Genomic DNA, 55,330 nt, shown 5'->3' on the forward strand with positions numbered 1-55,330 from the left:
CAGCCATTCGTCGCCGGCCATCATGCCGGCCTGCTCGGCCGGGCCGCCGCGCAGCACGGTCTTGATCTGGATGCTGTGGTTTTCCTGCACGCGCAGGCCCAGCTTCTGCGCGAGCTGGGCCGGCTCGGCCTGGGCCTTGATGCCGTGGCCGGCCAGCAGCTCCGCCAGCGGCAGGTCCTCCGTGCCGTGCACCCATTGCGACAGTTGATCGGCCAGGGCCGGCGTGGCCTGTTCGCCGACCACGGCCAGGATGCCGGCCTCGGTGACGGGGCCGCCCTGGCTGCGCTGCCAAAGGCCGCGCATCACGTCGTCCAGCGTGGCCTGGCCCTGGGTGCGCAGCGCCAGGTCCAGGCACAGTGCCACCAGCGAGCCCTTGGTGTAGTAGCTGACCGTGTGGTTGGCGGTGTTCTCGTCCTGGCGGTAGTACTTGATCCAGGCATCGAAGCTGGCCTGGGCTACGGACTGCACCTGGCGGCCCGGCGTCTGCAGCACCTGGTTGATGGTGCGCGTGATGAGCTTGAGGTACTGGGCGTTGTCGATCAGCCCGGCGCGGCGCAGCAGCAGGTCGTCGTAGTAGCTGGTGAAGCCTTCGAAGAACCACAGCAGCTCGGTGTAGTTCTCCTGTTCGTAGTCGTAGCGCGCGAACTCAAAGGGGCGCAGGCGCTTGACGTTCCAGGTGTGGAAGTATTCGTGGCTGATCAGGCCCAGCAGCGTGGTGTAGCCTTCGCCGGCCTTTTTCTCGCCCAGGCGCGGCAGGTCGCGGCGGCCGCAGATCAGGGCCGTGGAGTTGCGGTGCTCCAGGCCTCCGTAGCCGTCGTCCACCACGTTGAGCATGAACACGTAGCGCTCCATGGGCGGGCGGCTGCCGTCGGCATGCCAGAAGGCGATCTCGGCTTCGCAGATCCGGCGCGCATCGGCCAGCAGGCGCTCGCCGTCCAGGCTGGGCGCGGCGCCGGCCACCACGAACTCGTGGGGCACGCCGGCCGCCGTGAAATGGCCGCGCCAGAAGCGGCCCATTTCCACGGGGCAGTCCACCAGCTCGTCGTAGCCGGCGGCGGCATAGCGGCCCCAGCCCTGCGCGTCGGTGGCCACGGCGCTCAGCCCCGTGGCGATGCTCCACTCGCGCGTGGCCGGGCTGGGCAGCAGCTCCAGGCCGTGGCAGGCGTCTTCCTGGCCGTGCACGCGCAGGCACAGGCTGGTGCCGTTGAAGAAGCCGCGGCGGCGGTCCAGCCAGGCGGTGCGCACCGAGGTATCGTAGGCGCAGACCTGGTAGCTGATGGCGACGGCCGCGCCGGCGCGGCAGCCGATTTCCCATTGGTTCTTGGCCAGCTGCTCCACGGCAACGGGTTCGCCGCCCTGCGTGGCTCTCAGGCACTGCAGGTTCTTGGCGAACTCGCGCACCAGATAGCTGCCCGGAATCCAGACCGGCAGCGACACCCGCTGCCCGGCCGCCGGTCGGTCTATGTGCAGCGTGACATCAAACAGATGCGCATCCACCGCTTGGGCCTGCACGCTGTAGCGCACGGCAGCAAGAGAGGAGGTCGGGGCGGTGGCGGTCATGGCGGCTCCAGAACAGGGGATGGAAGATAAAAAAACAGGAGCTGCTTGCGCCTGGTTCTACTTGTCTTCAGAAGGTTTTTCTCCTGAAAACATCGTATACCAAGCGCAAGCAGCTCCTGTTTTTGATTGTTTATGGGCTTGCGGCCTATTTGGCTGCCAGGTGCTTTTCCACTTCCTGGGCGCTGATGGCACCCGGCACGCGCACGTTGTTGGCAAAGATGATGGTGGGCGTGCCCGTGATCTTGTACTTGCGGCCGAAAGCCAGGTTGCGCTGCAGCGCCGAGGGGTCGCACTGGGCCGCGGGCGCGTGCTTGTCGCGCAGCATGTGGTCCTGCCAGGCCTTGGCCTGGTCCTTGGAGCACCAGATGTTGCGCGACTTGTCGGCCGAGTCCGGGCTCAGGATGGGGTAGAGGAACAGGTAGACCGTGACGTTGTCCACGTTCTGCAGATCCTTCTCGAAGCGCTTGCAGTAGCCGCAGTTGGGGTCTTCGAACACGGCCATCTTGCGCTCGCCCTTGCCGTGCACGATGGTGATGGCGTCCTTGAGCGGCAGCTGCTTGAAGTCCACGGCCGTGAGCTGGTTCATGCGGTCTTCGGTCAGGTTGCGCCGGGCCTGGGTGTCGATGAGCTCGCCCTGGATCAGGTAGTTGCCCTTGGCATCGGTATAGAACACGTCGGTGCCCACGCGCACCTCGTACAGGCCCGGCATGGGGGTGGAGCGCACTTCGTCGATCTTTTCGAGCTGGGGAATGCGCTCGGTCAGCGTCTTCTTGAGATTGGCGTCCTGGGCATGGGCGCCCAGGCTCAGGGTCAGGCTGGCGGCGGCCAGCAGGCTTGCAACAAGTTTCATGGAGATCCCGCCGCGGCTTGCACGGCCCAATAGATTCATCGATTTCGGAAAGCTGCCGCGGACCTGCGCAAGGCCGGGCGCAGGCAGCAGCGCAGGGGAGTTGGAGTGCCGGAGCGCCAAAGGGTTCCCTGCCCCGGCAATTACAGCAGACCCATGGCCTGGCGCGCCATCCAGGATTTGAGCGGGCCGCTGCGCTCGAAGCCCTTCATGCCCCAGTTGCGCAGCATCTGCACCGGCACTTCGGGGCGGGCGAACAGCTGCTGCAGCCCGTCCATGGCCAGGCCCATCGGGGCCAGGGCCGCCTTGCGCTCGCGCTCGTACTGGCGCAGCAGCCGGGTGTCGCCCGTGCTGCGCCAGGGGTCGCGCTCCTGCAGGATGCGCGCCAACGCCTGCACGTCGGCCAGGCCCAGGTTCAGGCCCTGGCCGGCCAGCGGATGCACGTTGTGGGCCGCGTCGCCGGCCAGCACCCAGCTATGCCAGCTATGGCCGGATTCATGGGCCATGGCGCCGCACCAGCGGTCGGCCACGGCCTGCTGCAGGGGCCAGGAGGCGCGCTCGGCTATCAGCTCCAGCCGGCCCAGCGTGTCCTGGCTGATGGCCTGCAGGCGGGTGGTGAAGCTTTCCTCGTCGCTGCGTAGCCACTCGGGCACCAGCGCCTGCTCCAGCGACCAGACCACGGCCACCTCATGGCCTTCGGGGCCGGCCAGCGGCAGAAAGGCCAGGATGCCTTCGGGCGTGAACCACTGGCGCGCAATGCCCGCGTGGGGCCGCTCGCAACGCAGGCGCGTGGCAATGGCGCTCTGGGAATAGGGCGTGACGGAAAACGCCACGCCGAACTCGGTGCGCGTGCTGCTGGCGCGGCCCTCGCAGACGGCGGTCAGCGGTGCCTCCACCGGCTCGCGCACCACTTCCACCAGCGGCTGGTAGCGCACGGCTTCGGCCAGGCGCTGCTCCAGCGCCGGCACGTCGACGATCCAGGCCAGGGCGTCCACGGCCTGGCTGGCGGCGTCGAACTGCACGCGCCCGTCGAGATCGCCGAACACGTCCATGCCGGTCACCGGCGTGGCATGTTCGTCATCGGGCCAGCAGCGCAGCGATTCCAGAAGGGCCCGGGAGCCGAGGTTGAGCGCATAGGCCCTCACATCCCTGGCAGCGCCCTGGCTGCGCTGCGGCGGGGCGACCAGGGCCACGCGCATGCGTTCCCGAGCCAGCAAAAGGGCCAAGGTCCGGCCCACGATGCCGGCTCCGCGTATACATACATCAAAGGTTTGCGCCATGGCCGGCATTGTAGGAGGCGCCGGCAAGGCCTGTCCGCCTGGCGGGTACGGCCCACGCAGGGAGCATGGCCTGCATCAACTATGCTTTTGCCAGTTGCTGACGCAGGCCCTGGCGCCTGCAATCGCCTGCAAACGCAAATCAATGAATATCCGCTTCTTTTTCATCCGTTTCACCCGCAAGACAACACCATGACCGAGACCGCTTTCGATGTGCAGGGGCAGATCGCCCAGCTGTGGATCTACCCCGTCAAATCCTGTGCCGGCATTGCCGTGCAGCAGGCGGTGCTGACGCGCCACGGCCTGCAGTGGGACCGGCACTGGATGGTGGTCGACCCGCAGGGGGAGTTTCTGACCCAGCGCAGCCATCCGCGCATGGCGCTGATCCGGCCCGAGATCGCCGAAGAGCATCTGCTGCTGCATTTCCCCGGCCAGGAGCCGCTGCAGGTTCCGCTGCAGGCCGGCGGCGGCCTGCGCCGCGCCCGGGTCTGGAAGGACACGGTGCAGGCCTGGGACCTGGGCGAGTGGAGCGAGGCCGCGCGCCAATGGCTGAGCCGCGCGCTGCAGACCGACTGCGCGCTGGTGCGCTTCGACCCTGCCCAGGCACGCCAGGCCAATGAGCACTGGGCCGGCGACGACGATGCGCCCGTGCACTTTGCCGACGGCTATCCGCTGCTGGTGCTCAGCGACGCGGCCGTGGAGGACCTCAACCAGCGTCTCGTCCAGGCCGGCGAGGCGGTCGTCGATGTGCGGCGTTTCCGGCCCAACATCGTGATCGCCGGCGTGCAGGCCCATGACGAGGACCTGGTCGAGCACTTGCAGGTGCAGGAGCTGCCCGGCGTGCGCCTGCGGCCCTGCAAGCCCTGCACGCGCTGCCCCATTCCCGACATCGACCCCGAGACCGGCGTGCCCGGTACGGCCGTCGGCGACGCCATGCGCGCCTACCGCCAGGACCCGCGCATGGACGGCGCCATCACCTTCGGCATGAATGCCGTCGTGCTGGGCGTGGACGCCGAGGACGGCCGTGCGCCCGTACTGGCCGTGGGCCAGACCCTGGCCGGCGACCTGCAGTTCGCCTGAACAGGCCCCGGCAGGTCGCGATCGTGCCGGCGCAACCGCCTGGAGCTGCCGGCTTGCGCCGTGATGGCCGCCACCTCCCGGACAGCTGCCACCCCGCGCCGGCTGACTATGCCGGGCGCTGCACGGCATGGCATGGGGCCACCACGAGAAAGTCTTTTCACGCATCCCGCTTCATCCGGGTACAGCTTTTCGAGAGAGCGGTCCGTCCATGAAAAAATCGAACAGGGCCACGCTGATCGGCATGGTTGCCGTTGTGCTGTGGAGTTCCATCGTCGGCCTGATCCGCAGCGTCAGCGACCATCTCGGCCCCACGGGCGGCGCGGCCATGATGTACAGCGTGGCCTCGGTGTTCCTGCTGCTGTCCGCGGGCTGGGTCAGGCTGGGCGAATTTCCGCGGCGCTACCTGGTCTGGGGCAGCCTGCTGTTCGTCAGCTACGAGCTGTGCCTGGCGCTGTCCATCGGCTACGCCAACACGGCGCGCCAGGCCATCGAGGTGGGCATGGTCAACTACCTGTGGCCCACCTTCACCATTGTTGCGGCCATCCTGTTCAACCGGCAAAGAACCAATCTCCTGATCGTGCCGGGATTTCTGCTGTCCATCGTCGGCATCTGCTGGGTACTGGGCGGCGAGCAGGGCTTCGATCCGGTCGGCATGCTGCACAACGTGCGCGACAACCCGCCGAGCTACGGCCTGGCCTTTGCCGGTGCGTTGATATGGGCTGCCTATTGCACGGTGACGGCGCGGATGGCGGGCGGCAAGAACGGCGTGACCCTGTTCTTCATGCTGGTGTCCGTGACCTTGTGGATCAAGTACCTGCTCGGGGGCGGCGGCGCCATGGACTTCAGCGGGGAGGCCGTGGCCTACCTGTTGCTGGCCGCTGCCGCCATGGGCTTTGGCTACGGTGCCTGGAACGTGGGAATCCTGCACGGCAACGTGACGATTCTGGCCGGCGCCTCGTATTTCATCCCGGTGCTTTCCGCTGCGTTCTCGACGCTGCTGCTGCGTGCGGCTCTGCCGCTGGCCTTCTGGCAGGGCGCGGCCATGGTGTGCGGCGGCGCCATCCTCTGCTGGCTTGCGACGCGAGCAAGGCGCGCGCCACCCGTTCGTGACTGAGGCCAGGCCTCCCGTCCGCTGCCCGCCGGGTGGGACGGACCGCTGAGCGCGATTCCGCCGCCGGCGCCTGCAACACCGCGGCCTTACATGAAGCCCGGATTGCGGGGCAGATAGCTTGCCCAGTCCCCGTGGCGGTGCGAGGACATCAGCACCATGGGAAGGGCAAAGCGCATGCCCTGGCTGGCCGCAAGGGTCAGCGCTGAACTGGTTCCCGGAACGAAGGCGGAAACCTGCCTGGAATCTCCGGCAGCTGCCATGGCCAATGCTGTTGCGAAGGCTGCGGGCATGGCATGCGCATGCATGACGGCCAGAGGGCCTATGTGGCCTGTTGCCGCGATGTAGGCGTAGCCGCTGCGCTCGCCTGCATCCTCCAGAAAAATGCCTTGGACCGCGGGATCGCCGAGCAGATACCGGTGGTGCTTCTCGCGTGAAATCCCCAGTGCCGCCATGTCGAGCCTTCGCAGCGTCTCCAGGTCGGCTGCTGTCGCGTGGATCGGCGCTACACCGAGCGCTGGCCGGGGCGCGTGAAGCGCCAGCAATTCGCGCTCGATGCTGCACAAATGGATGGGCAGGCGCGGCAGCAGGCCGTGGCGTACATACAGCCCTTGCGAAACGGTATTGAAGGCGAAGGTGATCAGGCTTTTGTCGGTTGCTCCCGCCTGGTTCGCATGCTCCAGCGTGCGGCCCAGCAGGCGGTTGCCGATTCCCTGGCCCTGCCGGCCCGGGGCCACGAAAAGCTCTGCAAGAAACCAGAGGCGGCCACAGACCCAGCTCAGGGCAAAGCCCGCCAGCCCTTGCTCATCCTCGGCCAGCCATGCGCCGCGTGGGTCGTCCCGAAGACACAACGCCTGAAAGTCCGGTGCCCGCGAAGTGGCAATGGCACCGAAGCCGTGGCGCACGGTCAGATCGTTGATGCTGCGCGCCACCAGTTCTTCGGCATGCGCCAGTTCCTGCAGGCTTGCAGGTCGGACAACGAGGGACATGGGACCTCCTCTGTGGCGATGCCTGGATCCACAGCATAAGCCTGCGCAAGATGCTCGCCAAGTACCGATTCCGGACAAGCGCCTTCGGCCCAAGGTCGGCCCCCCGTTCAGGCAGATTGCCCCTGAACGGGACAGGGCACGGGGCGATTCACCGTCTTCAAGCGGCGTTGCACCTGGCCCCTGGCTTCAGAAGACTGCCCAGTCTTCTTCCTCGGCCTTGGCGCGATCCTGTGCCTTGAGCAGGGCAGGGGCTGCTGCGGGGCCAGAGGCCCCCGCTTTACCTGCCTGGGCTGGCGCATGCCCGGGCACCAGCGATGCGCGAGGTGCTCGGGCCGGTGCCTTGGCCGGCGCCGGCATTGCGCGGGGTGCACCGGCCTGGCCGGCGTCCGAGAGCTTGAATACCGCAACGGCGTCCACCAGTTGCTGTGCCTGGCTCTTCAGGTTGGCAGCCGCGGCGGCACTTTCTTCCACCAGCGCAGCGTTCTGTTGCGTCACTTGGTCCATCTGGGTGACGGCGTCGCCCACCTGCGAGATACCCGCGCTTTGTTCGATGCTCGCGGAAGTGATTTCCGCCACGATGTCGCTGACGCGCTGGATGGAGCCCACGATCTCACCCATGGTCCTGCCTGCCTGGTCGACCAGCGCCGAGCCTTGGTCGACCTGCTCCACGCTGCGTTCGATCAATGCCTTGATCTCCTTGGCCGCCTCTGCGCTGCGCTGGGCCAGCGTGCGCACTTCGCCGGCCACGACCGCAAAGCCCCGGCCTTGCTCGCCGGCGCGGGCCGCTTCCACCGCAGCGTTGAGCGCGAGGATGTTGGTCTGGAAAGCGATGCCGTCAATGACGCCGATGATGTCCCCGATCTTGCGGCTGCTGTCGCTGATGTCCTGCATGGTGCTGACCACCTTGCCGACCACTTCACCGCCCCGAGCAGCCACGACCGAAGCACCCTGGGCCAGCTGATTGGCCTGTTTGGCGCTGTCGGTGTTGTGGCGCACGGTGGTGTTGAGCTGCTCCATAGTGGCGGCTGTCTGCTGCAGGGCGCTGGCCTGCTCCTCGGTGCGCTGACTGAGGTCCTGATTGCTTTGCGCGATCTGGGTGCTGGCCGAGGCCACGCTCTCGGAGTTGGACCGTACATTGGCGACCACTTCGGTCAGGCTGGCCTGCATGCGGTGCAGCGCCGCCATCAGGCTGTGCCGGTCGCCCGGAGCAATCGCGATGCGGCCGGACAGGTCGCCTTCGGCAACGCGGCTGACCGCACGGGCCGCCACTGCAGGGTCGCCGCCGATGGAGCGCTGCACGCCCCGCATGATCAGCACGGCCAGCACGACGCCCAGCGCCATGGCCAGGCCGACCAGCAGCAGCGACTGCGCACGCGCGCTGGCAAAGCTGGCCGCTGCCTGGCGCTTGGAATCCTCGGACCCTCTTGCGTTCAGTTCGGTGCTTTTCACGATCGCGTCGAGATAGGCGGTGAAGGCCTTGCGCGAAGGCCCTCGGTAGTACGTGGTGGTTTCCTGGAGGGCCGCCTCGCCCTGGCGCGACAGGGACTGCAGCTTTTCCTGCGTGAGAAGGTAGGCTGCCTTCTGCTTTTGCACATCGTTCCAGAGAGCCTGTTCCTCGGGCGAACTGATCAGCGGCACATAGCGCCGCTCAAAATCGGCCAGCTTGTTGTGCAGGTCGTGGATGCGCTTGTCCACCTCGTCCATCTCCGCTTTGTCGGCCGACAGGATGTGGTCGGATTCGGCGCGGCGCAACTGGTTGGCATAGGCGCGGATCTCAGCCAGCGTTTCCACGCTGGGCAGCCAGTTTTCGGCGATTTCCACGGTGGCGGCGTTGATGCGGCTCATCTGCCATAGCCCCAGTGCGCCGAGCAGCAGGCACAGCAGCAGCAGGGTCCCGAAAGACGCACTCAGCTTGCGGGCCAGGGTCCAGCCATTCATCTCGTAATTGGTTTTCATCTTGTTTTCCGAAGGCTGGCGTTCATCCGATTGCAAACTGCGTGCGGTCCCTGTCCCTGATCCAGGCGGGCGGCTTGCCGCGGCCGGTCCAGGTACTGCCTGTGGCCGGATCGCGGTACTTGGGCGCTACCGACGCAGTCCTGCGCTGGCGCGTTGCCGGAGGGAACACATCCTGCGGGGTGAGGCCGAACGCCTCGACCAGGGCCCGGATGCTTTGCAAGGCCTCGGCCACCTCGGCTTGCCGGGCGCTGGCAATCTGCTGTTCCAAAGCTGCGCGTTGTGCGAGCAGTTCCTGGTAGGAGGCAGTGTGTGTCTTCATCTTGATTCCTTCTTTGAATCCTCTGAACGGGCTGATGGAATGCGCGGCGCAGTCGGTGCCTTGCCCCCGGTCGCAGCCCGCGTCGATAACCAGCAGTCGCTTCGAAGACGCTTGCAAACGGACGCTGCCGGCCTGCCGCAAGGCGCTGGCGCGATGGCGTGCATTTCGTGGAAGACATCTTCAGACTGAAATCTTAAACATTTCTTAACAAAAATATACAAATTGACACAATTACGCCTCAGCAAGGTGGTCAGCCGTCGGGTGCGGGGGCCTTGCATTGCAAGCCTCTGACTGGCAGCAGGGGCCGGATGCCTTCCTGGGAGGCCGGATGGCAGCGCCGGGGCTGCGTGGCAGGCGGGTGTGCGGCTCTGCCTGTTGAAAGCTGGCCACAGGGGGGATGCGCCAGTCCGCTGGCTGCACCCGTGGATAACGATCCGGCATGGCAGCCGCGGGAGAACCTGCGCGCCAGCAGAGATTCGCCGCTCATTACAATCGGCGGAGATTCCAGTGGCCGAACCAGCACAAATCCCTGCAGAAACAGGGCATTTCTGGGCCACCTCCATCTTCCAGACAACATCTCTACGCAATGCGATCCGGACTCCGCACCAAGCCGGTGCAGGGTGCGCCAGCGCGTTGCTTTTTTAAGGAATATTCATGAGCCTCAAATGCGGCATCGTGGGTCTGCCCAATGTGGGCAAGTCCACTCTCTTCAACGCGCTGACCAAGGCCGGCATTGCGGCCGAGAACTATCCCTTCTGCACCATCGAGCCGAACACCGGCGTGGTGGAAGTGCCCGATCCCCGTCTGAACCAGTTGGCCGAGATCATCTCGCCCGAGCGCATCGTGCCCGCCATCGTCGAGTTCGTGGACATCGCCGGCCTGGTGGCCGGCGCCTCCAAGGGCGAGGGCCTGGGCAACCAGTTCCTGGCGCATATCCGCGAGACCGACGCCATCGTCAACGTGGTGCGCTGCTTCGAGGATCCGAACGTGATCCACGTGGCCGGCCGGGTCGATCCGATCTCCGACATCGAAGTCATCCAGACCGAGCTGTGCCTGGCCGACCTGGCCACGGTGGAGAAGGCATTGCAGCGCTACAGCAAGGCCGCCAAGTCGGGCAACGACAAGGAAGCCGCCAAGCTGGTGTCGCTGCTCACGCCCATCCAGGCGGCCCTGAACGAAGGCAAGCCTGCGCGCACCGTGCCGGTGAGCAAGGAAGATGCGCCGCTGCTCAAGCAGTTCTGCCTGATCACGGCCAAGCCCGCCATGTTCGTGGGCAATGTGTCCGAGGACGGTTTCGAGAACAACCCGCTGCTGGACAAGCTCAAGGAATACGCGGCCGCCCAGGGCGCGCCCGTGGTCGCCATCTGCGCCAAGATCGAGGCCGAAATGGCCGAGATGGAGGACGAGGACCGCGACATGTTCCTGCAGGAGTTGGGCCTGGAGGAGCCGGGCCTGAACCGCCTGATCCGCGCCGGCTTCAAGTTGCTGGGCCTGCAGACCTATTTCACCGCCGGCGTGAAGGAAGTGCGCGCCTGGACCATCAAGGTCGGCGACACCGCGCCGCAGGCGGCCGGCGTCATCCATGGCGACTTCGAGCGTGGCTTCATCCGTGCCCAGACCATTGCCTTCGAGGATTTCATCGCCTACAAGGGCGAGCAGGGAGCCAAGGATGCCGGCAAGATGCGCGCCGAAGGCAAGGAATACGTGGTCAAGGACGGCGACGTGATGAACTTCCTGTTCAACGTCTGAGTTGCATGGTGGGCTGGCGCTTCGCGCGCCGCCTGGAACGGGAAAGCACCAGGGCGGTTAGTGCCCCTGGTGCTTTTTTTTGCGCAAAGTCGGGGCGACTATCGCCTCGGAGCCAGGGCCGGGTAGTAGCGCTGCGCCACGTCCAGATGGGAGCGCAGCCTTCCCTTCAGCGCATTGGTGCCGATGTGGGTGAACAGCGGATTGTGGGGATCGCTTTCGGGGCCGCGCGCCAGCCGGGCCAGGTGCGGGGGCAGGTCCAGCAGGGGAACTTCCTGCGCATGCAGGCTGGGCGAGAAGAAATAGGCGATGGAGTAGCGGCTGGCTCCCGAGCGCGGCGAGACCACCCGGTGCTCGTTGGCGCGCAGATAGCCGTTGGTGGCCAGCTCCAGCATCTCCCCGATGTTCACGACAAAGGCATTCTCGCGGGGCGGCACGTCCAGCCAGCCCTGCGGGGTTAGCACCTGCAGTCCGCCCACCTTGTCCTGCAGCAGCAGGGTCAGCAGGCCGCCGTCCTTGTGGGCGCCCACGCCCTGGTCGGGGCACCCATGCTCCTGGCTGGGGTAGTGGATGATCTTCAGGCGGTTGTTGTGCGGCGGTGCAACCAGGGCATCCAGTGCCGTGGCCGGCTGCTCCAGCGCCACCAGAAAGGCTTGCAGCAGGCGCTTGGCCACCTGGCGCGCAGCTTCCTGCCAGGCCAGGATTTCGCGCTGTAGTTCGGGAAGCTCCCCGGGCCACTGGTTGGGCCCTTGCAGCCCCCACCAGGCCGGTGTATCGGGGCTCTCGTCGATGGCAGGCAGTTCCTCGCCGAAGTCGATCTGCTCGCGCAGGTCGGGTCGCAGGCGGGTGATTTCCCCGCCCACGCCGGTATAGCCGCGGAAATGCCGGGAATTGCGGATGGCGATGCGCTCTTTGGCCTGCGGCGGCAGCTCGAAGAAGCGGCGGGAGATGGCCTGCAGCCGCTCGATCTGCGCGGTGTCTATGCCGTGCCCTTCCAGGTAGAAAAAGCCGATGTCGCGCGCGATGTGGGCCAGCCGCGTATGAAGCGGGGTGTGGCGCGTGGCGTCGCCCAGTGCCGCAAGGTCGATGACCGGCAGCGCGTCCCGCAGTGCGCTGGACGGCGCTGCATGCCCGATGGGAGGCGCAGGGAAAATGGCGTGTGCGGCGGTGCTCATGCAGGCTCCTCAAGTCTGTCGGCAGGGAAGGGGGATGGGCTGCTGGCGGCGGCATGCTCCAGGGCCTGCCGCAGGTCGGCCAGCAGGTCGTCGGGATGCTCTATGCCGATGGACAGGCGCACCAGGCCCGGCGCAATGCCCACGCGCGCCAGCTCCGCATCGCTGAGCAGGTGGTGGGTGGTTTCGGCCGGTATGGCTGCCAGCGATTTGCTGTCCCCGATGTTGACCAGGCGCTGGAACAGCTGCAGTGCGTCGTAGAACTGCCGCGCCGCAGTCCTTCCGCCATGCAGTTCGAAGGACAGCAGGCCGGGGACCAGCCCGCCGCGCAGGTAGCGGCGGGCCAGTTCGCGCTCCGCCTGCCCGGCAGCGGTGGCATGGAAAACGCGTGCCACCTGGGGCTGCGCCTGCAGGAAATCCAGCACGGCCCGGGTGTTGCTGCTGATGCGCTCCATGCGCAGCGCCAGCGTCTCCAGCCCCTGCAGCAGCAAAAAGGCCGAGTGGGCAGCCAGCGTGGCGCCCGCATTGCGCAGCATGACGGTGCGCGCACGTGCCAGCAGCGCCGCCTCGGGGTAGCGTTCGGTGAACACCACATGGTGGAAGGCCGGATCCGGGCGCGTGAGTTGGGGGTAGCGCCGGGCCTGCGCATTCCAGTCGAAGCGGCCGCCGTCCACGATCAGTCCGCCGATGACGCAGCCATGTCCGCCTATGTATTTGGTCGCCGAGTGCACCACCACGTCGGCGCCGTGCTCCAGGGGGCGGACGAGCAGAGGCGTGGCGCTGGTGTTGTCCACCACCACCGCGATGCCGTGGGCATGGGCCAGCGCGGCAACCGCGGCAATGTCGGCCACCTCCCCCGAGGGATTGGCGACGGACTCCAGGAACACGGCCTTGGTGCGCTCTGTGATGGCCGCGCGCAGGGCATCGCTGTCGCCGCGCGCCACCACGGTGCTGGCAATGCCGCGGCCTTGCAGCACGTGCACCGCCAGGTTGTGGGTACCGCCATACAGGGCCGAGGCCAGGATCACATGGTCGCCCGACTGGGCCAGCGTGGCCAGCGTGATGTCGATGGCTGCCATGCCGGACGCCACGGCCAGCGCGGCGGCTCCGCCTTCCAGCTGGGCGATGCGTTGCTCCAGCACGGCCTGCGTGGGATTGCCCGTGCGTGCGTACACCGGCCCTTCCTGCACCAGGTCGAACAGCTCCGCGCCGTGCTGGGCATCCTCGAACAGGAAGGATGTGGTCTGGTAGATGGGAATCGCAGCACTGCGCTGGTGCTGCAAGCCGTCGTAGCCCGCGTGGAGCACGATGGTGTCGGGCCGCCAGGCGGCATTGCGGCCGAAAGCGGGTGCCTGGCTCATGCGGCAAGCGCTTGCCTGGGTTCGGCAGCGGCAGCCTTCGCCGGGGCTGCCGGCGTGGCGCGCACCAGGGTGCCGACGATATGCTGCGGGTTGCGCAGCAGGTTCAGGATGGGGCAATTCTTTTCCACGGCGGCGAACAGCTCTTCGAGCTGCGCATCCGATGCGCTGGACGCGACCCGTACTTCGTAGCGGATGTCATGCGGCCAGATGGGCGTGGACTCGTGGCCGGGATGGCCGCCGCGCGGGTCTATGGTGCCGCGCACGTCGACTTCCACGCTGTCCAGCGGTACCTGCAGCAGTGCCGCCTGGATCTCGAAGATGTGGGTGACGCAGGTGCCCAGCACGCCCAGCTGCAGCTCGGGCGAGGAGGGTCCCAGGTTGAAGCCGGCGAAGTCGTAGGGACTGTCGCTGATCACCTGGTGCTCGCGGATGCGCAGGCGGCGGATGCCGCTGCGCCCCTCGGCGGTGACATGGGCGTGCAGCGAGGCGGCCTCGGCACGGCCTTCGGCAATGCGTTGCTGGCGCCCCAGGACGGCGTGGCGCTTGTGGTGCAGGTAGTCGTTCAGGCTCATGGTGTTTCTCCGGTGGGAATGGCGCCATGGTCGGCCAAGCCCGCGGTGCCGGCTACGAAGCTTTTCGAGCTTGCATATGCGCTTTTCATATGCGCTTTTCATATGCGTTTTTCGCAGGCGACAGCCTCCGGGACCGGTTGCCCGATTTCTGCATATCGATACACGGATTCCTTCGTTGGCGAAGTGCGGACCGCGGACCTATGGTGCAGGCACTTTCACTGACTTCCGGAGGGACGACATGGATGAGTTTTTGCCCATTGCGCAGCGTGCGCCCTGGACGCGGCGCCATTTCCTGGGGGCCGCGACGGCGGCGGGTTCCGTGGGCGTGGCAGGCCTGCTGCCGCTGGCCGTGCGCTCGCAGCCGCGCAAGATCACCCTGGCCTGGAGCCAGGCCAGCTTCTGCCAGGTGCCCGTGCCGATTGCGCTGGAGCGCGGCTTCTTCGAGAAGAACGGCCTGCAGGTGGAGGTGCTGAACTGGGGCGGCTCCGCCGACCAGCTGCTGGAGGCGCTGGCCACCGGCAAGGCCGAGGTCGGCGTGGGGCTGATCCACCGCTGGGTCAAGCCGCTGGAGGCGGGGCTGGATGTGAAGATCGTGGGCAGCGTGCACGGCGGCTGCCTGCGTCTGGTGGGGGTCAACGCCGCCGGCGTGACGCAGGACGTGAGGACGCTCAAGGGCAAGGTGATCGGCGTGTCCGACCTGAACAGCCCGGCCAAGCAGTTCTACGGCATCCACCTGGCCAGAAAGGGCCTGAACATCGACAAGGATGTGGAGTGGCGCGTCTATCCGGCGGATCTGCTGGATGTGGCGGTGAAGAAGGGCGAGATCCACGCCATTGCCGACGGCGATCCCAACCTCTATCTGATCGAAAAGCGCAACCCCGGCGTGTTCACCGAACTGGGCAACAGCGCCACGGGCGAATATGCCGAGAAGATCTGCTGCGTGCTGGGAGCCAGCGCCAAGTTCGTGCGCGACGACCGCAAGAGCGCGGCGGGCGTGGTGCGCGCGCTGGCCCAGGCCTCGGACTATGTGGCCGAGAACCCGAACGAGGCGGCCCGGATCTTTGCCCGCTACACGCCCAAGTTCGAAGTGCCGGACCTGCAGCGCCTGATCGCCGAGCTCACCTACAAGCACCATCCGCACGGCGGCCGCCTGCATGACGAGGTGCGCGACTTCGTCAGCGACTTCCGCTCTGCGGGCATTCTGAAAAAGAGCACCGACCCGGCACGCTTTGCGCGCCACATCACGCAGGATGTGCTGTCATGAGCAGCGTACAAGCCATGGCGGAGCGGGGGGCGGCCCCGGCCCTTGCCCAGGCGCGTGTGCAGCCGCCTGCCGCGTTGGTTCGCACAGGCCCGTGGCGCCAGGGCCTGGCCGCGGCGCTGGCCTGGCTGCTGCTGGGCGTGCTGACCTGGCTGTGGCCGAACAAGGAAATCGGCTTCAGCGACTGGGCCTACACCACGGAATTTGCCGCGCTCACGGCCGCCGTCGCGGTGCTGTTGGCGGCGTTGGCCCTGGCGGGAGGGCGGGCCGGGCGGGTTTTGCGCTGGCTGCGTCCGGCAGGCGCCTGGCTGATCGCGGCGCCCGTGCTGCTGGCCGTGTGGGAGGTGGCAACGGCCAAGCTGGGCCTGCTGCCCCCGCCGTTCTTCGCACCGCCGCAAAGCCTGCTGGAGGTCTACCTGGACGACACGGCCCGGCTCGGCATTTCGGTGGCCTACTCGCTGCGCCTGCTGCTGCAGGGCATCGTGATCGGCAGCGCGGTGGGTTTTGTCACCGGCGTATGGGTGGGCTGGTCGCGCGTGGCCGGCTACTGGGTGCATCCGCTGCTGCGCTTTCTGGGGCCGGTGCCGGCATCGGCGCTGCTGCCGCTGGCTTTCTTCTTTGCGCCCAGCAGCCACAGCGCGGCCGTGTTCCTGATCGCGCTGGCCACCTTCTTCCCGGTGGCCGTGCTGACCTGGTCCGGCGTGGCCAACGTCAGCAAGAGCTATTACGACGTGGCCCGCACCCTCGGGGCGTCGGAATGGTTTCTGGTGCTGCGCGTGGCCATTCCTGCCGCGCTGCCCCAGGTCTTCGTGGGCCTGTTCATGGGGCTGGGCGCTTCGTTCTCCGTGCTGATCACGGCCGAGATGATGGGCGTGAAGGCGGGATTGGGCTGGTATCTGCAATGGGCCCAGGGCTGGGCCGCCTACGCCAACATGTATGGCGCCCTGCTGGTGATGGCGGTGCTGTGCTCGGGCCTGATCACCCTGCTGTTCGCCGTGCGCGACCGGCTGCTGGGCTGGCAGAAAGGAACCGTGAAATGGTGAGCGCTGCAAACGAGCTTCGGCGGCCTGCACAGGCCGGCGGCACTGCCGGCGCGCGCATCGACATCGCCGATGTGTCGCACCATTTTGCCCAGCCCGGCGGGGCCAGCCTGCCGGTGCTGGACCATGTCGGCCTGCAGGTGAGGCCCGGCGAGTTCGTGGCGCTGCTGGGGCCCAGCGGCTGCGGCAAGTCCACGCTGCTGCGCCTGGTGGCGGGGCTGGAGCCGCCGGCCAGTGGCCGGGTCACGCAGGACGGCCGGCCCATCGAGCGGCCCGATCCCTCGCGCATCGTGGTCTTCCAGGACCCGACCCTGTTCCCCTGGCGCACGGTGCGCGACAACGTGGCTTTGGGCCTGCAGGCCCGCAAGGTGCCCAGGGACCAGCATGCGCGCATCGACGAAGCGCTGGCGCTGGTGGGGCTGTCCGAATTCGCGGCCAGCTATCCGCACCAGCTCTCGGGCGGCATGGCCCAGCGCGTGGCCCTGGCGCGCGCGCTGGTCAACGAGCCGCAGCTGCTGATACTGGACGAACCGCTGGGCAAGCTCGATTCGCTGACCCGGCTGTCCATGCAGGGCGAGCTGCTCAGGCTGTGGCAGCGCACCGGCTTCTCGGTGCTGCTGGTCACGCACGATGTGGAAGAGGCGCTGTTCCTGGCCGACCGCGTGGTGGTGTTCTCGCAGCGTCCGGCGCGCACGGTGGCGGAGCTGGCCGTGGACTTGCCCCATCCGCGCCATCGCACGCAGCCGCGCTTTGTCGAGCTGCGCCAGCAGGCGCTGCACCATCTCGGACTGGATGACGTGGCCTGATGCCCGAGCGCGTAGCGGATGCCCCCTGGCTGATCTGGCTGCTGGAAGCAATCCATCGCGGGCAGGTGGGCCTGCTGCAGCTGCTGCACGGCCTGGGCTGGACGGGGGATGTCGATGGGCAGCCGGCCTGGCCGTGGACGCAGCGCCTGGCCGGCGAATACCTGCTGGTGGACCAGGCCCAGGCACGCCAGCTGGCCTGGAGCCTGGGTGCCATCGCTGCGGCGCTGGTCCTGCTGGCTCTCGCAATGCTGTGGCGGCGCAGGCGCCGCCGGAGCCTGTGCCTGCTGGGGATGGCGCTGGCTGCCGTCGTGCTGGCACCCTGGCCTTCACGCCAGGTGGTGCTGGTGCAGGCCGGGCCTTCGAGTTTTCACCGCAATCCCTTGCCGTTCACCGACGCGGCCATCGTCCGCGGTGCTGCGCAATACCGCCGCCTGTGCCTGCAGTGCCATGGTGCGGCGGGTGACGGCCAGGGGCCGGAGGCGTCGGCCCAGCCCGTGTGGCCGCCCAGCTTCATCGGCCCGCTGCTCTGGCGCCGTGCGGACGGCGAGCTGCTGCAGGCGGTGCGCCATGGCGTGCGGAACGGCCAGGGGCGCCCGACCATGGCCGGCGTTGCCGGCCAGCTGTCGGTGGCGCAGAGCTGGGAGCTGCTGCATTTTCTGCGTGCCCAGGCCGCGGGCCGGCTGCTGAATGCTACCGGCAACTGGGCCCAGCCGGTTGCCCTGCCGGACATGCCGCTGCGCTGCCACCGCCCCGACAAGACGCGGGTACGGGACTGGCGGGGGCAGCGCCTGCGGCTGGTCAGTCTGGCCGATGCCCGTCAGCTGCCGCCCGATCCGCGCATGGTGACGCTGTGGCTGCCGCCTGCCGGACCGCTGCCGGCGCTTCCCGAACAAGTGGATTGCATCGTCGTCTCGGGCTCGGTGGCGCAGCAGGCCCTGGGCCTAGTGAACGGCGATGCCGCGATGCGCGATGTGCAGCTGCTGGCCGACAAGGACGGCTGGCTGAGGGCGCGCAACAGCCGTGCCGTGGGCAACTGGAATGACGAGGACCTGCTGTGCCGCAGCGCACAAGACACACAAGCGCCGGCGACCCCTGCGGTGCCGGTGGCCGAAGACGGTCTGACCCGCATCCTGCGGCGCATGGACCTGGAGCCGGTGCGCTATGTCAAGGGCGGGCGGGTACATGGCCTGCGCTGATGCCCTGCGGCGCGCGGTCCCGGTACACGGCTTCAGCCTTCGCGCCCTTCGTTGAGCTTCTGGCGTACCACTTCCGGTGTCAGCGTCGGGACGAAGCTCTCGATGAAGTGGCAGGCGTAGTCGCGCAGCCAGATGCCGCGGCGCACGGCAATGCGCGTGAGATTGATCTCGAACAGGTGGCGCGCGTCGATGGCGCGCAGCAGGCGGTCGCGTTCGGCGTCGAAGGCGATGGAGGCCACGATGCCTATGCCCATGCCCAGCTCCACATAGGTCTTGATCACGTCCGCATCCATGGCCGTCAGAACGATTTCGGGAGCCAGGCCTTCGCGTGCAAAGGCTTCGTCGATATGCGCGCGGCCCGTGAATCCATGCTCGTAGGTGATGATGGGATGGCCGGCCAGGTCTTCCAGGGAGATAGGCCTTGCCTGCAGCAGCAGCGGATGCCCGGGAGGCACGATCACGCTGTGCGACCAGCGGTAGCCGGGCAGGGTCAGCAGCTGCTCGTAGTTGGCCAGGGCCTCGGTCGCCACGCCGATGTCGGCTTCCCCGGCCAGCAGCATTTCGGCAATCTGCTGCGGCGAGCCCTGGCGCAGATGCAATGTCACGCCCGGGTAGACCTTGCGGAAGTCCCGCACCACGGCAGGCAGTGCGTAGCGGGCCTGGGAATGCGTGGCCGCCACGTAGAAGACGCCCGTGTCCTTTTCCTTGAAGTCCTTGCCCGCGTTCTTGAGATTGCCGGCCTCCAGCAGCAGCCGGTCGATGATGGGCAGCAGCGTCTTGCCGGGCGGCGTCAGCCCGGTGAGACGTTTGCCCGCGCGCGTGAAAATCTCCACGCCGAGCTCTTCCTCCAGTTCACGGATCTGGCGGCTGATGGCGGGCTGGGAGGTGAAGAGAACGGCGGCAACCTCGGTCAGGTTGTAGTTGTTGCGCGCGGCTTCGCGGATGGAACGCAGTTGCTGGAAGTTCATGGCCGGGCTCCGTCGCCCGCCGCCGCGTCGGCCTGCGGCCGGCCTTGCCGCTCCAGGAACTCCAGCTGATTGCCTGCCGGGTCCTTGATGTAGATCTGCTGCGCCTGCGCAGCCTCGGGGTGGCTCTCGATGAAGCTCAGATCGAATGCGGCCAGGCGGTTCCTGAGGTCGCCGATGCCTTCGATGTTGAAGGCCACATGCTGGGTGGGACCGCGCCCGTGCGGGCCGACATCCGGCGTGAAGCACAGCAGCTGGTGGCCCATCTCGAACTGCAGCAGCTGTTTTTTCTCCGGTGCATGCCGCTCATGGGCTCCGAGCACGGTGGCGTAGAAGAAGCGGATTTCCTCCCGTGACCGGGGATGGAAATTGAAATGGATATGGTGGACGGATGTGATGTTCATGGGACTGCATGCCTGTTGCGGCAGGAAAGCACATGCCCTGCCGTATCTGTGGCCGGGGGGCGAAGGCCTGGGGCGGCGGCTTCAGCCTGCTCCTGCGGGAGCGCAGGGCTGGGCCGCAGGCCGCGAAGGTTTCACGGCCGGGGACAGTGCAGTCCGGTGCGAGGGTGCAGGTGCGGGCGGGTGGCACTCATCAGGCATTGCCTTGGAAGGTTCTATTGGGCAGCCACTATAGAAAAGCCTGTTTATAAAAACAATTAATGTTTTTTTACTTCAAAATTACTTAAACATATTTGGAGGGCGGTACCTTGCTTTTTGCTATGAAAAAAAGAGCTTTCTTCGCTTGACCGCCAAGCGAAGAAAGCTCTTCTGGATGTCATTGGCCGGCGTGCGCCCGTCGGCCTGGGGCCGGGTTTCAGCGCCGGTGATCGGCCTTGCGCGCCAGCGACTCGCCGGCGAACTGGACCACGGACACCAGCGCCACGAGGATCACGATGACCTCGAACATCACCCGGGTCTCGTAGCGTTCGTAGCCATAGCGTATGGCCAGGTCGCCCAGGCCGCCCGCGCCCACGGCGCCGGCCATGGCCGAGGCATTGACCATGGCGATCACGCTGACCGTCATGCCGCCGATGATGCCGGGCAGGGCCTCGGGCAGCAGCACGTGCCGCACGATGTGCCAGCGCTTGCAGCCCATGGCGCGCGCGGCTTCCACCAGCCCGGAATCCACCTCGTTGAGGCTGACCTGGGCGATGCGGGCATAGAACGGGATCAGGTTGGCCGACAGCGGCACCACTGCGGCCCAGGTGCCCAGCGTGGTGCCGACGATGCCGCGCGTGACCGGCAGCAGGGCCACGAGCAGGATGATGAAGGGGATGGCACGGAAGACGTTCACCGCGACCGACAGCCCCTTGTGGAAACGCGGCAGCGCATACAGGCCGCGCGGCCCGGTGACGGTGAGCACGATGGCCAGCGCCAGCCCGAGGCCGATGGCGATCACCGAGGAAGAGGCCACCATCAGCAGGGTCTCGGCCAAGGCCTGGAGGTACTTGTCAATCGGCGCGGACATAGCCCAGCAGCTCCAGTTGGTCGGCGCCGGTGGACTGGCGCAATGCATCGAGTGAAGGCAGGCCGGCGGCCGGTGCCGCGACCAGCAACTGCCCCAGCGAGTGGCCATGCAGCCGATCCAGGCCGCCGTGCAGCAGCGTCGCCTGCGGGCCCAGGGCCGCCAGGGCCTGCAGCGGCAGGCCCTGGGGCCGCCGGCTGCCGGCAAAGCGCAGGCCGAGCACGGCGCGGTCCGCTGCGCAGGCCGGCGTGGGCTGCAGCCGTTGTGCAAGGTCGGGCGGCAGGCCCTGCTGCAGCGGCTGCAGCAGGGCCTGGGTGGCTGCGGCTTGCGGAGCGCCGAAGACGCGCCAGACCTCCCCCACCTCCTGCACCTGCCCCTGGTCCAGCACCAGCACGCGGTCGCAGATGGCGCGGATCACCGCCATGTCGTGGGTGATCAGCACCACGGTCAGCCGGAGCTGGCGGTTGATGTCGCGCAGCAAGGCAAGGATGGACTCGGTGGTCTCGGGATCCAGGGCGCTGGTGGCTTCGTCGCACAGCAGCACCTCGGGGCCATGCACCAGCGCACGCGCAATGCCCACGCGCTGCTTCTGTCCGCCCGACAGCTGGGCAGGATAGGCGCCGCCCCTGTCGGCCAGGCCGACCAGCGCCAGCAGCTCGTCCACGCGGGCCTTGATGACGGCCGGACGCTCGCCGGCCACGCGCAGCGGCAGGGCCACGTTCTCATGCACGGTCTTGGCCGACAGCAGGTTGAAGTGCTGGAAGATCATGCCGATGCGCCGGCGCAGCGCGACCAGGCCATCCTCGTCCAGCCGTGCGGGATCCACGCCGTGGATCCGTACCCGGCCTTCGGACGGGATTTCCAGCGCATTGATGGTGCGCAGCAGCGTGGACTTGCCGGCGCCGCTGCGGCCGATGATGCCGAACACCTCGCCATGGCGGATGTCGAAATCCACGGCCGACAGGGCCTGCACCGGTCCGCCGGGGCCGGCATAGGCCTTGCCCACGCCGTCGAACACGATATGCGGTGCGAGCTGCACCGCGGGAGGAAGCGTGGTCATGCCGCAGCTCAGAACGCGGGGATCACCGAGCCCTGGTACTTTTGCTGGATGAACTGGCGCACCGGCTCGGACTGGTAGGCAGCGACCAGTTGCCGGGCCCACGGCGCATCCTTGTCCCTGGAGCGTATGGCAATGATGTTGACGTAGGGATTGCGCTCGCGCTTTTCCACGGCGATGCCGTCGCGCGTGGCGATCAGTCCCGCCTGGTAGGCAAAGCTGTTGACGATGGCGGCGGCCGCCAGGTCGTCCAGCGAACGGGCCAGCACCACCGAGGCCACTTCCACCAGTTCCACCTTCTGGCGCAGTGCCGTCACGTCGGCCAGCGATGCCGTGCCGGTGAAGGGATCGAAGCCGGGCTTGAGATCCAGCACGCCCTGGTCGCGCAGCACCACCAGGGCGCGGGTCTGGTTGCTGGGATCGTTGGGTATGCCCACGCGCGCGCCGGCCGGCAGATCGGCCAGGCGCTTGAACTTCCGGGAATAGAAGGCGATGGGCGAGATGTAGGTATCGCCCGCGGAGACCAGCTGGTAGCCACGCTGCTGGTTCTGGTCGCGCAGGAAGGGGGTGTGCTGGAAGGAGTTGGCCTCGAGGTCGCCGTTGTGCACGCCCTCGTTGGGGCTGACGGAGCCGCTGAGCACCACGGGCTTGACGCTGAGGCCGCGCTCCCGGGCCACCTTGGTGACCACTTCCCAGATCTCTTCGTCCACGCCGCCGCGCACTCCCACGCGGATCAGCGAAGGTGCCGCGGCCGATGCAGGCCCGCTTGCGGTGCCCGCCGCGGGAAGCAGGAAGGCGGCGGAGGTTCGGAGAAAGTCGCGCTTGTTCATGGTGGAAATCCGGTCTTCTGTTGTGGGATGCCGCAGTATCGGAAGCCAGGGCGGGGCGTGGCAACGAAGCTTTGCGGCTAAGCAAATACGCTTTGGGTATGAGTGGCCTGCGGGGTGGCATCACCCTGCGGCAGCAGCGCGATGGAGGCGCCGTGCGTGTCGCCCTGCGTGATGGCGCCCAGCGGGCCGGCCTGCGTGGTGTACAGGCCGATGGCGAACGGGCCCTCGCCCTGCTGCGCCAGGCGGGCGGCAGCGGCGCGGCTGGCGCTGGCACTCTCCAGCTTCAGCCAGGTGCTGCCCAGCGGCAGGCTGGCGCTGGCGCTGCCGTTGCCGGCAACCGCGTCATCCTGCAGGTCCAGCAGCGCGCGGTAGCGCGCAAGCGTCGCGGCGACATCGTGCACGGCAATGCGCAGATGGGCCACGCCCTGCACGCCATTGGCATGTTCGCGCACGCGGCCCTCGGGCACGCGCAGGGCGCGCGGCGTCACGTCGCCGCACAGAAAGGGCAGGTCCGGCGTGGCGGGCCGTGCGTTCTGCCATCGCAGTTCCACGCCGTCGGGGCGCAGCCGGCCGCCGTCGACGGGCGGCTGGTAGGCCAGGCCGCGCGACAGTGCCTGCGCCACGACCTGGGGGGTGGAGGAAGGCAGCAGCGCGAAATCCACGATGCCCGGGCCGAAACGGGCCAGCTTGGACCACCAGGGGTGGACTTCTTCGGGGGCTTTCCAGGCGATCAGCTCGAAGTAGGAGCCGTCCTGGAACACCACCAGCGCATTGTGGGTGGCCCGCCCCGGATGGTCTCCGCCGGGCGTCACCGTGAAGCCCAGGCTGCGGTAGTCGGCGATGGCTTGCTGCAGGTCGTGCACGGCGATCACGATGTGGTCCAGAGGCAATGGCATGAGGCTTTCTCCTGTGTGTGAAAGCGCCATGCTGGTGCCGCGGCCCACGCAGGGCAAATGCCGGATGCGGCTTTGCTTATGCGTTTTGTGCCGGATGCGCCGGGGGCGGGCATATCTGCTGGCTGCATATCCAAGTGCGAAAACAGCAGTTCGGGAAAGAGGGCGGCCTTCCTAGCATGCAAGCCATCCGGAGAGCTTTTCCGGTTCCTGCGTTACAGCGCCTCGACGGCATGAAGGGTGGATGATCTAGTGCAAAAGCAAAGCAGAAGAAACAACGGCTGGCGGTGGCTGGCTGCAATGGCCGCGGGTGTCTGGCTGGCGGGCTGCTCGCCGCAGGGCGCGGGCAAGGCAGGCACGCAGCAGGCAGGGGCGGCGCAGGGGGGGAGAGCTGGTGTACCTGGAGCAGCAGGCGCATACCAGCCTGTATCCGCCCGCCGGGGGCTTCTATCCCAATGGCGGCGTGCTCAACCAGATCACGGACAAGCTGACCTACCAGGATCCGCAGACGCTGGAAATCCAGCCCTGGATCGCCGAGTCCTGGAGCATCAACGGCAATGCCACGGAATTCACCTTCAAGCTGCGTCCCGGGGTCAGCTTCTCGGACGGCACGCCGCTGGACGCTACCGCCGTGGCCCGCAATTTCGATACCTACGGCCTGGGCAACAAGGCCTTGAAACTGCCGGTCTCGGAGGTCATCAACAACTATGAGCGCAGCGAAGTCCTGGACCCGCTGACGGTGAAGTTCTACTTCAGCAAGCCGTCGCCGGGCTTTCTGCAGGGCACGTCGGTCATCGGTTCGGGACTGGTGTCGCTGGCCACGCTGGCCCGGCCGTTCGAGGAGCTGGGCGACGCCACGCGCATCATCGGCTCCGGTCCGTTTGTGGTGGCCAGCGAAACCCTGGGCAAGGAGCTGCTGCTCAAGGCCCGCGCCGACTACAACTGGGGCCCGGCCAGGCATGCGCACCAGGGCCGGGCGCGGCTGGACAGCATCCGCTTCGTGGTCACGCCCGAAGACAGCGTGCGCATCGGCGCCCTGCTGGCCGGACAGGCCGGCCTGATCCGCCAGGTCCAGGCCTATGACGAAAAGCGCGTGCAGGACCAGGGCTTGCGGATCTATGCGCCGTCCACGCGCGGCGTGAACAACAGCATCGCTTTCCGCCCCGACAATCCGCTCGTGGCCGATGTGCGCGTGCGCAAGGCGCTGCTGCACGGCACGAATGCGGCCGAGGTGGTGCAGACCCTGTTCTCGGCCCACTATCCGCAGGCGACATCGGTGGTGGCCAGGTCGGCGGCCGGCTATGTGGACCTGTCGTCCGAGCTCAAATTCGATCCCGAGCTGTCCCGCCGCCTGCTGGACGAGGCCGGCTGGACCCTGGGGGCCGGCGGACTGCGCCAGAAGGACGGCCAGGAGCTGGTGCTGACGGCTTACGAATCCCTGCCGCAGCCGCAGAACAAGGAAACGCTGCAGCTGGTGGCCCAGCAGTGGAGCAGGCTGGGCGTCAAGCTCAATGTGCTGGCCGGCGATGCGGGCAGCAGAACGCTGGACAGCCTGGACCCCGCCCGGACGCCGGTGGCGCCGAACATGGTGGGCCGCGCCGACCCGGACGTGATCAAGAGCAACTACTACCCCACCAACCGCAATGTGCTGCTGCAAAAGGGCGGCGTCAGCCAGAAGGTCAACAGCTTCGTGGATGCCAGGCTCAACGGCCTGCTGGATGCGATTGCCGCCGAGACCGACGCGGCCAGGCGCTTGCAGCTCACGGGGGACGTGCAGCGCTACCTGATCGAGCAGGCCTACGTGATTCCGATCTTCGAGGAGCCGCAGGCCTTCGCGGGCGCCCCCTGGGTCAGGGATGTGGGCTTCGAGGCCGTGGGCCGGCCCAGCTTCTACGCCACCTGGCTGGCCAAGCGATGACTGCCTATCTGTTGCGGCGCACCGGCCAGGCCCTGCTGGTGCTGTGGGCGGCCTTCTCGGCATCGTTCGTGCTGCTGCAGCTCATGCCCGGCGATGCGGTGCTGATCAAGTTCCTCAACCCCGACCTGGGCCTGGGGCCGGAGCAGATCGCCGAGATCCAGGCGGCCTACGGCGCCGACCAGCCGGTCTGGCGCCAGTACCTGCACACGCTGGGGCAGTTCCTGTCCGGGCATTTCGGCTACTCGCTGCAGGCCGGCGTGCCGGTCAGCCAGGGCCTGGCCACCAATCTTCCGCCCACGCTGCGCCTGGCATCGCTGGGGTTGGCGGCCGCGCTGCTGCTGGCCGTGGGGCTGGCGCTGCTGGCCAGCCTGGTGCGGTGGCGGCCCGTGCGCGCGCTGCTGCAGTCGCTGCCCCCGCTTTTCGCCTCGATTCCGGTGTTCTGGCTGGGCATCATGCTGATCCAGTGGGTGTCCTTTCGCCTGGGCTGGGTGCCGGTCATCAATCCGGGACCCTGGCAGGGGCTGATCCTGCCGACGCTGACGCTGGCCATACCCATCTCCGCGCCGCTGGCGCAGATCCTGATGCGCAACCTGGACGCCGCGCTGGCCCAGCCCTATGTGGCCGTGGCGCGGGCCAAGGGCGCGTCGCAGCTGCACGTGCTGCTGCGGCATGCGGCGCGCAACGCGGTCCTGCCCGTGCTGACCATGGGCGGGATGCTGTTCGGCGAGCTGCTGGCCGGTGCCGTGGTGACCGAGGCGGTCTTCGGCCTCAACGGCCTGGGCAGTCTGACCCAGCAGGCCGTGGGCAACCAGGACACGGCCGTGCTGCAGGCGGTGGTGATGGTGTCCGCCACGGCCTTTGTGACCATCAACCTGATCGTGGACCTGCTCTATCCCTGGCTGGATCCGCGGCTTGCCCATGCGGCGGGAAGCTGAAACCATGAATGCACTGACGCAAAAGAAAGGGCTGGCGCTGCAGCGGCCGCCAGCCACCCCGTTGCCGCGGGCCGGGGTGCAGCCGGCTGCTGCGGCCCAGCAGATTTCCAAAAAACCATGGCGGCTGCCATCCGTTCTGCGGCGTGTTGTACGCATGCCGCCGGGGCTGTGGCTGGCCTGGAGCGTGCTGGTCCTGGTGCTGCTGTGGGCGCTGGTGCCGGGCTGGTTTGCCGGCCAGGATCCGCTGGCGGGCCTGGCCGGCCAGCAGCTGCGCGCCCCCGGCGCAGGCCATTGGCTGGGCACCGATGCGCTGGGCCGCGATGTCTGGGCCCGCGTGGTTCATGGCGCGGTGCACTCGTTGTCCGGGGCCCTGGTCGCCGTGGGCGTGGGCCTGTTTGGCGGCACCGCGCTGGGTCTGCTCGCAGGCGCGGCCGGAGGCCGCCTCGACGATGCGCTGATGCGCCTGGTGGACGTGCTGCTGGCCGTACCTGCGCTGCTGCTGTCGCTGACCATCATCATCGTGCTGGGCTTCGGCACGGTGAACGCGGCCATTGCCGTGGGCGTGGCATCGGTGGCCGGCTTTGCCCGGCTGGTGCGTTCCGAAGTCGTGCGTGTGCGCCGCACGGAGTACGTGGAAGCGGCCTTCGGCAGCGGCGGGCGCTTCGGCGCCGTGCTGTGGCGCCATGTGCTGCCCAATTCGCTGACATCGGTGGTGGCGCTGGCGGCGCTGCAGTTCGGCACGGCCATCCTGGCCATTGCCACGCTGGGCTTCCTCGGCTACGGCGCACCGCCGCCCACTCCGGAATGGGGGCTGCTGATCGCGGAAGGGCGCAACTACCTGGCCACCGCCTGGTGGCTGACCACGGTGCCCGGGCTGGTGGTGGTGGCCGTGGTGCTGGCGGCCAACCGTATCGGCGTGGCGCTGACGGGGGCACCGTCATGAACGCCTGGCAGCAATGGCGGCAGCGCCTGCTGCGCGCGGCAGGGGCGGGGCCGGCTGCGTGCGCGTCCGCAGCGCCTGCGGGCGGCGCGGTGCTGGAGATCGACGATCTGCAGATCGCCTACCGCGAAGACGGCCGGCTGCGCCGCGTGGTGCACGGCGTCTCGCTGGCGGTGCATCCCGGCGAGGTGGTGGCTCTGGTGGGGGAATCGGGCTCCGGCAAATCGACCACTTCGCAGGCGACCATCGGCCTGCTGCCGGCCAACGGCCAGGTGGTGGGGGGCCGCATACGCCTGCTGGGCGAGGATGTGACCCATGCCGGCGAGTCGCAATGGCGCGGCCTGCGCGGCCGCGTGGTGAGCCTGGTGCCGCAGGATCCGACGGCATCGCTGAACCCGGTGCGCACCATCGGCGCCCAGGTGGCCGAGGTGCTGCAGCTGCATGGCTGCAGGGACCGCGCAGCCATCGAGCGTCAGGTGGTGGAGCTGCTGCGCAAGGTGGGGCTGACGCGGCCCGAGCTGCGCGTGCGTCAGTATCCGCACGAGCTGTCGGGCGGCATGAAGCAGCGCGTGCTGATCGCCATGGCCGTGGCGCTGCGGCCGGCACTGATCATTGCCGACGAGCCCACGAGCGCGCTGGACGTGACGGTGCAGCGCCGCATCCTGGATCTGATCGACACGCTGCGGCGCGAGACCGGCACCGCCGTGCTGCTGGTCACGCACGACCTGGGCGTGGCCGCCGATCGGGCCCATCGCATCGTGGTGCTGCGCCAGGGGCAGGTACAGGAAGCCGGGGACACGCTGGAGGTGTTGCGCCAGCCGCAAAGCGCCTATGCGCGCCAGCTGCTGGCCGATGCGCCGGCGCTGTCGGCGGCCCCGCCGCGGCCATTGCCGCAGGAGGCGGGAGAGCCCGACTGGGCCGTGCAGGTCCAGGGGCTGTGCCAGGAGTTCGCCGTGCCGGGCCAGCGGGCACCGTTCAAGGCTGTGGACGGCGTGGGCTTTCGGGTGCGGCGCGGCAGCACGCATGCCATCGTCGGCGAATCGGGCTCGGGCAAGACCACGACCATCCGGGCGCTGGCCGGCCTGCTGCGGCCCACGGGCGGCCGGATCCGCATCGCGGGCGAGGACGTGACCGCGCTGCGTGGGGAGGCGCTGCGACGGTTCCGCCGCAAGGTGCAGCTGGTCTATCAAAACCCCTTTGCCTCGCTGGACCCGCGCCAGACGGTCTTCGCGATTGTCGAGGAGCCGCTGCGCAACTTCGGTGCATTGCCGGCGGCCGAGCGCCGCCGGCGGGTGGAAGAGACCCTGGCCCGCGTGGGCCTGGCGCCCGAGCTGCAGCAACGCCGCCCGCATGCGCTGTCCGGCGGCCAGCGCCAGCGCGTGGCCATTGCGCGCGCCCTGGTGCTGCAGCCCGAGGTGCTGGTGCTGGACGAAGCCGTCTCGGCGCTGGACGTGACGGTGCAGGCCCAGATCCTGCGCCTGCTGGAAGAGCTGCAGCAGCAGCTGCGGCTGACCTATGTCTTCGTGACGCACGACCTGTCGGTGGTGCGCCAGATCGCCCACACCGTCTCCGTGCTGCAGCATGGCCAGGTGGTGGAGGCGGGCACGGTGGAGCAGGTCTTCACCCAGCCCGAAAGCCATTACACCCGTGAACTGATTGCCGCCATCCCCGGCACAAGGAGTCTTGATTTTGTCCATCCCCCCAATTCCCCGGAAAAAACGCCTGGGCTTCTTCAGCCGCTTGCTGGATGACGCGCCTGCCGGCGAGCGCTATCGCCTGGTGACCGAACAGATCGCCCATGCCGAAGCCCTGGGCTTCGACTCCGCCTGGGTGGCGCAGCACCATTTCCACGAAAACGAGGGCGGCCTGCCGTCGCCCCTGGTGTTCCTGGCCCATGTGGCGCAGCGCACGCAGCGCATACGCCTGGGCACCGGCGTGGTGACGCTGACCATGGAAAACGCCATCCGCGTGGCCGAGGACGCCGCCGTGCTCGACCTGCTGTCGGGCGGGCGGCTGGAAGTGGGGCTGGGCACCGGCGGCACGGCGGAATCCTTCGAGGCCTTCGGCGTGGATGGCGGCGAGCGCGGCGCCGTTTTCGGGCGCAATCTGCAGCGGCTGCGCGCGGCCTGGCGCGGCGATGTGCTGCCGGGCGGCGTGCGCGTCTATCCCCAGGCGCCGCAGCTGCTGCAACGCCTGTGGCAGGCCACGTTCTCGGTGGAAGGGGCCCGGCGCGCCGGTGCGGCCGGCGAGGGGCTGATGCTCTCGCGCACGCAGCCGCGGCTGGACCAGGCGCCGGGACTTTCCCTTTCCGGGATCCAGAACCCCATCATCGACGCCTACCTGGCCGCGCTGCCGCCGGGCGCTGCGCCGCGCATCCTGGGGTCGCGCACGCTGTTCGTGGCCGACCGCCGCGAGGAAGCACTGCACTGGGCCGAAATCGGGCTGCGCCGCCTGGCCCTGCGCCATGCCGGTGCCTTGGCCGGCCCGTCCTCCGCGGGCCTGTTTGCGCGCGTCGATCCGCAGGCGCCGCTGGAGCAGCTGATCGCCGCCTATGACGTGCACCTGGGCACGCCCGGCGACGTGATCGCCTCGCTGCAGGCCGATACGGCACTGGCGCGCGCTACGGACCTGGTCTTTCAGGTGCATTCCATCGATCCGCCGCACCAGGCCATCCTGCGCTCGCTGGAGCTGACCGCCTCGGTGGTGGCGCCGGCCCTGGGCTGGGCCGGCCCGCCGGGCACCGCTTGCGCATCCACAGCCGCCGAACCCGCGCTGCACGCAGCCTGAGAAAAGGACAACCTATGACCGAATTGCTGCAAGAGCCCCAGGCGCCTGCCGTATCCGGGCAGCCCGCCGATGTGATCGACCAGCTGGCTGGCATTGCCGCAGGCAGCTGGCTGGACGGCCTGCGCCGGGCGCGCCCTGAAACCCGTGCCCAGGCCCAGAAAACCCATCAAGCCCTGTTCTCGCCCGCGGCGCCGGCGGCCGGCCAGGTGGCGCCGGCCGAGCGCCATGCGGTGGCGGCCTTTGTGGCCGGCCTGCACCGACAGCCACATGCAGCGGACTTCCACCTGCGTGCGCTGCAGGCGCTGGCGCCGCAGTGGGCCGGGGCCGTGGCGCAGGCGGCAGATGCCGGCCGGACCCGGGGCCCTTACGGCCGCTATCCCGCAGGCCCGCTGGCGATTGAAGACCAGGCGGGCCCCGAGTTCGCGCTGCCCGAGGCCCTGCAGGCCGTGCTGGACACCCGCTTGGTAGCCGGCTTGCGGCATGCGCATTTCCTGGTCTTTCATCCGCGCGATGCGCAGCCCGGGCGGTTGCGCGCGCTGGAGGCCGCGGGCTGGACGGCCGACGATATCGTCGTGCTCTCTCAGCTGGTGGCTTTTCTGAGTTTCCAGCTGCGCGTGGTGGCCGGCCTGCAGGTGCTGGAGGCCGGCTGGGACAGCGATGCACCCGTGCCGCAGCGCAGCGCCTGCGCAAAGGCGGCGGCGCCGGTGCAGGAGGCCGCGGCGCCGGGCGCCGAGCCCGTGGTCTTCACCCAGGCCGAGCTGGACTGGCAGCCCTGGCTTGCGCCGCTGGACGAAGCGGCGCTGACGCCGCGCCACCATGCGGGCCTGGTGGACGCGGCGCGCGCCAAGTCGCCGTACTTCCGGCTGCTGGCGCGCGACCCGGACACGCTGGGCGCCCGCACGCGCGCCGACAAGGACATCTTCTACAACCCAGAAGCCGGCCTGCCGCGCGCCGAGCGCGAGCTGGCGGCGGCGGCCGCTTCGCGCCGCAACGGCTGCATCTACTGCGCTTCGGTGCATGCGCGCTTTGCCAGCCATTTCGCGCGCCGCCGGGACGATGTGCAGCGACTGCTGGACGAGGGCGTGCAGGCCGACCTGGGCCCGCGCTGGAATGCCATCGTCGATGCCGCCGTGGCGCTCACGGACACGCCGCACGGGCTCACGGCCGGCCATATCGCGGCGCTGCGCCAGCAGGGGCTGGACGCGCGGGCCGTGGCCGACCTGCTGCATGCGGCCGCCTTCTTCAACTGGGCCAACCGGCTCATGCTGTCGCTGGGCTCGGCTGCGTATTCCCAGGGCCTGGAGGGGGGACGGGCTACGGTACGATAGCGGGCTTCGGCTGGCCGCAGGCTTTTGAGTGCCTGTGCCGGGCGCGTTGCAGCGGCCGCCTGTCCGCCTGTTTCCCCTGTCCAACGTCTGAGCGGAATCCGCCATTGAATCCATTGAACGAGTCCGAGCAACATTCGGTGCAAGCCGATCTGGTGGCGGTGCTGGTGGCCGTCACCGCGGGCCAGCCGCGCATCCTGACCACGCGGGCCGGGCGGACCCTGCCTGCCGGTCCGTTCACCGCCAACCACCGCTCGCTGCAGGCCAGCCTGCGCGCCTGGGTGGAGACGCAGACCCACCACCCGCTGGGCTATGTGGAGCAGCTCTATACCTTTGCCGACCGCGACCGCTCGCAGGAAGTGGGCATGCGCGCCATCTCCATCAGCTACCTGGCGCTGACGCGCGAGCTGGATGGCGCCGTGGCGGACGTGGCCCAGCCCGGCTGGCAGGACTGGTACCGCTACTTTCCCTGGGAAGACTGGCGCGAGGGCGAACCGCCGGTGATGGCCGCGCAGATCTTGCCGGGCCTGAAGGCCTGGAGCGAAAATGCTTCGGATAACGTAGCGCGAAGTGCTCGATGGCAGAGGGTTTCAATGACTTTTGGCCTTGAGGGCAACGAGTGGAACGAGGAGCTGGTGCTGCAGCGCTATGAGCTGTTGTTCGAGGCCGGCCTGGTTCCCGAAGCCTGGCGCGACGGCGTGGCCGCGTCGGCCGGCTGCCTGGTCGCGGGCGCGGCCATGAGCAACGACCACCGGCGCATTCTGGCCACCGGCATCGCGCGGCTGCGCGCCAAGATCAAGTACCGGCCCGTGGTGTTCGAGCTGATGCCGCCCGAGTTCTCGCTGCTGCAGCTGCAGCAGGCCGTGGAGGCGCTGGCCGGGCGCGGCCTGCACAAGCAGAACTTCAGGCGCCAGATCGAGCAGCAGGCCCTGGTGGAGGAGACCGGGCAGATGGTCATGGGCACTGCGGGACGCCCGGCCAAGCTGTTCCGCTTCCGGCGCAATGTGATGCTGGAGCGCGCGATTTCCGGCAACAAGCTGCCGCTGGCCCGCACCGCATGAATCGCTGACGCTGCCAGGGCGGTTTTCCGCTTGACGCGAATAATGCTCAGGATTAGCATAAATGCCGTGCGCGATGAAACAGACATGCATCGCGTTTCTTTTTTCTATACAAATACTCAAAATGAGCATTAATACCGTGAACGCATTGCCTGTTTCCCCTTTGCCGGACGTGATGCTGGAGCCGCTGGTGCGCATGGCCTTGCTGGAAGACCTGGGCCGCGCCGGAGACCTGACGACCGACACCATCGTGCCGGCCGATGCCTGCGACGAACTGCGCCTGGTGGCGCGCCAGGACGGCGTGCTGGCCGGCCTGGACCTGGCGCGCCTGGCCTTCACGCTGATGGATGCCCGCATGGAATTCCAGGCCGCCTGCCAGGACGGCACGGTGCTCAAGCCCGGCATGGAGATCGCACGCATCCGCGGCAGGAGCCGCGCCATCCTGAGCGCCGAGCGCACGGCGCTCAACTACCTGTGCCATCTGAGCGGCGTGGCCTCGGCCACGCATGCCATTGCCGAGGCCATCCGGGCCTGGGGCACGCGCGTGACCTGCACGCGCAAGACCATGCCGGGCCTGCGCGCGCTGCAGAAATACGCGGTGCGCGTGGGCGGGGGCAGCAACCACCGCTTCGGCCTCGACGATGCCGTGCTCATCAAGGACAACCATATCGCGCTGGCCGGCGACGTGGCCACGGCCGTGGGCCGGGCCCGTGCCGGCGTGGGCCACATGGTCAAGATCGAGCTGGAGGTGGACACGCTGGCGCAGCTGGATGTCGCGCTGCAGCTGGGCGTGGACGTGGTGCTGCTGGACAACATGAGCTTGGATGACCTGCGCACGGCCGTGGCCATGTGCAAGGGCCGGGCCATCACCGAGGCCTCGGGCCGCATCACGCCCGAGACGGCGCCGGCGGTCGCGGCCACCGGCGTGGACCAGATCGCCGTGGGCTGGCTCACGCACAGCGCCAAGGTGCTCGACATCGGCCTGGACGCCTGAGATGAGCTTCCCCCGAGCCGCTGTGCGGCTTTCCCCCGGAAGGGCGACGTGCCACGGGACGGCGCCATCGCTGCGGGGCGGCGGGGCCGCCCAGGCCCTTGCCTGGCGTCGCCGGCCTGTATTGCGCCAGTCTGGTGAGCAGGGCACATCAGGAGGAAGGAGAGTCATGCCAGTCACACAGCATCTTTTGAGGTGGCGCGGAGCCTGGATCCTGGCGGCCGCAGCGCTGGCCAGCGCTGCGGCGGGGCTATGGCTGTCGCGCAGCGGCGCGGCCGCCGTGCGTTTCGAGAAGCCCGTCACCATTGTCGTGACCTTTCCGCCGGGCGGCGGAACGGACCTGCTGGCACGCCGCCTGGGCGCGGCGCTGCAGCAGCGCCTGGGCCAGCCCGTGATGGTGGAGAACCGGCCCGGCGCCAGCGGCAACATCGGCGCGCGCGCCGTGGCCGAGGCCGTGCCCGACGGCGCCACGCTGCTGATGGTCAACAGTTCGTTCGCCATCAATCCCGGCGTCTACCGGCATCTGGATTTCGATCCGCGCCGGGACTTCAAGGCCGTGTTCAATGCGGGCACTATCGCCTCGGTGCTGGTGGTGCCCGAGCAGAGCAGCGTCCGGGACCTGCGCGATGCGCTGGCCGGCTCGACCGCCGAGCGGCCGCTGCCGTTTGCCTCCTGTGGCAACGGCACGCCCCAGCACATGGCGGGCGAGATGCTGGCCCAGGCCACGCACGTCAGCCTGCAGCACGTGCCCTACAAGGGGTGCGGACCGGCCATCACGGCGGTGGCGGCCGCTCAGGTGCCCCTGGCCGTGGTGACGGCCAGCAGCGCCGCGCCGCTCATGGCGGCGGGCCGCGTGCGCGCCATCGCGATCACGGCGCCGGCCCGTGCGGCCCAGTTGCCCGACGTGCCCACGGTGGCTGAGCAGGGCGTGGCGGGCTTTGCCGTGGAGCAGTGGCACGGACTGCTGGCGCCGGCCGCCACGCCGGAGCCGGTGGTGAACCATCTGCACGAGGCGCTGGCGCAGATCCTGGCCGAGCCCGGGATGCAGCAGTCGCTGCGCGAGCAGGGCTACACCCCGGCCAGGGAAACCCCGGCCCAGTTCGGCCAGCTCATCGCCGCCGATATCGACCGCTATGCGGCCGTGGCTGCCCGGCTCGGGCTCAAGGTGGATTGAGAAGAAAGGTCGCGGCTGGCGGCATACTCGGGCCTTGTTTTTCCCCAGCCTGAACCGCCATGCCTGCCCTGCCATCGTCCCCGCCTGCCGTTGTCCTGCTGCCGGGGCTGATGTGCGACGGCGCCGTCTGGGCCGCGCAGCACGCGGCCCTGTCGCCGTTCCATGAATGCGTGATGGCGGACTACGGTATGGCCGCGTCCATCGAAGCCATGGCCGATGCGGTTCTGTCCGCCGCGCCGCCGGGGCCGCTGGCCGTGGTCGGCCATTCCATGGGCGGGCGCGTCGCCATGGAGCTGGTGCGCAGGGTTCCCGGGCGGGTGGCGGCGCTGGTGCTCATGGACACGGGCCTGGATGCGCTGGCGCCCGGCGAGGCCGGCCAGCGCGAGCGCAGCACGCGGCTGGCCCTGGTCAAGCTGGCCAAGGCCCAGGGCATGCGCGCCATGGGACGGCAATGGGCCGGCGGCATGGTCCATCCCCGGCTGCGCCACTCCCCCCTGTTCGAGCAGGTGCTGGACATGCTGGAGCGCGGCTCGCCCCAGCGCTTCGAGGCCCAGGTCCATGCCCTGCTGCACCGCCCCGATGCGCAGGCCGTGTTCGCGGCGCTGCAATGCCCGGTGCTGCTGATGGTGGGGCGCCAGGACCTGTGGAGCCCGGTGGCGCGGCACGAAGCCATGGCCGCCATGCTGCCCCAGGCTCGGCTGGAGGTGCTCGAGGACTGCGGCCATATGGCGCCCATGGAGGCTGCGGCCGAGGTCAGCCGCCTGCTGCAGGACTTCCTGCGCCGCAGGGGGTGACGGCCTGCGTTCGATGACGGTTTGGTGACTGGTCGCGGTTGCAGGGGCTTTTGTGGCGCCCGGGCCGCAACGCCGATGATTTTGTTGCGCTGCAATATATGCTGCCTATAATCCGCGCCAATTCCATTTCATAAGGACGGCAGTGACTAACAGCGCAAGTGATAGTTGTAGGCCGGTGCATTGCATCGGCATGGCTTGGGCTCGCTGACGTCTTGTCTTGCCGTGCTCACGCGATAGCACGGCCTTCGGGCCAGCAGCCATGGGTTGCACCGGCCTTATCCATCCCCTTCCCGCAGGAATCCGTCCTCTTCGGACAGTTGCCGGCGCGCGGCTTTCGGCCGCCTGCGCCGGGCTGGCCGCAAGGCGGCCGTGGCGGGACGGCTGGCCTCTTTCCCAAGCTGTGCGCGCTGCCCAGGCAAATCGTTCGCGCTTGAACGCGTATCGAGGAGAAAAAATGCGTCAGAAATACTGTTTCCTCCGCCAGCCCTGCGGGCAGCCTTCCCTGCGGCAGCGCCGGCATGCCGCCCTGCTGGGCGCCGCGGCACTGGGTTTCGGCCTGGCCTGGGCGCTGCCGGCCACGGCGCAGGACCAGCCGGAGGATCCGTCGGTGCTGGCCCTGTCCGCGTCGGTGCCGGCCGGCGCGCAAGCCGCAGGCAGCGGCACCGTGGTGCCGCAGGAAAACTGGAACGCCAAGTTCCAGAGTACCTATGTGTGGCAGCGCAAGCCCGGCTTTCACGCTCCCTACAGCGGTGCGATGAGCCTGCGGCCCGAGAAGGAGCGCAGCTATTCGCTGACGGCGACCGCCTCGTTCGGCTTCCGGCCCTGGGAGGGCGGCGAGGCCTACCTGGATCTGGAAGGCGCCCAGGGCATTGCGCTGTCCCACCTGGCGGGCCTGGGCGGCCCGACCAACGGCGAGCTGGCCAAGACCTCGGGCGCGCAGTTCAGGATGTACCGCGCCAGGGCCTATCTGCGCCAGACCTGGAACCGGGGCGGGCAGCTGGAGGCCGTGGAGTCCGGCGCCGGCCAGCTCGCCGGCATGGCGGACAGGCGCCGCACGGTGCTGACCGTGGGCAACCTGGCCGTCATCGACATGTTCGACGACAACGCCTACAACCACGATCCGCGCACCCAGTTCATGAACTGGTCGATGATGACCTACGGCGCCTACGACTACGCGGCCGACGCGCGCGGCTATTCCTGGGGCGCCGTGCTCGAGTGGTACCACGACGACTGGGCGGTGCGCTTCGGCCGCTTCGTCCAGCCCAAGGAGCCCAACGGCCAGCCGCTGGACTATCGCATCTTCAAGCACTACGGCGACCAGCTGGAGATCGAGCATGCGCACACGATCGCCGGCCGCCCCGGCAAGCTGCGCGCCCTGGTGTTCCGCAACCATGCGGTGATGTCCCGCTACGACGATGCCACGCGCCTGGGCGCCCAGACCGGCGAGGTGCCCGACCTCAACCAGGTGCGCCATGGCGCGCAGAGCAAGCACGGCTTCGGTCTGAACCTGGAGCAGGCCTTGTCGGACGACGTGGGCCTGTTCGCGCGCGCCAGCTGGGCCGACGGCAAGACCGAGATCTATGCGTTCACCGAGATCGACCGTTCGCTGTCCGGCGGCCTGCTGATCAGGGGGCGCTCATGGGGCCGGGCGCAGGACCACCTGGGCCTGGGCCTGGCGCGCAACTTCCTGTCGCCCGAGCACCGCAACTACCTGGCGGCCGGCGGCATGGGGCCGTTCATCGGCGACGGACGCCTGAACTACCGTCCCGAGATGGTGATGGAGGCTTTCTACAGCGTGGGCATTGCCAAGCACAGCTCGATCACCTTCGACTGGCAGCACATCCGCAATCCCGCCTACAACGCCGACCGCGGCCCGGTCAATGCGCTCGCGGTGCGCCTGCACACGGAGTTCTGACGTCAGCCCATCCACTGGGCCAGCACATGCTGCAGGCCTGCCGTCATGAGCACATAGCGCGCGAACTTGCCCACGGCCATATAGGCCACGCAGGGCCAGAACGGCAGCCGCAGCCAGCCGGCCACCGCGCACAGCGGGTCGCCCACGATGGGCAGCCAGCTCAGCAGGCAGGCCTTGGCGCCGAAGCGGCGCAGCCAGTAGCGCGCCAGCCGGTGCCAGCGCGATTGCACATGCGCCGGTGCGCGGGCATCGTGGTGGCGGCGCGCGCGCGCCGCGTTCACGGCCTTGTGCGCGCCCAGGCCCATCCACCAGCTGATGGCGCCGCCCAGGGTATTGCCAGCCGTGGCCACGAGGATGGCCGGCCAGAACAGATCCGGGTTGAGCTGCACCAGGCCGGCAACCGCGGGCTCCGAGCCCAGCGGCAGCAGGGTGGCCGAGATCAGGGACACGAGAAATACCGTGCTGAGCCCGAACTCGGGCAAGGCCAGCCACTGCAGCACCAGATTCATCCACTCTTGCATGGGCGGCAGTGTAGAGGCTCGCCTATATCCTTCCGGCGGGTACAGCGGCGTTCATGTATCGTGCCGTATCCGCGAGAGAGAGGGCCGCGAGCGGCCCAGGAGAAAAAAACATGTTCAGCAAAGCGATGATGCGCGGCGGCCTTGCCGGTATTGCTTTTCTTTTGATAGCTGGATGCGCCCAGCAGATGCCGTTTGCAGCAAAAAAATCCGTGGACGACGCGCCGCCCGATCTGGTGGCGCTGCGGGCCGTGGCGCCCGGCATCCGTCAGAGCATGCGCTATGCCGGGCGGCACAATTTCATGGGCCGCCCGGTGGCCGGCTACGAAGCGCCCGAATGCTGGCTCAGCCGCAGGGCCGCCGACTCCCTGGCCGCGGTGCAGCAGGAGCTGGACGGCTACGGCCTGCGCCTGCGGGTCTTCGACTGCTACCGCCCGCAGTCGGCGGTGAACGATTTCGTGCGCTGGGGCAAGGACCTGTCCGACCAGAAGAACAAGGACATGTATTACCCGCGCGTGCCCAAGTCGGAACTGTTCAAGCGCGGCTACATCGCCGAGAAATCGGGCCACAGCCGGGGCAGCACGGTGGACCTGGGGCTGGATGTGGCCGACAGCCTCCTGGCCCGCAAGCAGGTGCGCGGGCCGCTGGCCGACGGCATTGCCGTCGACATGGGCACGCCGTTCGATCTGTTCGACGAGCAGTCCCATACCGACAACGCGGACCAGTCGCCCGACGTGCAGCACAACCGCCGCTGGCTGCGCGCGCTGATGCAGCGCCACGGCTGGCGCAACCTGCCCGAGGAATGGTGGCACTACACGCTGCAGGACGAGCCTTATCCGGACCGCTATTTCGACATTCCGGTGCGCAAGGCGCCCTGAGCGTCAGACCCGCCCGGAGCGCGAGTGGTGACGCGCACGGTGGGCCTATTTCCGTATTGCTGAAATTTTGGGCAGGTATAATCCGGCCCTCTTTTTGATCCCCGGCTGACCCCGCAGTCCAGGCTCCGGCCTGGCTTCGGCGTTTCCCCGACCCTGCTCCCATGCCTGCCCTGCACATCGGCCATATTCCACTGGCAAACCGCCTGTTTGTCGCGCCCATGGCGGGCGTGACGGACCGGCCGTTCCGCCAGCTGTGCAAGGCCCTGGGCGCGGGCTATGCGGTCAGCGAGATGGTCACTTCGCGCAAGGACCTGTGGAACAGCCTCAAGACCAGCCGCCGCGCCAACCACGAGGGCGAGCCCGGCCCGATCGCCGTGCAGATCGCCGGCACCGAGGCCGCCATGATGGCCGAGGCCGCCGTCTACAACATCGAGCGCGGCGCCGAGATCATCGACATCAACATGGGTTGCCCGGCCAAGAAGGTCTGCAACAAGTGGGCCGGCTCGGCCCTGATGCAGAACGAGGCCCTGGCCGTGGAGATCGCCGCCGCCGTGGTGGAGGCCGCGCGCCCCTACAACGTGCCGGTCACGCTGAAGATGCGCACCGGCTGGTGCAGCGAGCACAGGAACGCCGTGGTGCTGGCCCGGCAGTTCGAGGGCGTGGGCATACAGATGCTCACGGTGCACGGCCGCACGCGCGAGCAGGGCTACAAAGGCTTTGCCGAATACGACACCATCGCCGCCGTCAAGCAGGCCGTATCCGTGCCCGTGGTGGCCAACGGCGACATCGACAGCCCCGAGAAGGCCCGCGACGTGCTGGCACGCACGGGCGCCGATGCCGTCATGGTGGGCCGCGCGGCCCAGGGCCGGCCCTGGATCTTCCGCGAGATAGCCCACTTCCTGGAAACGGGCGAGCACATGGCGCCGCCGCTGGTGGCCGAGCTGCGCCGCCTGCTGCTGGAGCATCTGCAGGATCACTACAGCCTGTACGGAGAGGGTACGGGCGTGCGCAGCGCGCGCAAGCACATCGCCTGGTATGTACGCAGCCTTCCGGGCGGCGAACAGTTCAGGCAACACATCAACACTATCGAGGACTGCGCGGTGCAATGGCAGGCCGTGGCCGACTATCTGGATGCCCTGGGGCAGCAGATGGACCGGCTGCCCATGGCCACGGTAGCCACGGCTGGCGGTGCAACAGACGCCGAGCTGGACGAGCCCGCAGGAATGACTGCATGAGCAATCAAAACTTGGAACAATGCGTTCGCGACAGCCTGGAGGGCTATTTCCGCGATCTGGACGGCGAGACGCCCGCCAATGTCTATGACATGGTGATCCGCCTGGTGGAGAAGCCCCTGCTGGACGTGGTGATGAGCCACGCTGACAACAACCAGTCGCGCGCGGCCGAATGGCTGGGCCTGAACCGCAACACCTTGCGCAAGAAGCTGGTCGACCACCAGATGCTGTAAGAGGATGCTCTGATACTTTCAAATTAATAGCTGCAAGCGCTTGATACAAGAGCCTTGCGGCTTGTTTTATTTTCAAACCCTGCCTGATTGACGCCATGAAAGCTCTGATCTCCGTCTCCGACAAGACCGGTATCGTCGAATTTGCCCAAGCCCTGCACGGCCTGGGCGTGCAACTGCTGTCCACCGGCGGCACGGCCAAGCTGCTGGCCGACAAGGGCCTGCCCGTGACCGAGGTGGCGGAGGTCACCCAATTTCCCGAGATGCTGGACGGCCGCGTCAAGACCCTGCACCCCAAGGTGCACGGCGGCCTGCTGGCGCGCCGCGACCTGCCCGCGCACATGGCGGCGCTCAAGGAGCACGGCATCGAGACCATCGACCTGCTGGTTGTGAACCTGTACCCGTTCGAGGCCACGGTGGCCAAGCCCGGCTGCACGCTGGCCGATGCCATCGAGAACATCGACATCGGCGGTCCGGCCATGGTGCGTTCCGCCGCCAAGAACTGGAAGGACGTGGGCGTGGTCACGGCCGCCGACCAGTACGACGCCGTGCTGGCCGAGTTGAAGAGCGCCGGCAAGCTGTCCGACAAGCTGCGCTTTGCGCTGTCCGTGGCCGCCTTCAACCGCATCGCCCAGTACGACGGCGCGATCAGCGACTACCTGTCCAGCGTCAAGTTCGAGGACGAGAAGCTCGGCGAGGAATACGTGCCCGAGCGCGCGCTGTTCCCGGGCCAGAGCAATGGCCACTTCATCAAGGTGCAGGACCTGCGCTACGGCGAGAACAGCCACCAGCAGGCCGCGCTGTACCGCGACCTGTACCCGGCGCCCGGCTCGCTGGTCACCGGCGTGCAGCTGCAGGGCAAGGAACTCTCGTACAACAACATCGCCGACGCCGACGCGGCCTGGGAATGCGTCAAGAGCTTCGACGCGCCCGCCTGCGTGATCGTCAAGCATGCCAACCCCTGCGGCGTGGCCATCGGCAAGGATGCGCACGAGGCCTATGCCAAGGCCTTCCAGACCGACCCGACCAGTGCCTTCGGCGGCATCATCGCCTTCAACCGCCCGGTGGACAAGGCCGCGGCCGAGGCCGTGTCCAAGCAGTTCGTCGAGGTGCTGATGGCGCCCGACTTCAGCGCCGAGGCGCTGGAGATCTTCAAGGCCAAGGTCAATGTGCGCCTGATGAAGATCGCCCTGCCGGCCGGCGGCGAGCGCGCCTGGGACCAGGGCCGCAACGCCGTCGAGTCCAAGCGCGTGGGTTCGGGCCTGCTGCTGCAGACCGCCGACAACCACGAGCTGCAACTGGCCGACCTCAAGGTCGTGACCGTCAAGCAGCCCACGCCCGAAGAGCTCGACGACCTGCTGTTCGCCTGGAAGGTGGCCAAGTACGTCAAGTCCAACGCCATCGTGTTCTGCAAGAACGGCATGACCATGGGCGTGGGCGCCGGCCAGATGTCGCGCCTGGACTCGGCCCGCATCGCCTCCATCAAGGCCGAGGCCGCCAAGCTGTCGCTCAAGAATACCGTGGTGGCCAGCGATGCCTTCTTCCCGTTCCGCGACGGCCTGGACGTGGTGGTGGACGCGGGCGCGACCTGCGTGGCCCAGCCCGGCGGCTCCATGCGCGACCAGGAAGTGATCGATGCGGCGAACGAGCGTGGCGTGGCCATGGTGTTCACGGGCGTGCGCCATTTCAGGCATTGATCCCCCTGAGCCGCGGCGCGGCTTCCCCCTCTCTGGCGCTGTGCGCCGGAGGGGGACGGCACCTTCGGTGCGCGGCGGCGCATCCTCGGTGTCCCTGGCTGGGTTCGCGCCAGTTTTTTGCTCCGCGTCCCATGGCCAGCGCAAGCTGGCCATTGTCTTTTTGAGCTGTGATTGTTTGCTATGACGGACCCCATTGACGACGAAGAAAACTACCCGCCGCGTCCGCGCTGGATGGGCTGGGCCATTGCCGTCGTGATGGCGGCCTCGGCGCTGGGCGTGGCCAATATCGGCTGGCGCATTCTGAAGGTGAGTCCGGCGGAGAGGGCGGCCGATGCCCAGGTGGCGCGGCATCCCGAACTGGCCGAGGGCAAGAAGCTGGTCGAAGGATCGGACTGCATGCGCTGCCATGGCTGGGAGCGCCGCTACGTGGGGCCCTCGTTCGTGGCGATTGCCGAGCGCTATCGCGGTCGGGCCGATGCGGCCGAATACCTGGCAGGCAAGATACGCGGAGGCGGCGCGGGCGAATGGGGCAATGCCATCATGCCGCGCCATCCCCAGATCAATGAAGACCAGTCGCTGCAGATGGCGCGCTGGCTGCTGGCGACCCGGCCGGCAGCCGGTGCCGCCCGGTAGCCGGGGCGCACGACCTGGCCCAAGGCCCGATGCTGCAAGGTATCGGGCCTTTGTCTTGGCCTGTCCGGTGATATGGCGCACCCCGGATAATCGCCGCATGACGCCCCCCTTGCCTGCACCGACCGCCACCGCCGCACCCCGGCGCCGCGGCCTGCTGTTCTGGTCGCTGTGCACGCTGGCGGTGTTCTATGCGATCTATCCGGCCAGCAACTGGCTGGCCGCGCGGCAGGCGCGGCGCCACGACTTCATCACCCCCTGGGATGCGCTGATTCCGCTGGTGCCCGAGTTCATCTGGGTCTACTTTTCCTTTTTTCTCTTCATCCTGCTGCCGATCTGGCTGGTCGATGCCGACGGCATCGACGCGCTGGGCCGGCGCCAGGTGCTGGCCACGGTGCTGTGCGGCCTGGTGTTCGCTCTGTTTCCGGCCAACCTGGCCTTCGAGCGCGTGCTGCCCGAGGCCGAGCCCTACCGCAGCATCTTCGGCCTGATGTTCGCGGTGGACGCACCGCACAATCTGCTGCCGTCGCTGCACATCGTCTACACCGTGGCCACGGGCCTGGCGCTGTGCACCGCGCAGTGGCGGCGCGGCAGGCGCTGGCTGTGCGCCGTGCTCGTGCTCTGGGGCCTGGCCATCTGTGCCTCCACCATGCTGGTGCACCAGCACCATGTGCTGGACGTGGTGACGGCCGTGGCGCTGGTGGCCGTGCTGCAGTGGGTGGTGCGCAGCAGTCCGTCCAGTTAAATTGCGTGAGTGCGGACTTGCATGCAGATATGCATGCGTGGCGAAGCCATCTGCGCAGGCTTCTTGAAAAACGCATGCCTGCTAATCCGAACACGATGTGTTTGGCAAGCCGTCTGCACAAAACATGCGGGAAACCCGGAGAAGCCGCAGGAAAGTGCGGAGGGTAGAGAAAAACCCTAGGATGCGCGTTTGATTGGAAACCCCGGGCCTGGGTCGCCATCGTCAGCGCAATTGCGGGAAAAGGCGTCTTTCTGTGCAGCTGCCGCGCCGGTAGCCGCAGGCCTTTTCTTGGATGTTTGCATGCAGTGGTTAAAGACCAAAACAATTGAGCAGGCCCTGGCCGATTCGGACGAGCCGGGCCGCCAGCTTCAGCGCAGCCTGGGCGTGTTCGACCTGATGATCCTGGGCGTGGCGGTGGCCGTGGGCGCCGGCATCTTCTCGGTGGGCGCGCGTGCCGCCGGCAGCTTTGCCGGGCCGGCCGTGATCTTCTCCTTCATCCTGGCTGCGGCCACCTGCGCCGTGGCCACCATGTGCTATGCGGAGTTCGCCTCCAGCGTGCCCGTGACGGGCAGCGCCTATACCTATACCTATCTGACGCTGGGCGAGGGCCTGGCCTGGATCATCGGCTGGAACCTGCTGCTGGAGATGATCGCGGCCGGCGCGGTGATCGCCAAGTACTGGGGCATCTACCTGTCCACGGTGTTCGCCACGGCAGGCATGCATGTGCCCAGCACCCTGCACCTGGGGGCCGTCAGCCTGGAGTGGGGACCGTTCTTCATCGTGGCGGTGTTCACGGCGCTGCTGATCCTGGGCACGCGCGAATCGGCGCGCGTCAACAACGTGTTCACGCTGATCAAGATCGCCATCACGCTGTTCGTCATCGTCGTGGGCTTCACCTACATGGACGTGCGCAACTTCACGCCCTTCGTGCCGCCGGCCCAGCCGCCGGTGGCGGGCCATGGCGTGACCGGCGACGTCTGGGGCCAGCCCATGCTGGCCTGGCTGTTCGGCGCGCGGCCCAGCCAGTACGGCTGGCTGGGCGTGATCTCGGGCGCCTCGCTGGTGTTCTTCGCCTTCATCGGCTTCGACGTGGTCGCCACCTCGGCCGAGGAGGTCAGGGAGCCGCAGAAGACGCTGCCGCGCGGCATCTTCGGCGGGCTGGCGCTGGTTACCTTGCTCTACATCCTGGTCACGCTGGCGCTCACCGGCATGGTGCCCTATACCGAGCTGGCCAAGGCTGAGAATCCCTCGCTGGCCACGGCCTTCATCAGCGTCGGCGCGAACTGGGCCGCCCAGGTGATCGCCGTGGGCGTGCTGCTGGGCCTGACCACCGTGGTCATGGTGCTGCTCATGGGCGCGGCCCGCATTCTGATGGCGCTGTCGCGCGACGGCCTGCTGCCGCGCAGCTGGAGCGTGACCTCGGCCACGCGCAAGACGCCGGTGCGGCTGCAGCTGATGGTGGGCGCCATCGTCGCAGGCCTGGCCGGCTTCACCCAGGTGGAGCTGCTGGAGGAGATGATCAACATCGGCACCCTGTCGGCCTTTGTGCTGGTAAGCGTTGGCGTGCTGGTCATGCGCCGCAAGAATCCCGAGATGCCGCGCGGCTACCGCGTGCCCTGGGTGCCGGTGCTGCCCGTGGCCTCGGCGCTGCTGTGCACCTATCTGATGCTGAACCTGACCACGCTGACCTGGCTGCGCTTCGTGGGCTGGATGGTCATCGGCGTGTTCATCTACCTGGTCTACGGCATGCGCCATTCGCGCCTGGCGCAAAAGCATTGAGATGCTCCTGAAACAGAAGCTGCTTTCGCTTGCCATTAATGCGTTTCATATGGATTGATGGCTGAAACGATCAAAAGACAGGCGCTGCCAGCTATCAAAATGAATGCCCTGCACGGCCCGGCCGGCAGGGCATTTTTGTCGGGTTCCCGCCCGCTGCCCCCCGCTTTGCGTACAGTGGGCGCATGTCCCACACACTTTCTTTTGCCGACGGGCAGGACCGCTGCTTCTGGTGCCAGGGCTCGCCGCTGTACGTGCACTACCACGACCATGAATGGGGCTTTCCGGTCGCGGACGACCGGCGCCTGTTCGAGAAGCTCAGCCTCGAAGGCTTCCAGTCGGGCCTGAGCTGGTACACCATCCTGGCCAAGCGCGAGAACTTTCGCGCGGCGTTCGCCCACTTCGACTTCGACCGCGTGGCGCAGTTCGGCCAGGCCGACGTCGAGCGCCTGGTGCAGGACGCCGGCATCGTGCGCCACCGCGGCAAGATCGAGGCCGTCATCCACAATGCCCGGCGTGCGCAGGAAATGGTGGCGCAGGAGGGGTCGCTGGCCGCCTTCTTCTGGCGCTATATGCCGGGCGCCCCGTCCACGGGCGAGGCGGTTCCGGCGCAGACGGCCGAGTCGCAGGCCCTGTCCAGGGAACTGAAAAGGCGCGGCTGGAAGTTCGTCGGCCCCACCACGGTCTATGCCTTCATGCAGGCCATGGGTATGGTCAACGACCACGCGCCGGGCTGCGCGACGCGCGTCCAGGTGGAGCAGGCGCGGGCCGCATTCAATCCGCCGCGCTGAGCGAGCCGATGCAAAAAAGCCCCGCGCCAATGCGCGGGGCTTCGGGCCGGCCGTGGGCAGAGGCTCAGAGCGTCCTGAACACTTCGCGCGCCGCCTCGATCGTGCGGTCGATGTCTTCGTCCGTGTGGGCGGCGCTCACGAAGCCGGCCTCGTACAGTGCGGGCGCGAAGTAGTGGCCGCGCTCCAGCATGCCGTGGTAGAACTTGTTGAATACCTTGCCGTCGGTCTTCATGACTTCGGCATAGGTCCTGGGCAGCTCGGGCAGGAAATAGAAGCCGAACAGGCCGCCCTGCCAGTCCACGCTGAAGGGAACGCCCGCAGCCTGGGCCTCGGACTTGAGGCCCTGCATCAGGTGGCCGGTCTTCAGGTGCAGATCGGTGTGGAAGCCCGGGCGGCTGATCAGCTCCAGCGTCTTGAGGCCGCAGGCCGTGGCGATCGGGTTGCCTGACAGCGTGCCGGCCTGGTAGACCGGGCCCAGCGGCGAGAGCTTTTCCATGATCTCGCGGCGCGCGCCGAAGGCCGCCATGGGCATGCCGCCGCCGATGACCTTGCCCATCACCGTGATGTCGGGCGCAAAGCCGGCGATCTCCCTGGCGTACAGGCTTTGCGCGCCGCCCAGGGCCACGCGGAAGCCCGTCATCACCTCGTCGTAGATCATCAGCGCGCCGTGTTCCCGGGTCAGCTCGCGGATGCGGCGCGTGAATTCCACCGTGGCGCGCACGAAGTTCATGTTGCCGGCAATCGGCTCCATGATCACGCAGGCGATCTCGCTGCCGAACCTGGCAAAGGCCTCCTCGAGCTGGGCCACGTCGTTGTACTCCAGCACCACGGTGTCCTTGGCCACGTCGGCCGGCACGCCGGCCGAGGACGAGGCGCCGAAGGTGGCCAGGCCCGAGCCGGCCTTGACCAGCAGCGCATCGGCATGGCCGTGGTAGCAGCCGTTGAACTTGATGATCCGGTTGCGGCCCGTGAAGCCACGCGCCAGGCGCAGCGCGCTCATGCCGGCTTCGGTGCCGGAGCTGACCATGCGCACCATGTCCATGGAGGGCATGAGGGCGCGGATCTTCTCGGCCAGCACCACTTCGCGTTCGGTGGGCGCGCCGAAGGAAAAGCCCTCGAGCACCGCGGCCTGCACGGCCGCCACCACCTCGGGGTGGCCGTGGCCCAGGATCATCGGACCCCAGGAGCCGATGTAGTCGGTGAACTGCTGCTGGTTCTGGTCCCAGAAATAGGCGCCTTGCGCACGTTGCACGAAGCGGGGCGTGCCGCCCACGGCTGCGAAGGCGCGCACGGGAGAGTTCACGCCGCCGGGGATCACCTGCTTGGCGCGTTCGAACAGGGCAATATTCAGATCAGTGTTTTGTGTCATGGGAGGGCATCACAAAGCCTTCGATGGGCTTGGTGTCGGGTTCGTTGTCGGGCTCGGCCACGGCCTCTTCGGCGGGCGGCTCTTCACCTTCCTCGGGCTGGGCCCAGAACAGGCGGTCGGGCACATAGTGGCCCATGCCGGCGCGAAAGCCGGCGTCCAGGCTGTGGTCCAGGTATTCCAGCGCTTCCAGCGTGGCCGTGCCCAGGTCGTTGCCGGTGGCGATCAGGGCCGTCAGCGCGGCCGTAAGCGTATCACCGGCACCGGTGAAGGTGGCGTCGAACATCTCGTACTTGCTGTTGCCCAGCACGGTCTGGGCCGTGGTCAGCACGTTGTCCACGAACTGGTCGGGCAGCGGAATGCCGGTGACCAGCACATAGGGCACTTCCAGCGCTTCGGCAGCGATGGCAATGTCGCGCGCCGTGGGCGAGCGGCTGTGCTCCCAGTCCGGCAGCAGCCAGCGCCACAGCGTATTGTGGTTTCCAACCAACACCGAGGTTTGCGGCAGCACAAGTTCCTTGAACGCATCCAGGTACTCGTCCTGCTTGTCGTCGTCCCACCAGGACAGGTCGGGCATGTAGCTGACGATGGGGATGTCCGGATAGTCCGAGGAAATCTCGGCAATGGCGGCCAGGTTGCCCGGGCTGCCGACGAAGCCCACCTTGATCGCCGCCACGGGAATGTCCTCCAGCACCGCGCGGGCCTGCTCGGTCAGCGCCTCGTCGTCCAGGGCAAAATGCTCGTAGACACGCGCCGTGTCGCGAGCGTAGGCGCCCGTTACGACCGGCAGCGGATGGCCGCCGACCGAGGCGATGGTGGCGATGTCGGCCGACAGGCCGCCCGCGCCCGAGGGGTCGCTGCTGTTGAAAACCAGGACGCAGACCGGGGGCGCTTCGGCGGCCGGGGTTTCGTTGTTGCTGGGGCTGGAAGTGGAGGAGGGGGGATTCGATGCCATGGCGCACCCCAGTTTGCACCCGGGAATGCAAGGGTGAAGGCCGGGGTAATGACTAGATACAATCGTTGCATTCTATGTGAAGGCCCTTTAAGCTGTGACCGACCCTAAAACTTGGATGTGTTTGACCTGCGGATGGATCTATGACGAGGCGCAAGGCTGCCCCGAACATGGCATTGCGCCGAATACACGCTGGGAGGATGTGCCGATGAACTGGACATGCCCCGAATGCGGCGCCCGCAAAGACGATTTCGAGATGGTGGAGATCTAAGAGCGCACTGCTCTGAAAACCGAGTGCGGGATGAACCTGCACCGAAAAAATGGCAATCCTGGGAGGGACTTCACTGTGACGACATCCGACACGCCCCTGCGCGTGCTGGTGGTGGACGACAGCAACACCATCCGCCGCAGCGCCGAGATTTTTCTCAAGCAAGGCGGTTACGAAGTGTTGCTGGCCGACGATGGCTTCGATGCCTTGTCCAAGGTCAACGACTATCAGCCGCAGCTCATTTTCTGCGACATTCTGATGCCCAAGCTCGACGGCTATCAGACCTGCGCCATCATCAAGCGCAACGCTCGCTTCTCCAATACCCCGGTGGTCATGCTTTCCTCCAAGGACGGCGTGTTCGACAAGGCACGCGGCCGCATGGTCGGCTGCCAGGACTACCTCACCAAACCCTTTACCAAAGACCAATTGCTGCAGGCCGTGGTGCAGTTCGGCAGGCAGGCTGTAGGAGCAGCGTGATGACTATTCAAAAGGTGCTGGTCGTGGACGATTCCAAGACCGAACTGATGTATCTGACGGATCTGCTGCAGAAGCAGGGCCTGAAGGTGCGCACGGCGGAAAACGGCGACGAGGCCATGCAGCGGCTGGCCGAGGACAAGCCGGACCTGATCCTGATGGACGTGGTCATGCCCGGGCAGAACGGCTTCCAGCTCACGCGCGCCATTTCCCGCGATCCCCTGTATGCCGACGTGCCCATCATCATGTGCACGAGCAAGAATCAGGAGACCGATCGCGTCTGGGGCATGCGCCAGGGCGCCAAGGCCTATATCACCAAGCCCGTGGATGCAGCCGAGCTGCAGGCCAAGATCGCGGCGCTGAACTGAGGCGGTCGCTGCCATGGCGAACCGCGAAGCCCTCCGAGATCTCCAATCCCGTCTGGCCGGCCGTTTGCAGGCAGCGCGCAGCGAAGGCGTCACCGTGGCGGCCTGGCTCGCGGTGCAGGCGGGCGGGCGCGACTATCTGCTGCCCCTGAGCCAGGCCGGGGAGATCTTTCCCTGGACCGGCGTGCAGCCCGTTCCCTATACGCAGCCCTGGTTCCTGGGCATTGCCAACCTGCGCGGCACCCTGGCCGGCGTGGTCGATCTCGCGCAGCTGCTCGGCCATGGAGAGGGCCGCAGCGAGCAGGCGCTGGCCGAGGCTAGCCTTCTGGCATTCAATCCTTCGCTGGAAGTGAACGCGGCCCTGCTGGTCGACCGCCTGCAGGGCCTGCGCGCTGCCGACGCCTTCGTGCACAACGAGGCTGCGCCGCCGCGCTCGCCCACGTTTTTCGGACCCGTCCACATCGATAGCGCAGGCCGCCGCTGGCAAGAGCTGCAGCTGCAGCGCCTGTCGCAAACCACCAAGTTTTTGAGCATTCGTGCTTGAGCGTTTCTGGATACAGCGCCATGTCTTTAGCCCAACGATTCACCCAGTGGTTCCAACGCCGGCCCGCCGAGCCTGCAGCCAGCGCAGGCAACAGCATGCTGGGCGACACCGTCGACCAGGATATGTATGCGCTCGACGGCTCGCTCAACAGCGTGCAGGGCGACCCGCTGGCAGGCCGCAGCGATGCTGACGCCGATGCGCTGCCGGTGGACGAGCTGGTGAGCCTGCCCGTGCTGGGCAAGGCGCCGGTGACCCGGCATCAGCGCACGCTGTTCACCATGCTGGGCATCGCGGTGCTGGTGCTGGTGGTCCTGGCGGCCTGGATGCTGCGCACGGCCAACAATTCCAACCAGCAGCTGGCCGCGACCGGCCAGGCGCTGATGCAGTCGCAGCGGCTGGCCAAGTCGGTCTCGCAGGCCATGACCGGTGCGCCCGCGGCCTTCGTGGACGTGAAGGACAGCGCCGGCGTGCTGGCGCGCAACGTGCGCGCCCTGGCTTCGGGCGATGCCGACATGGGTGTCAACGCCTTGGGCGGCGAGCAACTGCAGGCCGATGTGGCGGCCATCGTGCCGCTGATGGAGCGTGCCGAGAAAAGCGCTGCTCTCATCATGGGCCAGCAGAAGGTGCTGACGCAGGTGGGGGATGCGCTGCGCACCGTGAACCGCCAGTCCTCGGACCTGCTGGAAATCGCCGAAACCATTGCCTCGCTCAAGCTGCAGCAGGGCGCGGGCGCCGCCGAGATCGCGGCCTCGGGCCAGCTGGTGATGCTGACCCAGCGTATCGGCAAGTCGGCCAACGAATTCCAGACCCTGGAAGGCGTGAGCCCCGAGGCCGTGTTCCTGCTGGGCAAGGACTTGAACTCGTTCAAGGAAATCGCCGAAGGCCTGCTCAACGGCAGCACCGAGCTGCGCCTGGCGCCCACGCGCGACGCACAGACCCGCGAGCAGCTGGAAACGCTGATCAAGCAGTACGACGCCACGCGCACGCAGGCCAGCGCCATCCTGGGCAATCTGCAGGGCCTGGTGTCGGCCCGCGAAGCGCAGACCGTCATCAACGCCGACAGCGAGCCGCTGCGCCGCCAGCTCGAAGCGCTGCAGAGCGCGCTGCAGGGCAACTCGGGCGCCGGCCCGCTGCAGCTCGCCGCGCTGGCCCTGGCCATCGTGGTGGCGCTGCTGTGCGGCATCGGCATCTCCCGCGTGCAGCTGCTCGACAGCCGGGCGCGCCAGCAATTGGCCGAACGCCACCAGCAGGATGCCCGCCTGCAGGAGCAGGAAGCCAAGCGCATCAACGACGCCAACCAGGCGGCCATCTTGCGCCTGATGAACGAGCTGCAATCGGTGGCCGAGGGCGATCTGACCCAGGAAGCCACGGTGACCGAGGACATCACCGGCGCCATCGCCGACTCGGTGAACTACACCGTGGAAGAGCTGCGCGCGCTGGTGGGCAGCGTGCAGAACACGGCCACGCGCGTGGCCCAGACCACGGCCCAGGTGGACGCCAACTCCACCGAGCTGCTGGCCGCCTCCAACGAACAGCTGCGCGAGATCCGCGAAACCGGCAAGTCGGTGCTGGACATGGCCGGCCGCATCAACCAGGTCTCGACGCAGGCCCAGGAATCAGCCCAGGTGGCGCGCCAGTCGCTGCAGGCGGCGGACTCGGGCCTGAAGGCCGTGCAGAACGCCATTGGCGGCATGAACTCGATCCGCGACCAGATCCAGGACACCTCCAAGCGCATCAAGCGCCTGGGCGAATCCTCGCAGGAGATCGGCGAAATCACGGAGCTGATCTCGGACATTACCGAGCAGACCAACGTGTTGGCCCTGAATGCCGCCATCCAGGCCGCGTCGGCCGGTGAAGCCGGGCGCGGCTTCTCGGTGGTGGCCGAGGAAGTGCAGCGCCTGGCCGAGCGCTCGGCCGACGCCACGCGCCAGATTGCGGCGCTGGTGAAGGCGATTCAGACCGACACCCAGGATGCCGTGGCCGCCATGGAGCGCTCCACCCAGGGCGTGGTCGAAGGCGCGCGCCTGTCCGACTCGGCCGGTACGGCACTGACCGAAATCGATAGCGTGTCCCGGCGCCTGGCCGAGCTGATCGAGCAGATTTCGTCCTCGACTTCGCGCGAAGCCGCGCTGGCCAACGTGGTGGCCGAAAGCATCCAGCACATTTTCGCGGTGACCGAGCAGACCGGCGAGGGGACGCGGGTCACGGCCCAGCAGGTGCGCGAGCTGTCCCACATGGCCGAGGAACTGCGCCAGTCGGTGGCCCGATTCAAGATTGCGTAGATAACGCTCCCCCCTGAGCCGCTGCGCGGCTTCCCCCGGAGGGGGACGACGCCATCGGCTAGGCGCCCCCGCCGCGAGGCGGCTCTTGCTCGGCGTCCCTGGCGTGGGGTGTGCGGCGTGCGGGCAGCTTGGATAACTGAACACGGACTCCTGAGGGGTCAAGGAAATTGAGCATGTCAGTGGTTGACGATTCGCCAACACGCGCAGCGGGGCTTGCACATGGCGAGCAGGACCTCGGGCCCCTGGCCTGGGTGCTGGACGAGCTGCGCAAGTCGCTTGATGCAGCCACCAAGGCCGTGGGCCGCTTCGTGCGCGACGCGGATGCCGCGCGCGTCGAGGATCTCGAATCGCTGGACACCTCGTCGCTGCGCATTGCGCGCCAGCAGCTGCACCAGGCCTGCGGCGCCCTGGACATGGTGGGGCTGACGGCGCCGGCGCTGGTGCTGCGCGGCATGGAGGCGGCCGTGAACCGCTTCGTGCAGCGCCCCGAACTGTGCACCAACGAGGCGGCCTCCACGCTGGAGCGCACGCATTTCGCGCTGATGGAGTTCCTGGAGGCCATGCTGGCCGGCAAGAGCGTCTCGGCCGTGGCCCTTTTTCCGCAGTACCGGGACATCCAGGCACTGGCCGGCAGCGACAAGGTGCATCCGGCCGACCTGTGGCCGCCCGAGCGCCGTGCGCGCGAACCGCAATGGGGATCTCCCCAGCCCGCGCCGCTCGCCTACGGCCCGGCCGCGCGCGCCATGCTCGACGGCGTGGTGCTGCGCCTGGTCAAGAGCGACGACCGCGAAGCCGCCGCGCAGATGCGCGAGCTGTGCCTGCGCTTTGCCGCAGGCCAGCCCCAGGACGTGGCGGCCCGCAGCTTCTGGAAGATTGCGGCCGGCTTCTTCGATGCCCTGGCGCAGGGCATGCTCGTGCCCGACCTTTATGTCAAGCGCATGGCTTCGCGCGTGCTCATGCAGTATGCGGCCATGGCCAAGGGCGACAGCGTGCCGCCGGCGCGCCTGCTGCAGGACCTGATGTTTTTCTGCGCCCAGGCCAGGCCGCGCGAGCGCGCAGGCGCGGCGCTGCAGGCCGTGCAAAGCGCCTACGCGATGGAGGCCATGCCGCTGGTGGACTACCAGGTGGCGCGCTTTGGCCGCTACGACCCCGCGGTACTGGTGCAGGCGCGCAAGCGCATCGCGGCCGCTGCGGAAACCTGGTCGGCCCTGGCCGGCGGGGACAAGAGCAAGATCCGGCCCATGGCCGAGCAGTTCGGCCAGGTGGCAGAGTCGCTGGTCAAGCTGCAGCCCGGCAGCCATGGGCTGGCGCGCGTGCTGATCCGCGTGGCCGAGACCGTGGAGCGCATCGGCCAGCCGCCGCCGCCGGAACTGGCCATGGAAGTGGCCACGGCCGTGCTCTATTTGCAGGCCTCGTTCGCCACGCCCGACCGGGATGACGAGGAGCTGGCCTTCCAGTCCACCAGCCTGCTGCAGCGGCTGGAGTCGGCCCTGCAGGGCGCGCAGGCCCAGCCGCTGGAGCCCTGGATGGAAGAGCTGTACCGCCAGGCCAGCGACCACCAGACCATGGGTTCCGTGGTGGGCGAGCTGCGTGCCACCATGGCCGAAGCCGAAAAAAACCTGGACCAGTATTTCCGCAACCCGCAGGACGCGGGCGTGCTGTCGGCCGTGCCGGGGCAGATGCTGCAGATGCGCGGCGTGCTGTCGGTGCTGGGGTTCGAGCAGGCCGCCCTGGCCATGCAGCGCATGCGCGACACCGTGGAGCACCTGATCCTGGGCGAAATCGCCGAGGACGGGCGCGCCCGCGTGTTCGAGAAGCTGGGCAACAGTCTGGGCGCCATGGGCTTTCTGATCGACATGCTCAGCTACCAGCGCAACATGGCGCGCAAGCTGTTCGTGTACGACGAGGCCGAGGGCGAGCTGCGCTTCGTCCTTGGCCGGCGCCAGCGTGGCGACAAGGAGGCCGCGCCGGCGCAGGCCGCGGCGGCAGATCCGTCCGCGCATGCCGAAGTCGCTGCGTTGCCCGTTCCCGAGCCGGTCCAGCCGCCGCTGGCGCCGGCCGCGCTGTCCGTGCCGGAGCCGGTCTCGGCTGCCGTGCAGTCGGCCGGGGTGCCCGTGCCCGATGCCGTGGCGCCACTGGGCGCGCAGGTGGGGGCGCCTTCGCTGGACATGGCCCTGGATCTGCCTCCGGTGGAGCTGGACGTGCCCGGGCCGGCGGCCGAAGAGCCTACGCCCGCGTCGGTGGCCGAAGCCGTTGAGCTGTCGGCCGACGAACTCGACGGCGACGACGAGCTGCTGGCCATCTTCCTCGAGGAAGCGCGCGAAGTGGTGGCCACGGGCCTGCAGTCGCTGCATGCGCTGGCCGAGGAGCCCGGCAATCTCAGCGAACAGACCACGCTGCGCCGCGCCTTCCATACGCTCAAGGGCAGCTCGCGCATGGTGGGGCTGGACGAATTCGGCGAGGCCGGCTGGGCAATGGAGCAGATGCTCAATGCCTGGCTGGCCGAGCAAAAGCCCATGCCCGCGCCCATGCAGGACCTGTCCGCCGACGCGCTCAAGGCCTTCGGCGCCTGGGCCCAGGACCTGGAGTCACACCGGGCGCAGGCCTGGTCCGCCACGCCGTTCCGCGCGGCGGCGGATGCCATGCGTTTGAACGGCGAGCGCGCCGAGGTCGCCCTGGTGCCGCGCCGCGGCCGCGGGCCCGTCGACGAGCAGCTGGTCGCGTCCGCAGAGCCGGCTGTCGAGCCGGTCGATGCGGCGCCCGCGGCCGAAGCCCTTTCTGCCATGCCCGGGCTGGAGCTGGAGCCGGGGCTTTCCGCCCACGAGCTGCTGGCGCAGACCGAGCCCCTCCTGTCTGCCCAGGCCGGCCTGGCCGCCGAACCCGCCGAGCCCCAAGCTCCGGCCGCCCCCGCAGAAGATACGGTCTGGCCTTTCGATCTGCTGGAGCAGACGGCTGCCGAATCCTCCGCCGTACAGGCGCTGGAGCCGGCGCTCGACGATGCGGCTGCGGAGATTCCGCCGGCCGAACCGCAAGCAGTGCAGGAAATCGATTTCTCCGCCTTCGAGGCGGCCATGCGCGACAGCGAGCTGGCTGCGTTCGAGGCACAGGAGCTGCCTCCGGCCGCCGAAGCCGCGGGCCAGCCCGCCGCCCAGGCGCAACAGCCCGGGCAGGACAGCGAGACCGGCACCGGGGCCGGCGAAGCGCAAGCCGAGCCCAGGCCCGATGCCGTGCAGATCGAGCCCG

The 55,330-nt window shown here is 68.0% G+C and carries 51 protein-coding genes and 1 pseudogene (2 of these 52 running past the window's edge); 34 read left to right on the plus strand and 18 right to left on the minus strand.

The window, feature by feature from the left end:
• The 3 genes from V8Z74_RS11720 to V8Z74_RS11730 all read right to left on the minus strand — a co-directional run.
• Positions 1–1,560: the 5' portion of a M61 family metallopeptidase gene (locus tag V8Z74_RS11720; protein WP_349709390.1), read on the minus strand. It extends 312 nt beyond the left edge of the window; the window shows 1,560 of its 1,872 coding nt (coding positions 1–1,560); it begins with the start codon at positions 1,558–1,560; its stop codon lies off the left edge, out of view.
• Positions 1,561–1,705: 145 nt separating this feature from the next.
• The gene (locus V8Z74_RS11725; RefSeq protein ID WP_066477303.1) at positions 1,706–2,410 is read right to left on the minus strand and encodes a DsbC family protein; all 705 of its coding nucleotides are present in this window, start codon (positions 2,408–2,410) and stop codon (positions 1,706–1,708) included.
• 140 nt (positions 2,411–2,550) lie between these two features.
• The gene (locus V8Z74_RS11730; RefSeq protein WP_349709391.1) at positions 2,551–3,687 is read right to left on the minus strand and encodes an FAD-dependent monooxygenase; all 1,137 of its coding nucleotides are present in this window, start codon (positions 3,685–3,687) and stop codon (positions 2,551–2,553) included.
• On the opposite strand from V8Z74_RS11730, the gene V8Z74_RS11735 reads away from it, so the two are divergent.
• The 3 genes from V8Z74_RS11735 to yddG all read left to right on the plus strand — a co-directional run bounded on the left by V8Z74_RS11735 (position 3,686) and on the right by yddG (position 5,878).
• The gene (locus V8Z74_RS11735) at positions 3,686–3,880 is read left to right on the plus strand and encodes a hypothetical protein (RefSeq protein WP_349709392.1); all 195 of its coding nucleotides are present in this window, start codon (positions 3,686–3,688) and stop codon (positions 3,878–3,880) included. The genes V8Z74_RS11730 and V8Z74_RS11735 overlap by 2 nt on opposite strands.
• Positions 3,877–4,764, plus strand: coding sequence for an MOSC domain-containing protein (locus V8Z74_RS11740; RefSeq protein ID WP_349709393.1), 888 nt, complete (start codon positions 3,877–3,879; stop codon positions 4,762–4,764). Before V8Z74_RS11735 ends, V8Z74_RS11740 begins: the two co-directional genes overlap by 4 nt.
• A 208-nt stretch (positions 4,765–4,972) precedes the next feature.
• Positions 4,973–5,878 (plus strand): aromatic amino acid DMT transporter YddG, encoded by a 906-nt coding sequence (yddG, locus tag V8Z74_RS11745; RefSeq protein WP_066477326.1) that lies wholly within the window; start codon positions 4,973–4,975, stop codon positions 5,876–5,878.
• 83 nt (positions 5,879–5,961) lie between these two features.
• Here the strand turns inward: yddG and V8Z74_RS11750 are convergent, their stop codons facing one another.
• The 3 genes from V8Z74_RS11750 to V8Z74_RS11760 form a co-directional block, all read right to left on the minus strand.
• The gene (locus V8Z74_RS11750) at positions 5,962–6,861 is read right to left on the minus strand and encodes a GNAT family N-acetyltransferase (protein ID WP_349709394.1); all 900 of its coding nucleotides are present in this window, start codon (positions 6,859–6,861) and stop codon (positions 5,962–5,964) included.
• Positions 6,862–7,047: 186 nt separating this feature from the next.
• Positions 7,048–8,817 (minus strand): methyl-accepting chemotaxis protein, encoded by a 1,770-nt coding sequence (locus V8Z74_RS11755; RefSeq protein ID WP_349709395.1) that lies wholly within the window; start codon positions 8,815–8,817, stop codon positions 7,048–7,050.
• A gap of 22 nt (positions 8,818–8,839) precedes the next feature.
• On the minus strand, positions 8,840–9,136 hold the full coding sequence (locus tag V8Z74_RS11760; RefSeq protein ID WP_349709396.1) for an H-NS histone family protein: 297 nt from the start codon (positions 9,134–9,136) through the stop codon (positions 8,840–8,842).
• Between the two features lie 654 nt (positions 9,137–9,790).
• Here V8Z74_RS11760 and ychF point away from each other — a divergent pair.
• Positions 9,791–10,885: a redox-regulated ATPase YchF gene (gene ychF, locus V8Z74_RS11765; protein ID WP_066477339.1), complete on the plus strand. Its 1,095-nt coding sequence runs from the start codon at positions 9,791–9,793 to the stop codon at positions 10,883–10,885.
• A gap of 98 nt (positions 10,886–10,983) precedes the next feature.
• Here the strand turns inward: ychF and V8Z74_RS11770 are convergent, their stop codons facing one another.
• Genes V8Z74_RS11770 through V8Z74_RS11780 form a run of 3 tightly spaced genes read right to left on the minus strand, consistent with a single transcriptional unit; the run spans position 10,984 to position 13,987 of the window.
• Positions 10,984–12,057, minus strand: coding sequence for an isopenicillin N synthase family dioxygenase (locus V8Z74_RS11770; protein WP_349709397.1), 1,074 nt, complete (start codon positions 12,055–12,057; stop codon positions 10,984–10,986).
• Positions 12,054–13,415: an O-acetylhomoserine aminocarboxypropyltransferase/cysteine synthase family protein gene (locus V8Z74_RS11775; protein ID WP_349709398.1), complete on the minus strand. Its 1,362-nt coding sequence runs from the start codon at positions 13,413–13,415 to the stop codon at positions 12,054–12,056. The genes V8Z74_RS11770 and V8Z74_RS11775 overlap by 4 nt, the downstream gene beginning before the upstream one ends.
• Positions 13,412–13,987 (minus strand): OsmC family protein, encoded by a 576-nt coding sequence (locus tag V8Z74_RS11780; RefSeq protein WP_349709399.1) that lies wholly within the window; start codon positions 13,985–13,987, stop codon positions 13,412–13,414. Before V8Z74_RS11780 ends, V8Z74_RS11775 begins: the two co-directional genes overlap by 4 nt.
• Before the next feature lie 238 nt (positions 13,988–14,225).
• Here V8Z74_RS11780 and V8Z74_RS11785 point away from each other — a divergent pair, with 238 nt between their 5' ends.
• Genes V8Z74_RS11785 through V8Z74_RS11800 form a run of 4 tightly spaced genes read left to right on the plus strand, consistent with a single transcriptional unit; the run spans position 14,226 to position 18,290 of the window.
• The gene (locus V8Z74_RS11785; protein ID WP_349709400.1) at positions 14,226–15,251 is read left to right on the plus strand and encodes an ABC transporter substrate-binding protein; all 1,026 of its coding nucleotides are present in this window, start codon (positions 14,226–14,228) and stop codon (positions 15,249–15,251) included.
• Positions 15,248–16,291: an ABC transporter permease gene (locus V8Z74_RS11790; protein WP_502879515.1), complete on the plus strand. Its 1,044-nt coding sequence runs from the start codon at positions 15,248–15,250 to the stop codon at positions 16,289–16,291. Before V8Z74_RS11785 ends, V8Z74_RS11790 begins: the two co-directional genes overlap by 4 nt.
• Entirely contained in the window at positions 16,285–17,094 is an 810-nt protein-coding gene (locus tag V8Z74_RS11795) for an ABC transporter ATP-binding protein (protein ID WP_349709401.1), read from the plus strand. Before V8Z74_RS11790 ends, V8Z74_RS11795 begins: the two co-directional genes overlap by 7 nt.
• On the plus strand, positions 17,094–18,290 hold the full coding sequence (locus tag V8Z74_RS11800; RefSeq protein WP_349709402.1) for a c-type cytochrome: 1,197 nt from the start codon (positions 17,094–17,096) through the stop codon (positions 18,288–18,290). Before V8Z74_RS11795 ends, V8Z74_RS11800 begins: the two co-directional genes overlap by 1 nt.
• 32 nt (positions 18,291–18,322) lie before the next feature.
• Here the strand turns inward: V8Z74_RS11800 and V8Z74_RS11805 are convergent, their stop codons facing one another.
• From V8Z74_RS11805 to V8Z74_RS11830, 6 genes are all read right to left on the minus strand, one after another.
• Positions 18,323–19,258, minus strand: coding sequence for a CysB family HTH-type transcriptional regulator (locus tag V8Z74_RS11805; protein ID WP_066477377.1), 936 nt, complete (start codon positions 19,256–19,258; stop codon positions 18,323–18,325).
• Positions 19,255–19,659 (minus strand): VOC family protein, encoded by a 405-nt coding sequence (locus V8Z74_RS11810; RefSeq protein WP_349709404.1) that lies wholly within the window; start codon positions 19,657–19,659, stop codon positions 19,255–19,257. The genes V8Z74_RS11805 and V8Z74_RS11810 overlap by 4 nt, the downstream gene beginning before the upstream one ends.
• Positions 19,660–20,071: 412 nt before the next feature.
• Positions 20,072–20,725, minus strand: coding sequence for a methionine ABC transporter permease (locus V8Z74_RS11815; protein ID WP_066477382.1), 654 nt, complete (start codon positions 20,723–20,725; stop codon positions 20,072–20,074).
• The gene (locus tag V8Z74_RS11820) at positions 20,709–21,782 is read right to left on the minus strand and encodes a methionine ABC transporter ATP-binding protein (RefSeq protein ID WP_349709405.1); all 1,074 of its coding nucleotides are present in this window, start codon (positions 21,780–21,782) and stop codon (positions 20,709–20,711) included. The genes V8Z74_RS11815 and V8Z74_RS11820 overlap by 17 nt, the downstream gene beginning before the upstream one ends.
• A gap of 8 nt (positions 21,783–21,790) precedes the next feature.
• On the minus strand, positions 21,791–22,609 hold the full coding sequence (locus V8Z74_RS11825) for a MetQ/NlpA family ABC transporter substrate-binding protein (protein WP_066477394.1): 819 nt from the start codon (positions 22,607–22,609) through the stop codon (positions 21,791–21,793).
• A gap of 77 nt (positions 22,610–22,686) precedes the next feature.
• Entirely contained in the window at positions 22,687–23,505 is an 819-nt protein-coding gene (locus V8Z74_RS11830; RefSeq protein WP_349709406.1) for a VOC family protein, read from the minus strand.
• Between the two features lie 391 nt (positions 23,506–23,896).
• Here V8Z74_RS11830 and V8Z74_RS11835 point away from each other — a divergent pair, with 391 nt between their 5' ends.
• The 12 genes and pseudogenes from V8Z74_RS11835 (at position 23,897) to V8Z74_RS11890 (ending at position 37,339) form a co-directional block, all read left to right on the plus strand.
• Positions 23,897–25,420, plus strand: a complete 1,524-nt coding sequence (locus V8Z74_RS11835) for a TIGR04028 family ABC transporter substrate-binding protein (protein ID WP_502879516.1) — start codon at positions 23,897–23,899, stop codon at positions 25,418–25,420.
• On the plus strand, positions 25,417–26,355 hold the full coding sequence (locus V8Z74_RS11840) for an ABC transporter permease (RefSeq protein ID WP_349709407.1): 939 nt from the start codon (positions 25,417–25,419) through the stop codon (positions 26,353–26,355). Before V8Z74_RS11835 ends, V8Z74_RS11840 begins: the two co-directional genes overlap by 4 nt.
• Before the next feature lie 4 nt (positions 26,356–26,359).
• Positions 26,360–27,298: an ABC transporter permease gene (locus V8Z74_RS11845; protein WP_502879517.1), complete on the plus strand. Its 939-nt coding sequence runs from the start codon at positions 26,360–26,362 to the stop codon at positions 27,296–27,298.
• Entirely contained in the window at positions 27,295–29,046 is a 1,752-nt protein-coding gene (locus tag V8Z74_RS11850; protein ID WP_349709408.1) for a dipeptide ABC transporter ATP-binding protein, read from the plus strand. Before V8Z74_RS11845 ends, V8Z74_RS11850 begins: the two co-directional genes overlap by 4 nt.
• The gene (locus V8Z74_RS11855; protein WP_502879521.1) at positions 28,982–30,082 is read left to right on the plus strand and encodes a putative FMN-dependent luciferase-like monooxygenase; all 1,101 of its coding nucleotides are present in this window, start codon (positions 28,982–28,984) and stop codon (positions 30,080–30,082) included. Before V8Z74_RS11850 ends, V8Z74_RS11855 begins: the two co-directional genes overlap by 65 nt.
• 14 nt (positions 30,083–30,096) lie before the next feature.
• Positions 30,097–30,708, plus strand: a pseudogene (locus tag V8Z74_RS11860) (CMD domain protein); the annotation flags it as partial.
• A 78-nt stretch (positions 30,709–30,786) separates the two neighbouring features.
• Positions 30,787–31,410: an alkylhydroperoxidase domain protein gene (locus V8Z74_RS11865; RefSeq protein ID WP_349709451.1), complete on the plus strand. Its 624-nt coding sequence runs from the start codon at positions 30,787–30,789 to the stop codon at positions 31,408–31,410.
• A gap of 113 nt (positions 31,411–31,523) precedes the next feature.
• Positions 31,524–32,468, plus strand: coding sequence for an NUDIX hydrolase (locus V8Z74_RS11870; RefSeq protein ID WP_349709452.1), 945 nt, complete (start codon positions 31,524–31,526; stop codon positions 32,466–32,468).
• 121 nt (positions 32,469–32,589) lie between these two features.
• On the plus strand, positions 32,590–33,459 hold the full coding sequence (nadC, locus tag V8Z74_RS11875) for a carboxylating nicotinate-nucleotide diphosphorylase (RefSeq protein ID WP_349709410.1): 870 nt from the start codon (positions 32,590–32,592) through the stop codon (positions 33,457–33,459).
• 166 nt (positions 33,460–33,625) lie between these two features.
• Positions 33,626–34,630 carry a tripartite tricarboxylate transporter substrate binding protein gene (locus V8Z74_RS11880; protein ID WP_349709411.1) on the plus strand — a complete coding sequence of 335 codons (1,005 nt, stop codon included), beginning with the start codon at positions 33,626–33,628 and terminating at the stop codon, positions 34,628–34,630.
• A gap of 59 nt (positions 34,631–34,689) precedes the next feature.
• A complete protein-coding gene (locus V8Z74_RS11885) occupies positions 34,690–35,424 on the plus strand; it encodes an alpha/beta fold hydrolase (RefSeq protein ID WP_349709412.1) in 735 nt (244 codons plus the stop codon).
• Between the two features lie 454 nt (positions 35,425–35,878).
• Positions 35,879–37,339 carry a carbohydrate porin gene (locus V8Z74_RS11890; protein WP_349709413.1) on the plus strand — a complete coding sequence of 487 codons (1,461 nt, stop codon included), beginning with the start codon at positions 35,879–35,881 and terminating at the stop codon, positions 37,337–37,339.
• A gap of 2 nt (positions 37,340–37,341) precedes the next feature.
• On the opposite strand, the gene V8Z74_RS11895 is transcribed toward V8Z74_RS11890, so the two are convergent.
• Entirely contained in the window at positions 37,342–37,848 is a 507-nt protein-coding gene (locus tag V8Z74_RS11895; RefSeq protein WP_349709414.1) for a YqaA family protein, read from the minus strand.
• 122 nt (positions 37,849–37,970) lie between these two features.
• On the opposite strand from V8Z74_RS11895, the gene V8Z74_RS11900 reads away from it, so the two are divergent.
• The 8 genes from V8Z74_RS11900 to V8Z74_RS11935 all read left to right on the plus strand — a co-directional run bounded on the left by V8Z74_RS11900 (position 37,971) and on the right by V8Z74_RS11935 (position 45,836).
• A complete protein-coding gene (locus V8Z74_RS11900; protein WP_245633356.1) occupies positions 37,971–38,735 on the plus strand; it encodes a M15 family metallopeptidase in 765 nt (254 codons plus the stop codon).
• Between the two features lie 161 nt (positions 38,736–38,896).
• Entirely contained in the window at positions 38,897–39,970 is a 1,074-nt protein-coding gene (dusB, locus tag V8Z74_RS11905) for a tRNA dihydrouridine synthase DusB (RefSeq protein WP_349709416.1), read from the plus strand.
• The gene (locus tag V8Z74_RS11910) at positions 39,967–40,200 is read left to right on the plus strand and encodes a Fis family transcriptional regulator (protein WP_066477459.1); all 234 of its coding nucleotides are present in this window, start codon (positions 39,967–39,969) and stop codon (positions 40,198–40,200) included. The genes dusB and V8Z74_RS11910 overlap by 4 nt, the downstream gene beginning before the upstream one ends.
• Positions 40,201–40,295: 95 nt before the next feature.
• Positions 40,296–41,894, plus strand: coding sequence for a bifunctional phosphoribosylaminoimidazolecarboxamide formyltransferase/IMP cyclohydrolase (gene purH / locus V8Z74_RS11915; RefSeq protein ID WP_066477465.1), 1,599 nt, complete (start codon positions 40,296–40,298; stop codon positions 41,892–41,894).
• 180 nt (positions 41,895–42,074) lie between these two features.
• Positions 42,075–42,527: a c-type cytochrome gene (locus tag V8Z74_RS11920; protein WP_349709417.1), complete on the plus strand. Its 453-nt coding sequence runs from the start codon at positions 42,075–42,077 to the stop codon at positions 42,525–42,527.
• Positions 42,528–42,624: 97 nt separating this feature from the next.
• The gene (locus V8Z74_RS11925) at positions 42,625–43,269 is read left to right on the plus strand and encodes a phosphatase PAP2 family protein (RefSeq protein ID WP_349709418.1); all 645 of its coding nucleotides are present in this window, start codon (positions 42,625–42,627) and stop codon (positions 43,267–43,269) included.
• Between the two features lie 300 nt (positions 43,270–43,569).
• Complete coding sequence (locus tag V8Z74_RS11930; RefSeq protein ID WP_349709419.1) at positions 43,570–45,048, plus strand: amino acid permease; 1,479 nt, start codon at positions 43,570–43,572, stop codon at positions 45,046–45,048.
• Between the two features lie 182 nt (positions 45,049–45,230).
• Positions 45,231–45,836 carry a DNA-3-methyladenine glycosylase I gene (locus tag V8Z74_RS11935; RefSeq protein WP_349709420.1) on the plus strand — a complete coding sequence of 202 codons (606 nt, stop codon included), beginning with the start codon at positions 45,231–45,233 and terminating at the stop codon, positions 45,834–45,836.
• A gap of 64 nt (positions 45,837–45,900) precedes the next feature.
• Here V8Z74_RS11935 and hemL read toward each other — a convergent pair whose 3' ends face one another.
• A complete protein-coding gene (hemL, locus tag V8Z74_RS11940) occupies positions 45,901–47,205 on the minus strand; it encodes a glutamate-1-semialdehyde 2,1-aminomutase (RefSeq protein WP_349709421.1) in 1,305 nt (434 codons plus the stop codon).
• Positions 47,189–48,157 (minus strand): bifunctional hydroxymethylpyrimidine kinase/phosphomethylpyrimidine kinase, encoded by a 969-nt coding sequence (thiD, locus tag V8Z74_RS11945; RefSeq protein WP_349709422.1) that lies wholly within the window; start codon positions 48,155–48,157, stop codon positions 47,189–47,191. The genes hemL and thiD overlap by 17 nt, the downstream gene beginning before the upstream one ends.
• 115 nt (positions 48,158–48,272) lie before the next feature.
• Here thiD and V8Z74_RS11950 point away from each other — a divergent pair, with 115 nt between their 5' ends.
• The 6 genes from V8Z74_RS11950 to V8Z74_RS11975 all read left to right on the plus strand — a co-directional run.
• Complete coding sequence (locus tag V8Z74_RS11950; protein ID WP_066477513.1) at positions 48,273–48,425, plus strand: rubredoxin; 153 nt, start codon at positions 48,273–48,275, stop codon at positions 48,423–48,425.
• 75 nt (positions 48,426–48,500) lie between these two features.
• Complete coding sequence (locus tag V8Z74_RS11955; RefSeq protein ID WP_066477521.1) at positions 48,501–48,899, plus strand: response regulator; 399 nt, start codon at positions 48,501–48,503, stop codon at positions 48,897–48,899.
• The gene (locus V8Z74_RS11960) at positions 48,899–49,264 is read left to right on the plus strand and encodes a response regulator (RefSeq protein ID WP_066477523.1); all 366 of its coding nucleotides are present in this window, start codon (positions 48,899–48,901) and stop codon (positions 49,262–49,264) included. Before V8Z74_RS11955 ends, V8Z74_RS11960 begins: the two co-directional genes overlap by 1 nt.
• Positions 49,265–49,277: 13 nt before the next feature.
• Positions 49,278–49,805: a chemotaxis protein CheW gene (locus V8Z74_RS11965; RefSeq protein WP_349709423.1), complete on the plus strand. Its 528-nt coding sequence runs from the start codon at positions 49,278–49,280 to the stop codon at positions 49,803–49,805.
• A gap of 20 nt (positions 49,806–49,825) precedes the next feature.
• Positions 49,826–52,087 carry a methyl-accepting chemotaxis protein gene (locus tag V8Z74_RS11970; RefSeq protein WP_066477529.1) on the plus strand — a complete coding sequence of 754 codons (2,262 nt, stop codon included), beginning with the start codon at positions 49,826–49,828 and terminating at the stop codon, positions 52,085–52,087.
• Positions 52,088–52,260: 173 nt separating this feature from the next.
• Positions 52,261–55,330, plus strand: partial view of an Hpt domain-containing protein gene (locus V8Z74_RS11975; RefSeq protein WP_349709424.1) — the start only. Its footprint extends 3,167 nt past the window's final position; 3,070 of the gene's 6,237 nt are visible here — the first part of the coding sequence; the start codon lies at positions 52,261–52,263; its stop codon lies off the right edge, out of view.

The organism is Comamonas sp. w2-DMI, from assembly GCF_040187735.1.
Classification (GTDB): Bacteria; Pseudomonadota; Gammaproteobacteria; order Burkholderiales; family Burkholderiaceae_C; genus Comamonas; species Comamonas terrae.

What these genes read in the sequence shown, in the direction of transcription:
- V8Z74_RS11725 (WP_066477303.1), bottom strand. Translation starts at nt 2,410, where the DNA reads ATGAAACTTGTTGCAAGCCTGCTGGCCGCCGCCAGCCTGACCCTGAGC.
- V8Z74_RS11735 (WP_349709392.1), top strand. Translation starts at nt 3,686, where the DNA reads ATGGCCGGCATTGTAGGAGGCGCCGGCAAGGCCTGTCCGCCTGGCGGG.
- V8Z74_RS11730 (WP_349709391.1), bottom strand. Translation starts at nt 3,687, where the DNA reads ATGGCGCAAACCTTTGATGTATGTATACGCGGAGCCGGCATCGTGGGC.
- V8Z74_RS11740 (WP_349709393.1), top strand. Translation starts at nt 3,877, where the DNA reads ATGACCGAGACCGCTTTCGATGTGCAGGGGCAGATCGCCCAGCTGTGG.
- yddG (WP_066477326.1), top strand. Translation starts at nt 4,973, where the DNA reads ATGAAAAAATCGAACAGGGCCACGCTGATCGGCATGGTTGCCGTTGTG.
- V8Z74_RS11750 (WP_349709394.1), bottom strand. Translation starts at nt 6,861, where the DNA reads ATGTCCCTCGTTGTCCGACCTGCAAGCCTGCAGGAACTGGCGCATGCC.
- V8Z74_RS11755 (WP_349709395.1), bottom strand. Translation starts at nt 8,817, where the DNA reads ATGAAAACCAATTACGAGATGAATGGCTGGACCCTGGCCCGCAAGCTG.
- V8Z74_RS11760 (WP_349709396.1), bottom strand. Translation starts at nt 9,136, where the DNA reads ATGAAGACACACACTGCCTCCTACCAGGAACTGCTCGCACAACGCGCA.
- ychF (WP_066477339.1), top strand. Translation starts at nt 9,791, where the DNA reads ATGAGCCTCAAATGCGGCATCGTGGGTCTGCCCAATGTGGGCAAGTCC.
- V8Z74_RS11770 (WP_349709397.1), bottom strand. Translation starts at nt 12,057, where the DNA reads ATGAGCACCGCCGCACACGCCATTTTCCCTGCGCCTCCCATCGGGCAT.
- V8Z74_RS11775 (WP_349709398.1), bottom strand. Translation starts at nt 13,415, where the DNA reads ATGAGCCAGGCACCCGCTTTCGGCCGCAATGCCGCCTGGCGGCCCGAC.
- V8Z74_RS11780 (WP_349709399.1), bottom strand. Translation starts at nt 13,987, where the DNA reads ATGAGCCTGAACGACTACCTGCACCACAAGCGCCACGCCGTCCTGGGG.
- V8Z74_RS11785 (WP_349709400.1), top strand. Translation starts at nt 14,226, where the DNA reads ATGGATGAGTTTTTGCCCATTGCGCAGCGTGCGCCCTGGACGCGGCGC.
- V8Z74_RS11790 (WP_502879515.1), top strand. Translation starts at nt 15,248, where the DNA reads ATGAGCAGCGTACAAGCCATGGCGGAGCGGGGGGCGGCCCCGGCCCTT.
- V8Z74_RS11795 (WP_349709401.1), top strand. Translation starts at nt 16,285, where the DNA reads ATGGTGAGCGCTGCAAACGAGCTTCGGCGGCCTGCACAGGCCGGCGGC.
- V8Z74_RS11800 (WP_349709402.1), top strand. Translation starts at nt 17,094, where the DNA reads ATGCCCGAGCGCGTAGCGGATGCCCCCTGGCTGATCTGGCTGCTGGAA.
- V8Z74_RS11805 (WP_066477377.1), bottom strand. Translation starts at nt 19,258, where the DNA reads ATGAACTTCCAGCAACTGCGTTCCATCCGCGAAGCCGCGCGCAACAAC.
- V8Z74_RS11810 (WP_349709404.1), bottom strand. Translation starts at nt 19,659, where the DNA reads ATGAACATCACATCCGTCCACCATATCCATTTCAATTTCCATCCCCGG.
- V8Z74_RS11815 (WP_066477382.1), bottom strand. Translation starts at nt 20,725, where the DNA reads ATGTCCGCGCCGATTGACAAGTACCTCCAGGCCTTGGCCGAGACCCTG.
- V8Z74_RS11820 (WP_349709405.1), bottom strand. Translation starts at nt 21,782, where the DNA reads ATGACCACGCTTCCTCCCGCGGTGCAGCTCGCACCGCATATCGTGTTC.
- V8Z74_RS11825 (WP_066477394.1), bottom strand. Translation starts at nt 22,609, where the DNA reads ATGAACAAGCGCGACTTTCTCCGAACCTCCGCCGCCTTCCTGCTTCCC.
- V8Z74_RS11830 (WP_349709406.1), bottom strand. Translation starts at nt 23,505, where the DNA reads ATGCCATTGCCTCTGGACCACATCGTGATCGCCGTGCACGACCTGCAG.
- V8Z74_RS11840 (WP_349709407.1), top strand. Translation starts at nt 25,417, where the DNA reads ATGACTGCCTATCTGTTGCGGCGCACCGGCCAGGCCCTGCTGGTGCTG.
- V8Z74_RS11845 (WP_502879517.1), top strand. Translation starts at nt 26,360, where the DNA reads ATGAATGCACTGACGCAAAAGAAAGGGCTGGCGCTGCAGCGGCCGCCA.
- V8Z74_RS11850 (WP_349709408.1), top strand. Translation starts at nt 27,295, where the DNA reads ATGAACGCCTGGCAGCAATGGCGGCAGCGCCTGCTGCGCGCGGCAGGG.
- nadC (WP_349709410.1), top strand. Translation starts at nt 32,590, where the DNA reads ATGAGCATTAATACCGTGAACGCATTGCCTGTTTCCCCTTTGCCGGAC.
- V8Z74_RS11880 (WP_349709411.1), top strand. Translation starts at nt 33,626, where the DNA reads ATGCCAGTCACACAGCATCTTTTGAGGTGGCGCGGAGCCTGGATCCTG.
- V8Z74_RS11885 (WP_349709412.1), top strand. Translation starts at nt 34,690, where the DNA reads ATGCCTGCCCTGCCATCGTCCCCGCCTGCCGTTGTCCTGCTGCCGGGG.
- V8Z74_RS11890 (WP_349709413.1), top strand. Translation starts at nt 35,879, where the DNA reads ATGCGTCAGAAATACTGTTTCCTCCGCCAGCCCTGCGGGCAGCCTTCC.
- V8Z74_RS11895 (WP_349709414.1), bottom strand. Translation starts at nt 37,848, where the DNA reads ATGAATCTGGTGCTGCAGTGGCTGGCCTTGCCCGAGTTCGGGCTCAGC.
- V8Z74_RS11900 (WP_245633356.1), top strand. Translation starts at nt 37,971, where the DNA reads ATGTTCAGCAAAGCGATGATGCGCGGCGGCCTTGCCGGTATTGCTTTT.
- dusB (WP_349709416.1), top strand. Translation starts at nt 38,897, where the DNA reads ATGCCTGCCCTGCACATCGGCCATATTCCACTGGCAAACCGCCTGTTT.
- V8Z74_RS11910 (WP_066477459.1), top strand. Translation starts at nt 39,967, where the DNA reads ATGAGCAATCAAAACTTGGAACAATGCGTTCGCGACAGCCTGGAGGGC.
- purH (WP_066477465.1), top strand. Translation starts at nt 40,296, where the DNA reads ATGAAAGCTCTGATCTCCGTCTCCGACAAGACCGGTATCGTCGAATTT.
- V8Z74_RS11920 (WP_349709417.1), top strand. Translation starts at nt 42,075, where the DNA reads ATGACGGACCCCATTGACGACGAAGAAAACTACCCGCCGCGTCCGCGC.
- V8Z74_RS11925 (WP_349709418.1), top strand. Translation starts at nt 42,625, where the DNA reads ATGACGCCCCCCTTGCCTGCACCGACCGCCACCGCCGCACCCCGGCGC.
- V8Z74_RS11930 (WP_349709419.1), top strand. Translation starts at nt 43,570, where the DNA reads ATGCAGTGGTTAAAGACCAAAACAATTGAGCAGGCCCTGGCCGATTCG.
- V8Z74_RS11935 (WP_349709420.1), top strand. Translation starts at nt 45,231, where the DNA reads ATGTCCCACACACTTTCTTTTGCCGACGGGCAGGACCGCTGCTTCTGG.
- hemL (WP_349709421.1), bottom strand. Translation starts at nt 47,205, where the DNA reads ATGACACAAAACACTGATCTGAATATTGCCCTGTTCGAACGCGCCAAG.
- thiD (WP_349709422.1), bottom strand. Translation starts at nt 48,157, where the DNA reads ATGGCATCGAATCCCCCCTCCTCCACTTCCAGCCCCAGCAACAACGAA.
- V8Z74_RS11950 (WP_066477513.1), top strand. Translation starts at nt 48,273, where the DNA reads ATGTGTTTGACCTGCGGATGGATCTATGACGAGGCGCAAGGCTGCCCC.
- V8Z74_RS11960 (WP_066477523.1), top strand. Translation starts at nt 48,899, where the DNA reads ATGACTATTCAAAAGGTGCTGGTCGTGGACGATTCCAAGACCGAACTG.
- V8Z74_RS11965 (WP_349709423.1), top strand. Translation starts at nt 49,278, where the DNA reads ATGGCGAACCGCGAAGCCCTCCGAGATCTCCAATCCCGTCTGGCCGGC.
- V8Z74_RS11970 (WP_066477529.1), top strand. Translation starts at nt 49,826, where the DNA reads ATGTCTTTAGCCCAACGATTCACCCAGTGGTTCCAACGCCGGCCCGCC.